Below are 57,671 nucleotides of genomic sequence, written 5' to 3' on the forward strand. Positions count from 1 at the left end.
GGCCACCAGCGCTTCGACCCTCGTCGGCCTGCTCTCGGTGGCGTTCATGCAGCGACTGCGTCTGTGGGACCCGGTGGTGCTGGCTTATCTGATTCCCGGCGCGCTGCTGTTGGGCGGTTTCATGGCGATCCTCGCCGGTTTGTCGGCCACGGCGCTGTCGAGCCTGTCGTCGATCCTGGGCAACGTCACGCTGTTCGGCATCATCATGCTGTTTCTGGTGGTCGGCGCGCTGCGCAAGGTCAAGGTGTACGAAACCTTCGTCGAGGGCGCAAAAGAAGGCTTCGACGTGGCGAAAAACCTGCTGCCGTATCTGGTGGCGATGCTCTGTGCAGTAGGCGTGTTGCGTGCATCCGGAGCGTTGGACTTGATTCTGGAAGGCATCCGCCATGGCATTCAGTGGATGGGCCTGGACACCCGTTTTGTCGATGCCCTGCCCACCGCGCTGGTCAAGCCGTTCTCAGGCAGCGCGGCGCGGGCGATGCTCATCGAGACCATGAAAACCCAAGGCGTGGACAGCTTCCCGGCGCTGGTGGCCGCAACCATTCAGGGCAGCACGGAAACCACCTTCTACGTGCTGGCCGTGTACTTCGGCGCGGTCGGTATCCAGCGCGCCCGTCATGCCGTGGGTTGCGCCTTGCTGGCGGAGCTGTCCGGTGTGATCGCGGCCATCGCGGTCTGCTACTGGTTCTTCGGCTCGGCAGCGTAACGCCGCTGGCCCTGCTCCACGGTCCATTGCAGCACTTGGGCGGTCAGCGTATCGCTGGCCTGCCCGAAGCCTGCCACCACCGCTGAGACGGGCTTGTCGGCCACTGGCTGATGCGCCTCGAAGCGGCGACTGGCGATGATGCGCTGATGATCATCGACAAGCCGCGCGTCCAGACGAATCACCACGTCGACGGCGGTGCCCCGGTATTCGCTCTGAAACGCCTGCAACTCTCCGCCCAGCTCGAAATCTGCCTGCAAGTTGCTTTCGTCAGTGCTGATCGATTGCACGCGACCATCGCGGTAGAACGCATCGGTCAGCCGGTTGCGCAGCAGCACAGGGGCCGGATCGCTCCAGCGCGCGCCTTTATAGCTGCTGATCACGTCGCCTTGGGGGATAACCGCGATGCGCGGGCTGTCCAGCGTCTCGCTGGCTTTGGGTCTCGCCACGCGCAATGACCAATCGACAGGGGCCGTAACCTTGCTGGCGGTCGAGGCCGTGGGCAAGCGATAGACGTCCGAAGGCTCCTGTTTGGGCAGGATCGAACAGGCCGTCATCGACAAGGCCGAGGACAGCAGCGCACTTGCGAGCAACAGCCGGGTAAAGGAATGACGGGCAAGCCTCATGGCTCGAACTCCTTGTTCTTGTCGCTACCAAGCAGGTAGCCGCTGGGGTTGGCGTTCAGGCTGCGGGAAATGGTCTTGAGCGAGGCCAGCGTTTCACGCAACTCGCGAATCGCCGGACCCAGTTCGCCCAGCCCCTGAAGCCCGCCATCCACTGACCCTTTATTCGCCTTGATCAACTGGTTGATGGTATCGGTGCTCTGCTGCAACGACACCATCGCCGCCTGCCCGGTGGCGATGGCTTGCTTGCCATCGACCGTGAACAGAATGTTGGCGTTGCGCATGGCGGTGGAGGTTTGATCCAGCGTCGTGCTGGCCTGCTTGCTCAGCGCCAGCAATTGCTTGAGCGTCTGACGAATGTCGTCGCGCTGGTCAGCAATCACCGCCGTGGTCTGCTCCAGATGATCCATGGTCTTGGTCAGCGCCTGAACGTTCTTGGACGACAAGAGCTCGTTGGCGTTGTGCAGCAGCGTGTTGATTCCGGTGAGCAGGTCGTTGCTGTCATTTAGCAGACGCGAGATGGGCGACGGCGAGGCAATGATTTCCGGCAAATGGCCGTCTTCGCCCTTGAGCGGTTCGCTCTGGGGCGTGCCGCCGCTGAGCTGAATGATCGACGTGCCGGTGATCCCGGCGAGGGCCAGTTTGGCGAAGGTGTCGCGCTTGATCGGGGTTTCTCCGGCGACGCGAATCTGCGCCAGCACGCGGCGTGGGTCTTGCGGGTCCAGCCGCAGATTGACCACGTCACCCACTTTGATCCCGCTGTACTGCACGGGGCTGCCCCGAGACAGGCCGGTGACGGCCTCGTTAAACACCACCTGATAATCCTTGAACGCCGTGTCCACGCTGGACTTGGCCAGCCACAGGCCGAACAGCAAGGCAGCGGCGACCACGATCACCGTGAACAGGCCGATCAAAACGTGATGGGCGCGGGTTTCCATCATGAGACCTCGTGTGGGTGGGTGGCCGCTGCATAGGCCGAGCGGCCGCGCGGGCCGTGGAAGTATTCGTGAATCCAATCGTCTTTGTAGGCCGACACCTTGTCGATGTTGTCGGCCACCAGCACCCGTTTCTGGGCTAGCACGGCGACCCGGTCGGTGATGGTGTAGAGGGTGTCCAGGTCGTGCGTGACCATGAACACGCTCAAGCCCAGCGCATCACGCAGGGTCAGGATCAGTTGATCGAAGGCGCCTGCGCCAATCGGGTCGAGCCCGGCGGTAGGTTCATCGAGAAACAGAATGTCCGGGTCCAGCGCCAACGCCCGGGCCAACGCGGCACGCTTGATCATCCCGCCGGACAGCGACGCCGGGTACTTATGCGCCGCCGACAAAGGCAAGCCGGACAGGGCCATTTTGATTCCGGCGAGATGTTCGGCTTCTTCACGACTCAACCCCGCATGCTCGATCAGCGGCAGAGCAACGTTCTCAGTGATGGTCAACGAAGAAAACAACGCGCCTTTTTGAAACAGCACGCCGAAACGTCGTTCAACCTGCGAGCGCGCCTTATCCGGGAGATTCAGCAAGTCCTGACCCAATACTCGGACATTTCCCTCAGCCGGTCGCTGCAAGCCGACGATGCTGCGCAGCAATACCGATTTGCCACTGCCGGAGCCGCCCACCACGGCGAGGATTTCACCGCGATACAGGTCCAGATCGAGGTTTTCGTGCACCACCTGCGGGCCGAAGCGGTTGCACAGGCCGCGCACCTGAATCACGGCTTCGGTGGGTTGAACGCAACGTCGGGTCACCAGCCAATCTCCATGAAGAACATCGCCGCCAATGCGTCCAGCACGATGACGACGAAAATCGACTGCACCACGCTTGAAGTCGTGTGAGCGCCCACCGACTCCGCGCTGCCCTCGACCTTGAAGCCTTCCAGGCATCCAATCGCGGCAATGAAGAACGCGAAGATCGGCGCTTTGACGATCCCCACCAGAAAATGCTGCACGCCGATGTCCGCCTGCATCAGCGACAGAAACATCGCGGGCGAAATCCCCAGCGAGAGCGCGCACACCACACCACCGCCGACGATGCCGCAGATCATCGCCAGAAAGGTCAGTATTGGCAGCGAGATGAGCAAGGCAAGCACGCGGGGCAAGACCAGCATTTCTGTAGGACTCAACCCCAGTGTCTGTAGAGCATCCAGTTCTTCGTTGGCCTTCATTGAGCCGATCTGCGCCGTGAAGGCGCTGGCGGTGCGCCCTGCCAACAGAATCGCCGTCAGCAGTACTGCGAACTCCCGCAGGAACGAGAAGCCGATGAGATCGACGGTGAAGATCGTCGCGCCGAAGGCCTTGAGAACGGTAGCACCGAGGAACGCCACCACTGCGCCAACCATGAACGTCAGCAGCGCGACAATGGGCGCCGCGTCCAGGCCGATTTGTTCGATGTGGGCGATCACCGAGGTGGTGCGCCAGCGTCGAGGGCGGAACATCGTCGCGACGAAGGTTTGCAGGATCAGCCCAATGAAGCCGAGCAGTTGCAACGTGTCGCGCCACAGCACCTCCACCGCCGAACCGACTCGCGCCAGCAGTTGAGTGCCGACGGCGACTTCCGGGTCTTTCAGTGGCTGGCAATAATCGTGAAGGGCGCTCTGGATCGTCTGCATCAGGGCGCGGCTGGACTCTGGAAGATTGGGAGCCTGAACCGCCAGAAGCCGCAAGCGTTGCGCGCCCAGCAACTCGACCAGCAGCGACGCCCCGGCTGTGTCAAGAGCGCCCAACCGGCTCATGTCCACGTGCGTTGCGGGGCTGAAACCGTCGCTCAAGGCATCGGTCTGCCGCTTGAGATCGTGGTAGTGGGCAAGCGTCCAGTCTCCGACAATCCACAGCTGCGTGGGTTGAGTCGAAGTATCCAGTACGGCGCTGCCCGGTGCCTTGGGCGTGTGGGTAACCAGGTCGGTCGTTGGGGTCATGGGCACGAGCTTAGTTGGTTTTGGCCGGTGCGGGCGAGCTCGATGATGGCTTATCGTCATCGGCCTTGTCGTCATCCGAATCAGACGACCCCAACGTATCTGCATTGGGCTTCAAACCTGCTGGTTTGATCTTTTTTCGAGTCACCGCAGGCTGATCGGTGTCGGTCACCTGGAAGCGTAATACGCCGATCATCTGGCCATCCTCTGTCAGCACCCTCACCTGCCATTTGCCGAGCACGTCCGGCGGGAAATTCTGTTTATGTGTCCACGCCCGATAGCCTTCCTTACGTCCGCCGTGAATGTCTAGAGCGATTCGGTCCACTTCTTCGCCGTTGTGGCGCCAAACGTGATAAATCCGCTCGTCCAGACCGCGAGGCGCGTTGATCGAGGTGTAAGCGTAAAGGCCGCTGCTGCGCAGTTGGTTGACGCCGATCTCCTGAATGCTTTCGCCGGGGGTGCGGTTCTGGTTGTCGAACTGAGTGCTCACGGCCACTTCGGTCATCCACAGCGTCGCCGGTGGCACCCACGATCGCAGCAACCAGCCCGCGCCGCCGATGGCCAGCGTCAGGATCACCAGGCCGACGCCGCGCTTCCAGTTGGTGACAGGGAAGCTCGACGCGAGACTCGGAATGGACAGCAGCATGGCGGTCGCCAACGCTAATTTGTAACTCTCGGCGGTGGTCAGGTGCAGGATGATCGGCAGCGCGGTGAGCATCGCCGCGAACAGCGTCAGGGTGTGCAGCGCCAGAAACAGCCAGCGCCGGGGCGCCAGCCATTTGTAATACAGCGGATCGATGATCGAAATCAGCCCTGCCACCGCTAGCAACCCAGTGAACGCGAGCTGGCCGCTGTTCCAGGTCGTGGTGATGGAAAAGAACGGCAGGACAAAAAACAGACTTTCCTGATGGATCATCTGCGTGGCGTAGCGCAACAGCGGCTGAGGGATTTCGCGTTTGAGGAGTTTGGCGATGAGCCTGACAGCGCTGTTTTCCACCATCAACCAAAGCCAACTGATCAGCAGGATGATCGCGATCCAGCTAGCGGGCCGTGCCTGGCGATCAACGAGGATAAAGCTGCCAACACCAGAGCAGAACCCGAACAGCGCGATCAGGCCCGGATAGCGTTTGATGAACTCCAGCACACGCTGTACGAGGGAGTTCTGCATCAGAGCGTTGAGGTCCGGCATCTCGGTGATCACTTTGGCTGTAGGAAAAAAATCCTTGGCAGGATACCAATGCTGCAAGGCTGAAGCTTGCTCTTGGTTCTGCCGAAGGCGTAGGAGCGTGGCTTGTCCCGCGATCTGCCGGGAACCGGCAGCAAAACCGGCAAGCGCGGGATGTTTGAAACAACCGAGGTGCCTGATTTACTGACGCTTCGCGCCAGATCGCGGGGCAAGCCACGCTCCTACGGCCTCCGGCCAGAAGCGGCCTGCATCAAAGCGGTCGTTTTCTGTACACCCGCCAGCGCCACGCGATCAGCAGCGCGGCCAATACCGCTAATGCGACGCCGATCTCGTACAACTCGTCATAACTGACCAGCGGTTCCTCGATGCGCAGATACCCTGGCTGTGCCAACAGCTGGCGCATGGCCCTGTTCGCCAAATCCAGGCTCACGCCGCGCAGGCGTTTGGTCGGGTCGTCGAAGCGGCCGTCGTCGTAATCGTTGATCGCGCCCCAGTAATAATCCGCTAACGCGCTGTTGCCTTGAGCGGCCCACGCCTCCTTGGCGATAGCCGCCTGCTGCAACCGGGCAAACGTCGCCGGGTCCATGCCTTCCTTGCGCAGCCGCTCCAGCATCCCGCGCACAGCACTGACGGCCGCGTCGACATCATCCCGATCCAGATCGGCGTTCAGGCTGAGAAACCCCGTGTCGCCAAACGCTTCGCGATCCGCCCACGGCCCATACGAATACCCCTGCTTCAGACGCAGTTCGCTGTAGAGCGCCCAGTCCAGGTAGGCCTTCACCAAGTCCAGGGTCTCATCATGCTGGTCGCCCAGGTCCGGCTCAGTAAACAGCAAGTGGAGCTTCGCGCCGTCGCCCAATGCCCCGCGAATCAATGTGCGCTCCGCGTCGGCTTTTTCGGTAATGGTTGCCAGCGGCGGATGCTCGGTCGGGTCCACGGCATTCAGCTGGCCGAAGGTGCGTTCCAGATAGGCGGGTAGCAGCTTGTCGAGGTCACCGACGATGATCAGCGTCATGTTGTTGGCCGCGTACCAGTTGTCGTGGATGGACTCGATCTGGTCCAGCGTGATGTGATCGACTTCCGGACGCTCAGCGCATTTGAGGCCCAGCTCCACCGCCAATTGACTGCTGGCGCTGTGGCCGAGGTCGCGCTTATCCAGCCAGCGCTGCAAATGCGAGTAATGCCCGCCGTCTTCGCGCTCGACGATGCGTTTGACAGTGTCCAGATTGGCTTGGGTAATCTGCGTGTGCGTCAGCACACTGATCAGCAGGTCCAGCACCTTACGCTGATTTTGCGCGGGCGCCTCGATCACGAACGTGGTGTCGGTGTTGCTGGTGAACGCGTTCCACTCGCCACCCAGCGCCTGCATCTGCTGTTCAAGCCCGCCTTCGCCGGAATCGTCGACGCCGCTAAACAGCAAGTGCTCCAGCAAGTGCGGCAATTCTTTGTCGGCGCAGGGGAAATCATCGAAGCCAATGCCCACGACCAGGCGAATCGACACATGACCCTTTTCGGCAGGCTTGAGCACCAGTTGCAAACCGTTCGGCAACACATAGCCTTCCACTTGAAAGCGGTCTATCGCCATGGACGGGAGGGATATCAGAAACAGGACAGCGAACAGCAGGCAACGCATAAAAACGGGCTTCCTTGCGGGCCGGTATGTGTAACAGACTGCTGACCGGCCCCGGCGTTCACCGCGATTACTCTGGCTGGCTTTCGCTGGACAAGGCGCCAGTGTCTGAGGTTTCGAGGACGACATAGGCGCTGCTGCAGAACAGTGAGTTGAGTCGTTTCATGTCAGCGATCAGCTCAAGGTGTAACGAACTGGTCTCGATACTCTGCACGATTTTACGTTGCAGTCTGCTGACATGGGCATGGGCCAGGCGTCGCTCCTGTGCCCGGAAACGACGTTTCTCGCGCAGCAACTGACGAGCACTTTCCGGGTCGCCGCTGAGGAACACCGACAGGCCCAGACGCAGGTTTGCCATCAATTGCTCGTGCAGCCCGGAGAGTTCTTCCAGTCCCACGTCGGAAAACGACCGGCGTTGTGACGTCTTCTGCTGCTGCACCTTACGCAGCATACGCTCGATCAGGCCGCTGGCCAGTTCGAGGTTGATCGCCAGCTCGATGATTTCGGCCCAACGGCGGTTGTCCTGATCACTCAAATCTTCGCGCGGCATTTGCGCCAGGTAAAGTTTGATGGCGTTGTACAGCACCTCGACTTCGTCGTTGAGGCGGCGGACTTCTTGGGTGACCGCTGTCTGGTTACCGCGCAGCACCTCTTGCATCGCATTGAGCATGCTGTCGATCAGGTCGCCCATGCGCAGGGTTTCTCGCACGGCGTTGGCCAGCGCCAGGCTCGGCGTTGCCAGCGCGGTCAGGTCCAGATGACGAGGCTTGTTTTGACCGTTGACCTCGGCCGCTTGAGGGAGGAGCGACGCGCACAGTCGCCCCATCGGGCCAACCGTGGGCAGCATGATCAGGCAGCGCAGCGAGTTGTAGATCACGTGAAAACTGATGACCAGGCTCGACGGGCTGGCGTCCAGCGTTTCCATCCAGTGCACCAGTGGTGTCAGCACGGGGAAGATCAGCAGCAGGCCGATCAGCTTGTACAGCAGGCTGCCCAGCGCGACCTGACGCCCGGCGACGTTCTGCATGCTGGTGCTAAGGAAGGCCAGCAAACCGCTGCCGATGTTGGCGCCGATCACCAGACCAATCGCCACCGGCAAGCCGATGATTTCAGCGCCTGCGAGCGTGGCGGTCAGCAGGACAGCGGCGAGGCTGGAGTAGGAAATCAGCGCGAACATCGCGCCAACCAAGGCGTCGAGCAGCAAGTCGCCGGTCAGCGAGGCGAACAGCACTTTCACACCAGCCGCTTGGGTGATCGGCGCGGCGGCAGTGACGATCAGCTGCAATGCCAGAATGATCAGCCCCAGGCCGATTCCGACGCGGCCGAGCTGACCGACGCGGGTCTGTTTGCGCGACAGGAAGAGGATAACGCCGAGAAAGATCAGCAGCGGCGAGAGCCACGACAGGTCGAACGTCAGGATTCGCGACATCACCGCCGTGCCGACGTCGGCGCCGAGCATGATCGCCAAGGCAGGCGTCAGCCCCATCAGGCTTTGGCCGACGAAGGACGTCACCAGCATGGCGGTGGCGTTACTGCTTTGCACTAGGGCGGTGACGAGAATCCCGGCGACGAAGGCCAGCGGGCGTTTGGACATGTTCTGGCTCAGCACGCGGCGCAACTGCGTGCCATAGACGCGCAGAATGCCGGTCCGAACGATGTGCGTGCCCCAGATCAACAGCGCGACGGCGGAAAGCAAATCGAGCAGGGTCAGCATACGGAAAGCCCCCTGTTGGTAGCCCGGCGGGCCAGCCTGGCCGGCACTCATGGGCAAAGGATTGAAAGTGCAGCGTGTAGCGAGCGAAAGCGCGTGCCCATCTGACGTGGTCAGCACACTCAACTAAAGCTTTTAGTCGGCTTGGAGCCTTAATGCCAGCATGGCACAGACGATTATTTCTTGAAACAAATCTGTCACAAATCAGCCATTTGGCAAGTCGTCGCCGAAACAAACTGTAGGAGCGAATTCATTCGCGATGGGTTATGACATCCAACACATTTGTATCGGCTGTACGTCCGCATCGCGAATGAGTTCGCTCCCACGGGATGTTATTGACCCGGAACGTCCTTGCGAAGTTTCACCGGCTCTTTCATCGCCTTCTTCTTGGCCATCGAGGTGCGCATCTTGATGTTGATCGCTTCCACCGCCAGCGAGAACGCCATGGCGAAGTACACATAGCCTTTAGGCACGTGCACGTCGAACGACTCGGCGATCAGCACCGTACCCACCACGATCAAGAACGACAGCGCCAGCATCTTCAGCGAAGGGTGCTTCTCGATGAAGTCGCTGATGACCCCTGCGCACAGCATCATGATCAGCACGGCGACGATGATCGCAGCGACCATGACCGGCACATGAGACACCATGCCGACCGCCGTGATCACCGAGTCCAGCGAGAACACGATGTCGATGATGGCGATCTGGATGATGGTGTACAGGAACATGCCGCCCTTGCCTTTCGGCTCGTCGATCTCCTCCTCTTCGCCTTCCATGCCGTGGTAGATCTCTTGCGAGCTTTTCCACAGCAGGAACAGGCCACCGAAGAACAGGATCAGATCGCGGCCCGAGATGCCTTGGCCGAGCACCACGAACAGGTCGTCCGTCAGGCGCATGACCCAGGTGATCGACAACAACAGCAGGATGCGCGTGACCATCGCCAGCGCGAGGCCGAAAATCCGGGTGCGCGGTTGCATCGCCTTGGGCATGCGGCTGACCAGAATCGAGATCATGATGATGTTGTCGATCCCCAGAACGATCTCCAGGGCAGTCAGGGTGAAGAAAGCAACCCAGATCTCAGGGTTGGTCAGCCATTCCATTAGGTTTTCCTTTGAGCTTGTCAGATCCCGCTGTCACTCGCGCGCCAGCGGGGGAGTAATGAGCCTTATAGACTGCTGAAGACCGGGAATATCCCCATCAGCAGCGCTGCGACCATTATGCATACGCACACCAGCACGGCCCACTTGAGGGTAAAGCGCTGGTGATCGCCAAATTCGATACCCGCCAGGGCCACCAAGAGATAAGTCGATGGCACCAGTGGGCTCAACAGGTGGACGGGCTGGCCGACGATCGAGGCACGTGCCATTTCCACCGGGGTGATGCCGTAATGCGACGCGGCCTCGGACAGTACCGGCAAGACACCATAGTAAAACGCATCGTTGGACATGAAGAAGGTGAACGGCATGCTGACGATCGCGGTAATGACGGCGAGATACGGCCCCATCGCGTCCGGAATCACCGCCAGCAGACTTTTGGACATCGCATCGACCATACCGGTGCCGGTCAGGATACCGGTGAAAATCCCCGCCGCGAAAATCAATCCGACCACTGCCAGCACGCTACCGGCATGGGCGGCGACACGATCCTTCTGCGCTTGCAGGCAGGGATAGTTGACGATCATCGCAATACTGAACGCGATCATGAACAGCACCGGCAGTGGCAACAGGCCCATGATCAGCGCGACCATCAGCGCCAGGGTCAAGGCACCGTTGAACCAGATGAGTTTGGGACGGCGAGCGTCGGGGAATTGCGAGACACTGATTTCACTGTGATCGACCTCATCGCCTGGGAGATGCAATTCGCCCAGACGTGCGCGCTCGCGTTTGCCGTAGAAATAGGCGATCACCAGAATCGCGATCACACCGGCAAGCATGGCCGGAATCATCGGCACGAAAATATCGGAGGGGTCGACATGCAGAGCGCTGGCGGCGCGAGCGGTCGGACCACCCCACGGCGTCATGTTCATCACGCCACCCGCCAGGATGATCAGGCCCGCCATGATGCGCGGGCTCATGCCCAGGCGGCTGTACAGCGGCAGCATCGCTGCGACACAGATCATGTAGGTGGTTGCACCGTCGCCGTCCAGCGAGACGACCAACGCCAACACGGCGGTGCCGACTGACACTTTGACCGGGTCACCTTTGACGAGCTTGAGGATCTTGCGCACGGCCGGGTCGAACAGGCCTGAGTCGATCATCAGCGCGAAGTAGAGAATGGCGAACATCAGCATCACGCCGGTCGGCGCGAGTTTGGTGATGCCGGCGAGCATCATCGGGCCGATACCCGCGGCAAAGCCGCCGAACAGCGCAAATACGATAGGTACGATGATCAAGGCAATGAGCGCGGACAGGCGTTTGCTCATGATCAGGTACATGAAGGCAACGACCATGGCGAAGCCGAGGAAGGTCAACATAGAAATACTCCGGACGTGACGCGACGTGGGAACGGACCAGAGTGTGTAATAACTACTGCGCTCGATGATGCTGCGTTAAAAACAGGCGAAAAATGCTCATTTAGAACACCTAGACTCCGCTTTTTCGCCTGTTTTTGCCTTGCCTCATCTTCGCTCGTGACGTTCTTACACCCTCTGGGACGTTATGAGGCGATCAGTTCAAGACGAGCTGCGCGTGGCGTTGGAGAGCGTGCGAGGGGTACTGCGGAGCGAAAGCGAGCATCAGAATCACCGAATTGTTGTTGTAGATGGGCCGGGCCGCTTTTAAAGGTGCGGCCCTGGCTTGGCCGGTCTGTCGCCGGCGGTGGGGGGATGCTAAAGGGCTTAGCTTTCAGCCAGCTTTCGACGCCTTTCCGCTGATCGCTGTAGGAAAGATGAAGTAAAACGCCCCTGCGAGAGTCAGACGTTAAACACGAACGGGAGATGCGACATGAGTGAAAGGCACACAGGCGGATGCCATTGCGGGAACCTGCGCTATCAACTCGACGCGCCTTTGCGGGACATCGCTCATTGTCACTGCTCGATCTGTCGGCGGACGTCGGGCGGGATCGTGGTGACCTGGATCACCGTGCCGATGGAGGTGTTCACGTGGACGGCAGGCAGTCCGGCGGCGTACGACTCAAGCCCGACGTGCGTGCGTTATTTCTGCAATAACTGTGGGGCCCAGGTCGCGCTGTTCACCCGAAACAGCCCCGAGACCATGGACGTCACCATCGCCACCCTCGACCAATCCGAACTGGCCGCTGCCGAACGGCATATCTGGACCGACAACCGCTTGCCTTGGCTGCATCTGGATGAGCATTTGCCGGGGGAACGGGGCGAGTCTGTATAAGCTCGCCGACCTTTGTGGCGGTCAGGCTCGCCGTCGACAGCGATTTTGAGGAACCCGCCGCGGCCAAGCCCGCTGTTACAACGTGACCATCACGGCAATTCCAACCCACCCGCCGCTTTGTGCAGCGCCCGCAGGTGCTCGCCGACCTGCTTGAGGTTTTCCTCGGTCGCTGCAATCTCGGCCGCGCGGTCTGGCTCCAGCAGCGCCCTCACCTCTTTGTCCAGATCACCCGTCAGCCGTTGCAACTGCTGCTGACGCTGGGTGCTTTCCGCTTCCAGACGTCCCCACTCGCCTTCTTGCGGCAGGCCATAACCGCCGCTGCCGAGCAATTCAGCCGGGCGACTGAGGAAGCCGCTGTTCGCGAGAATGTCCTGCAACGTGCCAGTCGCCTTGGAAACGCCTTTGTCCTTCTGTTCCACCGCGCTGAGGTAACGCTGCTTCACCTCGTCCTGTGCGAGCAGCAACTGCCGGCGCATGCTCGCCTGTTCCAGCAGCAACATCGCCGCGCTGGTGCGTAAATCCGCCTTGGCGAAATACGGTTGGCGTTCTTTCGCGGGCAAGCCCAGCCAGTCTTCCACCGTTGTTTCCTTCACGTCGGTGGTCTTGCGCAGCACGTCGAACATCGCCTGATAACGGTCGCGATAGGAGTCGAATCGGTAGCCCATCCGCAAGGCCTTCTTCGGATCGTCCAGCACGCTGGTGTCCGCCAGTCCCCTGCCCTTCAGCACCTCCAGCAAGCCGTTAGGCAAAATGCTGTCCAACCCGACGAGCCTTGGATCGTCAGTACCGCTGCGCAGCAACTTGAGGTTTTCAACCGCACAGTTGTTGGAGATGAACCAATAGTTGCCGTCGTAGGCCCAGTGCATCTCGGCAGCGTGCTGCACCAACCCGTTGATTTGCTCACGGGAGAGTTTCAACGGCACCGACGCCAGGCTGCGCAGTTCGGTCTTGGTGTACTCATCGATGACCTGCCCTAGCGGCAGCACGAACAGACGCGACGGATAGGCCCCGGTCAGGCCGCTCCAACTGGACAGCTGCAGGTCATTAACGAACGCGCGGTACGACAGCACCAGATGCTGATCCAGATCCAGTCGGCAATCCGGCCCACGGGGGCGACCCGGTTTGCAGATCACCAGCCGTAACATGCTGTGGCCCCAGCGACTCACCAGATTCTGGTTGGCTTCGGCGAGCAGGTAGTCGACCTCGTACACGCGTTCGGGATCGAGTTTGCCGAGTGGCTCGCGGGCGAAGTCGTTGCCTGCGTTGAGGTATGGGTAAGACGTCGGGCATTCGTCCTTGGACGCAGGCGCCCAGTTGAACAGCTTCTTGTAGTAGTCATACAGCGAAGGCCGACGGCAGGCATACGCGGGGTCGAGCAGGAAGTACTCCATGTTCACTGCAACGAATTCAAGCGGGCTGCTGATTTCGTAGATGTCCGGGCTGCGCGCGACTTGGCCGTTGCGCTCTTCGCGCTCCCCTCGCCGACCCACATATTGCGGCCAGCCTGCGAGGTCCAGCAGACGCGGATCGTCGCTGAAGGTGAAATGCCGATCCGTCTGGCCGCGACAACTGTCGCGCAGGCCGACTTTGCCCATGCTGTTGGCTTGGCGGGTGCAGGCGATGATCAGCTTGCGCTCTTCCGGTGACCACAATTGGGCATGGTCATAAATGTGGGTGAGCTCGTGCAGCACAGTCGCCAGCATTTCTTCGCGCACGGTGCCGTGTGGGCGATTGGTCCGGGTGGTGGCAGCAGTGCCGTCAGTCAGCCCCGCCAGCAGGTGTTGATTCAGATCGAGTCTGTAAGGCCCGTCAGCGCGGCCATAGGCATTGGACGGCATGTCATCCGTCCAGTGGACTTCGACCTTGCGGTCCAGCTTGCTGATGAACATTGGCGGCAGGTGCGCCATGGCTTCGTCGAGCAGCGTCTGGCTGGCTTTCTGTTGCGCGGCATCAAGCCCGTCGGTGTGCAGCGACAGGCTCAGATCGGCGAAGGCGCTTGTGCAGATCAGCGAAAGCGCCGACGCCAGCAGCCAGGCGGCCAGACGGCTCACAGTGCGAGGATGGCCTCGGCGAGGTCCTGATCGGAGGCATTGCGGGCTTCAGGCAGACGCTCGCGCAACGTAACAAACGCAGCGTCCAGACGAGCGCCATGGATGTTGCCGTTGCTGGCGACGTAGCTGGCGGCGTCGTCTTGAGCTTCGACGATCAGTTTCCAGTTGCGAACGGAGGATGTGGTATCGGAAGTGAAATCGACACTGCGGCCCAAGGCGCGGACAACAATGTTACTGGTGGCCTTGAGGGTTTGAGCCTGTGCCATATCGGTCAGCAGCAGCAAACCAAGGGCAGCGGCGATCAGCGGGGTACGCATGGAACGTCTCCAAAATACGGGGATGCAAAAAGTGACTATTGGACGAGGATTGCTTGCGCCAGTTCAAGGTCGCTTGCATGAAGTTTTGGAGAGGTTTGACGTAGGTATATCAATGCCGACTCCAGTTGTGCTCCTCGCAGTTGGCCATCAGTGGCAATGAACGCTGCTGCATCATCCTGGGCGGCAAGTATCAGTTTGTTCTCGAAAGGCCCGGTCGTCACTTGGCTGGTGGCGTACCCGCTTTTGATCAAGCTTTGAGTGGTTGTGTCGAACGCATGAGCCTGGGTGCTACCCATCAGGCTGACAGTCGCTGCAAACAACAGGCGAGACAATGAACGCATGAGTCTTCGGTATTCGGAAAACGAGTCGCAAGGCTAGCGCAAATGCCCCGGCCAGAGCCAGTGAAGGTGTCGGGGCAAGCGGTATGAAAGCTGTCGCGGGGCTGAATCAGATCGCCAGAATGGCTTGAGCCAGTTGTGCGTCAGTGGCGTTCAGGCCGGGGCTGACTTCGCGAATGTGTTGAAACGCGCCTTCCAGATGCACGCCACGAATATCGCCATTGCTTGCCACGAAGCTGGCGGCATCGTCACGTGCGGCCAAAACGATTTTGTCGTCATGGAAAGACGACGAAATTTTCGACGTGGCGTTGGACGAAGCGTCCAGTGCACGCACGAGGGTATCGGTAGTGACCACGAAGCTGGACGCCTGAGCGCCAGTGGCCGCAATCAAAAGGGCTGCAGCGCTCAGCAGGCGAAGACGTGACATATGTGAACTCCAAGGAAGGGGAAATCTAAAACCACATCGGCGAATGAGCGGAACGGTCTGACAGCGATGGGTACAGAAAGTGGTGCAAGACTAGCGTATGCGGGACCGGGAGAACCAGAACGGCTAAATGCCAGCTCGCAAAGAGTGGTCCTCCCGCACCGCTGGAAGCCGCACGGCTACGGCACTGTACCTGTACTCATATGATTTTTAAAAACTGTACCTGTTGGCAGTTTTTCGTCCTTGGCGCCAAAGCTTCTCTACGGCGGCATCATCCAAAAGACTGTTGCTGGCAGGTCGAATAGCTATGGCGGCCCTTTCCCGGATATCAAGACCCAGAAACGACGAAACCCGTCAGCAGTCACCTGCGACGGGTTTCGTTTGAACAATTCGGGTTGCTGGTGAGAGGCTCGTAGCCTGGGACCAGCAGACGCTAACTTAGCGCCAGAACGGCTTGCTCAGCTCTTCGTAACGCTGGGATTCGCTGATACCGGCGTCAGCCAGCAGACGAGCATCCAGACGTGCCAGCTGGTGGCGGCTGGACAGACGGCGCTGCCAGAGCATCAGGTTGGCGAACATGCGCAGCGGCAGGGAGCCTTGAGCGGATTTTGCGGTTTCTTCGTAGAACAGTTCGGAACTTACGGTGCGTTCCATGGTGCTTCTTCCTTCCGCTTGTGGCGGGATTAGATAGTGACTTGATTGGTGCCCATCTTCCTCTCGTTGCCCTGCTCTCTCCAGACACAGTTCACTTGTATTGTGCTGCTCCAGTTAACTGTGAAGGGGCACTGTTTTGTTCATATATGGGGCAACTGTACCGGTAAGCACCGAAATGGGGCATTTTGTGCGTTGAAATGGTGAGATCTGTGTTTTCGACCCTGAAAACAACCGGTACAGCAGTACAGTTTTTGCCAGAATGGCGTTCAGCCCGCCAGAAGCGGCGACGAAAGGTCATCGCCAATTCCAAACTGTTTTCTCAAACCGCCAGCATGCGGCCGGTTTCTTCGAGGTTAAGGTGCCAACTGAGTGCATCGCGCAGCACGTGAGGGGTGTGGCCACCCATGGCGCAAGCTCGACGGAAATAATCATTCAACGCCTCGCGGTATGCGGGGTGCACGCAGTTATCGATGATCACGCGAGCGCGTTCGCGAGGGGCCAGACCGCGCAGGTCGGCGAGTCCATGTTCGGTGACCAGAATGTCAACGTCGTGCTCGGTGTGATCGACGTGGCTGACCATCGGCACCACGCTGGAAATCGCACCGCCCTTGGCGATCGACTTGGTAACGAAGATCGCCAGATGCGCGTTGCGGGCAAAGTCGCCGGAGCCACCGATCCCGTTCATCATCCGTGTGCCGCCAACGTGGGTGGAGTTCACGTTGCCGTACAGGTCGAACTCCAGCGCAGTGTTGATGCCGATGATCCCGAGGCGTCGAACGACCTCGGGGTGGTTGGAGATTTCCTGCGGGCGCAATAACAGTTTCGGTCTGTACTGCTCAAGGTTGTCGTAGACCGCATTGTGCTTGCGTTCTGACAGGGTCATTGAGCAACCCGAGGCGAAGTCCAGCTTCCCGGCTTCGAACAGATCGAACGTGGAATCCTGCAATACCTCCGAATACATTGCCATGCCGTGGAACGGCGAGTCGATCAGGCCGGTCATCACCGCGTTGGCGATGGTGCCGACGCCCGCTTGCAGCGGCATCAATTGATTGGTCAGACGGTTCTGGCGCACTTCGTTTTTGAAGAATTCCACTAAATGCCCGGCGATGGCCTGAGTTTCCTCGTCAGCAGGCAGTACAGTTGAAGGTGAGTCAGCCTGATCACTGAACACGATGCCTACGATCTTAGCCGGGTCGATTTTCACGGCGTGGCTGCCAATTCGGCTGTCAGCCTTGAGCACCGGAATCGGCAGGCGCGTCGGGCGGTAAGTGGGTATATAGATGTCGTGCAAGCCTTCGAGCGCCAGAGGCTGTGCGATGTTGATCTCAATGATCACTTGCTCGGCGAGGATTGCGAAGCTGGCCGAGTTGCCCACGGACGAGCTCAGCACCAGATGACCTTCTTCGGTGATCGCCACGCATTCGATGACCGCAATGTCCACCGGCTTGATCTGGCGATTGCGCAGCTGCTCGACCGTGTCGGAGAGGTGTTGGTCGATGAACATCACCGAGCCATCGTTGATCGCCTTGCGCAAGGTGCTGTCGACTTGAAACGGCATGCGGCGGGACAGCACGCCCGCTTCGGTCAGCTGCTTGTCGAGATCGTTGCCCAGGCTGGCGCCGGTCATCAGGCTGATCTTCAGTGGCGACACCTTGGCGCGCTCAGCCAGCGCCTTGGGTACGGCCTTGGCTTCGCCTGCGCGGGTAAAGCCGCTCATGCCGACGGTCATGCCGTCTTTGATCAGGGAAGCGGCGTCGGCCGCGCTCATTACCTTACTCATCAAAGACGGCAGGCGAATACGTTCACGGTGCATGGTGTTCTTATCTCAAGACAAGGATGCGAGCAGCAAAGTCTAGAGAGTTGGGTATGACGCGTCCCATGACTTAGGTCGTATTGGAGGCTCTAAACGGCGGCTCCCAGCGTAAAACACTGTTACAGAAGATGTAAAAAACCCTCGACCGATACACGCGTCGAGGGTTTGTTTAGCCGCAGGCCAGAGCCTTATTCGACGGCTTTGACCATGTCTTCGATGACCTTCTTCGCGTCACCGAACACCATCATGGTTTTGTCGAGGTAGAACAGTTCGTTGTCCAGACCGGCATAGCCGCTGGCCATCGAGCGCTTGTTGACGATGATGGTTTTAGCTTTGAAGGCTTCGAGGATCGGCATGCCCGCGATCGGCGACTTGGGATCGTTCTTCGCTGCCGGATTGACCACGTCGTTGGCACCGAGCACCAGCACCACGTCGGCCTGACCGAACTCGGAGTTGATGTCTTCCATCTCGAACACTTGGTCGTAAGGCACTTCGGCTTCGGCGAGCAGGACGTTCATGTGGCCCGGCATCCGCCCGGCCACCGGGTGGATGGCATACTTCACGGTCACGCCAGCGTGGGTCAGCTTCTCGGTCAGCTCTTTCAGGGCGTGCTGGGCACGTGCCACTGCCAGACCGTAGCCAGGAACGATGATTACGGTGTCTGCGTTGGTCAGCAGGAAAGTCGCGTCATCAGCCGAACCGGATTTCACCGGACGGGCTTCTTTCGCACCGTCGGCTGCACCTGCGTCTGCCGCGCCGCCGAAGCCGCCGCCGATCACGTTGAAGAACGAGCGGTTCATGGCCTTGCACATGATGTAGGACAGAATCGCACCGCTTGAGCCCACCAGGGAGCCTGCGATGATCAGCATCGAGTTGTTCAACGAGAAGCCGATACCGGCCGCTGCCCAGCCCGAGTAGCTGTTGAGCATCGACACGACCACGGGCATGTCCGCGCCCCCAATCGGGATGATCAGCAACACGCCGATCACGAACGCCAGGATCAGCATGACGCTGAAGGCGAACAGGCTGCCGGTGAACATGAACGTCAGGCCGAAGAACAACGTGGCCAGTCCCAGAATCAGGTTCAACTTGTGCTGACCTGCGAACTGCACAGGAGCGCCCTGAAACAGGCGGAACTTGTACTTGCCCGACAGCTTGCCAAAGGCGATGACCGAACCCGAGAAGGTGATCGCGCCGATGGCTGCGCCCAGGAATAGCTCCAGGCGGTTGCCGGTCGGAATCGATTCGCCCAAGTGCGCAACGATGCCCAGCGACTGCGGTTCGACCACGGCCGCGATGGCAATGAACACTGCCGCCAGACCAATCATGCTGTGCATGAAGGCCACCAACTCCGGCATCTTGGTCATTTCAACGCGCTTGGCCATGATCGAACCGGCGGTGCCGCCGACCAACAAGCCCACGATGATGTAACCGATGCCTGCGCTAGCGCCGTCGGTGGACAGCGCTGCCAGTTTGAACACCAGGCCGATCGTGGTCAGCACCGCCAGTCCCATGCCGAGCATGCCGAACAGGTTGCCGCGACGCGACGTGGTCGGGTGCGACAGGCCTTTAAGGGCCTGAATGAAGCAGATCGCTGACACGAGGTACAACAGGGTGACGAGGTTCATGCTCATTACTTGGCATCCTCAGCTTTGTTCTTCGGAGCCTTCTTCTTGAACATTTCCAGCATGCGGCGGGTGACCAGAAAGCCACCGAACACGTTAACGGCTGCCAGTGCCACCGCCAAGGTGCCCATTGTCTTCCCCAGCGGAGTGACGGTCAGTGCGGCAGCGAGCATGGCACCGACGATGACGATCGCCGAAATGGCGTTAGTCACGGCCATCAGCGGGGTGTGCAGCGCAGGGGTGACGTTCCAGACCACGTGGTAGCCGACGTAGATCGCCAGCACGAAGATGATCAGGTTGTAGACGCCGTGAGAGATCAGCATGTCTTCCATTGTTTTTATCCTCAGCCGTTCTTGCGGACAATCTGGCCGTCGCGGCACATCAGGCACGCGGCGACGATGTCGTCTTCGAGGTTGATCTCGAACTGGCCTTCCTTGGTGAAGACCAGCTTCAGGAAATCCAGCAGGTTGCGTGCATAAAGAGCGGACGCGTCAGCCGCAACCATTGCAGGCAGGTTGGTGTGGCCGACGATGGTCACGCCGTGCTCGATCACCACCTGGTCCGCGACGGTCAGCGGGCAGTTGCCGCCCTGGGCTGCCGCGAGGTCAATGACCACCGAGCCTGGCTTCATCTGCGAGACCGTTTCTGCGCTCAACAGCACCGGTGCCTTGCGACCGGGAATCAGTGCGGTGGTGATCACGATGTCCGCCTGCTTGGCACGCTCGTGAACGGCCACGGCCTGGCGCTGCATCCAACTGGCTGGCATCGGACGCGCATAACCGCCCACACCGACCGCCGCTTCGCGCTCTTCATCAGTCTCATAAGGCACGTCGACGAACTTGGCGCCGAGGGACTCGATCTGCTCCTTCACCGCAGGCCGGACGTCAGAGGCCTCGATCACTGCACCCAAGCGTTTGGCGGTGGCGATGGCCTGCAGACCGGCAACGCCTGCACCGAGGATCAACACGCGGGCAGCCTTCACCGTACCGGCAGCGGTCATCAGCATCGGCATGAAGCGCGGGTAGTGATGCGCGGCCAGCAGAACCGATTTGTAACCGGCAATGTTGGCTTGCGAGGACAGCACATCGAGGCTTTGCGCGCGCGAGGTGCGCGGCGCTGCTTCAAGGGCAAAGGCGGTAATCCCGCGCTCGGCCATCTTGGCGATGATCTCGTTGTTGAAGGGGTTGAGCATCCCGATGACAACGGTCCCGCTCTTGATCAGAGCCAGCTCGCTGTCGCTGGGCGCGACGACCTTGAGGATCAGCTCGGCGCCGAAGGCATCGGCAACGCTGCCAATCGAAGCCCCGGCGGTTTCATAGGCACTGTCCGTGACGCTGGCAGTGATGCCGGCGCCTGACTGGACGGTGACCTTATGACCCTGGCCAATGAGCTTCTTGATGGTTTCCGGAGTTGCAGCAACCCGAGTTTCACCGGACTGGGTTTCTAGAGGGACTCCAATGTGCACGTCAAATCTCCTGCGTGATCTTTTTATCTTTTGAAAATAGGCCAGCGCGCTGCGGATGGCGCGTCTGGGGCAGCGATCACCACGTCCCCGCTAGACAAGACGGGGGCGCGGCATTTTGCAGGCGGAATTCGGGGGCTTCAAGGAATTCTGTAACGCGACGCGTACTTAACTACAAGTCACCCTGTGACCGTTTGACGCAATAAACTGCTACAGGCCACATATTTAAAGGCCTGTAGCGATACAGGAGAATTTTTGACTTTTTTTAAAGACCCTCATGAAAGTGAGGGGTAATCAGGCTGAAAGCCACGCACATCAAAGCCTTCAGCGTGTTTTGTATAAAGAACAGAGGTGTTTCTTAAATGCGACATTCGGAGATATCTGTAGCGCTTTAGATTTGCTAACTACAGAGTCAGCATTTGAGTAGAATCAGGCGCAAATCAAGGCAGGGCGTAGGTTTCAGCCTGTTGCACCAGCCAGTCCCGAAAGGCTTTCAATGATGCGGATTCGACTTTTCTCTCCGGAATCATCAGGTAATAGGCTTTTAAGCTTGAGAGTGCATGCGGGTTCGCTATCACCAGTCGCTTTTCGGCCAGTTCTCGCTGGATCAGAAAAGGTGGAATCAGCGCGACTCCCATGTCATGCATGGCCGCCTGAGCGAGCATGGAGAATAGCTCGTATCGCGCGCCTGTCATGTCGCGGGCCACATTCATGTCTGCCGAGCCAAACCACTGTCGCCATGCGTAGGGCCGCGTGGTCTGTTGCAGCAACGGCATTTCCGATAATTCACGTGCGCTGAGTCGGGATTTGTTGCCCAGCAAAGCAGGACTACAAACCGGCATGGGGTTTTCGCTCATCAAACGATGAGATTCCGTACCGGACCAGTCGGCATCGCCGAAATAGATGGCGGCGTCAAAGTCGGTGTCCGCGAACAGGAACGGCCGCGTCCGGTTGGTCAGATTGATCGTGACGTCGGGGTTCTGTTGCTGAAAGTCCTTGAGGCGAGGCAGCAGCCATTGAGTTCCGAAGGTTGGAACCACGGCGAGTTCAATCACGTTCGCGCCTTGATGGCCCATGACGGAGAGCGTGTCCCGTTCAACTGCATCGAGTTGGGTCGCGACACGGCGGCTGTAGGAAAGGCCTGCTTCTGTCAGCTTCACGCCCCTTCGTGAGCGTCGGAACAGTTCCACATTCAAGAATTCTTCCAGGCCGCCAATCTGTCGGCAAATGGCGCTTTGCGTGAGCGAAAGCTCATCCGCAGCCTTGGTAAAGCTTTCATGACGCGCTGCAGCCTCGAAGCTAACCAGTGCGGCGGTGCTGGGGATTTTGCGGCGCATGTACCTGAACCTCACTCATTGGCTTGAGATATGGCGCTTTGCACATTCTCGGAGTGAGAAATTAGCACAAGAGTATGCAAAATCGTCGTTTGCCTATGGGCTGATCCGCGCCTAGCATCAACCCACGACTTTTCCCGGCAATGTCCGGGAACATCATTTAGCGAGGAGAACGTCATGGGCGGTAAGGCAAGCTTCAACTGGATTGATCCCCTGTTGCTGGACCAGCAGCTCACTGAAGAAGAGCGCATGGTTCGCGACAGCGCCGAGCAGTTCGCCCAAGACAAACTCGCCCCCCGCGTCCTTGAAGCGTTTCGTCATGAGCAAACCGACCCTGCGATCTTTCGCGAAATGGGCGAGGTCGGCCTGTTGGGCGCGACTATTCCTGAGCAATACGGTGGTAGTGGCCTGAACTACGTCTGTTACGGCCTGATTGCTCGCGAAGTGGAACGCGTGGATTCTGGCTATCGCTCAATGATGAGTGTGCAGTCATCGCTGGTGATGGTGCCGATCAATGAATTCGGCACCGAAGCGCAAAAGCAGAAGTATCTGCCCAAGCTGGCGTCTGGCGAGTGGATTGGGTGCTTCGGCCTGACCGAGCCGAACCATGGTTCCGATCCGGGTGCGATGATCACCCGTGCCCGCAAGGTCGACGGCGGCTATCGCCTCACTGGCAGCAAGATGTGGATCACCAACAGCCCGATTGCTGACGTGTTCGTGGTTTGGGGCAAAGACGATGCCGGTGATATCCGTGGCTTCGTGCTCGAAAAAGGCTGGCAAGGCCTGAGCGCTCCGGCTATCCACGGGAAGGTCGGTTTGCGTGCCTCCATCACGGGTGAAATCGTGATGGATAACGTGTTCGTCCCTGAAGAAAACATTTTCCCGGATGTGCGCGGCTTGAAGGGGCCGTTCACCTGCCTGAACTCTGCGCGTTATGGCATCTCTTGGGGCGCATTGGGCGCGGCTGAGTTCTGCTGGCACACCGCTCGCCAGTACACGCTGGATCGTCAACAGTTCGGGCGTCCTCTGGCAGCCAATCAGCTGATCCAGAAAAAACTCGCCGACATGCAGACTGAAATCACGCTCGCCCTGCAAGGCTGCCTGCGTTTGGGACGTATGAAGGACGAAGGCACTGCGGCGGTGGAAATCACGTCGATCATGAAGCGCAACTCCTGCGGCAAGTCGCTGGACATCGCACGCATGGCTCGGGACATGCTTGGCGGTAATGGTATCTCTGACGAGTTCGGCATTGCCCGTCATCTGGTGAACCTGGAGGTGGTGAACACCTACGAAGGGACGCACGACGTGCATGCGCTGATTCTTGGGCGTGCGCAGACTGGCATTCAGGCTTTCTATTAAGGAGCCAGTCATGGGCGCGCTATCGCATTTGCGGGTGCTGGACCTATCTCGCGTTTTAGCTGGTCCGTGGGCGGGCCAGATACTCGCAGATCTGGGTGCCGACGTGATTAAGATCGAGCGCCCTGGCAATGGGGACGATACGCGGGCCTGGGGGCCTCCTTTTTTGAAGGACCCAAGGGGCGAGAACACGTCCGAGGCTGCCTATTACCTGTCGGCCAATCGGAACAAGCAGTCCGTCACGATCGACTTCACACGGCCGGAAGGTCAGAAGCTGGTGCGTGAGCTGGCGGCAAAGTCAGACATCCTCATTGAGAATTTCAAGGTCGGTGGGCTCAAGGCGTATGGCTTGGACTACGCGTCGCTGCAAGTCGAGAACCCGCGGCTGATCTATTGCTCGATCACAGGGTTCGGGCAGACCGGCCCTTACGCAAAGCGCGCGGGCTATGACTTTATGATCCAGGGGCTCGGTGGATTGATGAGCCTGACCGGTCGACCTGAGGGCGAAGACGGTGCCGGGCCCGTGAAGGTCGGGGTCGCTCTGACCGACATTTTGACTGGGCTGTATTCGACGTCAGCCATTCTGGCCGCCCTCGCCCATCGGGATCAGGGTGGCGTTGGCCAACATATCGACATGGCTCTGCTGGATGTTCAAGTCGCGTGCCTGGCGAATCAGGCCATGAATTACCTGACAACGGGCACACCACCTCGCCGTCTGGGAAATGCGCATCCGAACATCGTGCCGTACCAGGATTTTCCCACTGCCGATGGCGACTTCATTCTTACCGTAGGAAACGACAGTCAGTTCCGTAAGTTCGCGGAAGTTGCTGGTCAGGCGCAATGGGCTGACGATCCGCGCTTCGCCACCAACAAGCAGCGTGTGGCGCATCGGGCTGAGCTGATTCCCCTGATCCGCCAGGCGACAGTCTTCAAGACAACGGCTGAGTGGGTGACTGCGCTTGAAAGGGCGGGTGTTCCGTGTGGCCCCATCAATGGTGTGGCTCAGGTGTTTGCCGACCCGCAGGTTCAGGCGCGAGGTTTGAGGATTGAGCTGCCTCACGCCTTAGGTGGAACAGTGCCTCAGGTGGCCAGCCCTATTCGGTTGTCGGGTACGCCGGTGGAGTATCGCCGAGCGCCACCGTTGTTGGGGGAACATACGTCGGAGGTTCTGACCCATCTATTAGGGCTATCGGGCGAGACTGTTATGGCCTTGCGTGAGGCTGGCGTGCTTTAGCGACTCTTCTATATAGGGCGTCAGGAGTGCTGCCCTATATAAACAGAAGGAACTCGCTGATTTTGCTCATGTTTTGGTTTTTTGACATAAATTTGAAATTAAGTGTTGACGCCCCTCCGGATGTGTCTATAATTCGCCCCACTTCCGGCGCAGTCGGAACCGAAAACTTCTTGAAGATCAATGAGTTACAGGTTCAGGATGGCGAGGAAGTGCTTCGGTTCTGGTGTCTGAATCGACAGCGGTGAAAAAGGTGGTTGACAGCAGGTTGTAACGCTGTAGAATTCGCCTCCCGCTGACATGAGACGCCAAGTCGAACGAAGCGCAAGTGGTTGAAGTTGATAAGGAAACTTTGAAAACTTCTGAAAATAACCGCTTGACAGATTGAGACGCTGCTGTAGAATGCGCGCCTCGGTTGAGACGAAAAGCTCTTAACCAACCGCTCTTTAACAATTGAATCAAGCAATTCGTGTGGGTGCTTGTGCTGTAAGACTGAAGTCAACTGATTATCAGCATCGCAAGTTACTCCACGAGAAATCATGGTTTAACCAACGATTGCTGAGCCAAGTTTATAGGGTTTTCTCAAAACCCGATTGCAGTATTGAACTGAAGAGTTTGATCATGGCTCAGATTGAACGCTGGCGGCAGGCCTAACACATGCAAGTCGAGCGGATGAAGGGAGCTTGCTCCCTGATTCAGCGGCGGACGGGTGAGTAATGCCTAGGAATCTGCCTGGTAGTGGGGGACAACGTTTCGAAAGGAACGCTAATACCGCATACGTCCTACGGGAGAAAGTGGGGGATCTTCGGACCTCACGCTATCAGATGAGCCTAGGTCGGATTAGCTAGTTGGTGAGGTAATGGCTCACCAAGGCGACGATCCGTAACTGGTCTGAGAGGATGATCAGTCACACTGGAACTGAGACACGGTCCAGACTCCTACGGGAGGCAGCAGTGGGGAATATTGGACAATGGGCGAAAGCCTGATCCAGCCATGCCGCGTGTGTGAAGAAGGTCTTCGGATTGTAAAGCACTTTAAGTTGGGAGGAAGGGTTGCTGATTAATACTCTGCAATTTTGACGTTACCGACAGAATAAGCACCGGCTAACTCTGTGCCAGCAGCCGCGGTAATACAGAGGGTGCAAGCGTTAATCGGAATTACTGGGCGTAAAGCGCGCGTAGGTGGTTTGTTAAGTTGAATGTGAAATCCCCGGGCTCAACCTGGGAACTGCATCCAAAACTGGCAAGCTAGAGTAGGGCAGAGGGTGGTGGAATTTCCTGTGTAGCGGTGAAATGCGTAGATATAGGAAGGAACACCAGTGGCGAAGGCGACCACCTGGGCTCATACTGACACTGAGGTGCGAAAGCGTGGGGAGCAAACAGGATTAGATACCCTGGTAGTCCACGCCGTAAACGATGTCAACTAGCCGTTGGAATCCTTGAGATTTTAGTGGCGCAGCTAACGCATTAAGTTGACCGCCTGGGGAGTACGGCCGCAAGGTTAAAACTCAAATGAATTGACGGGGGCCCGCACAAGCGGTGGAGCATGTGGTTTAATTCGAAGCAACGCGAAGAACCTTACCAGGCCTTGACATCCAGTGAACTTACCAGAGATGGTTTGGTGCCTTCGGGAACACTGAGACAGGTGCTGCATGGCTGTCGTCAGCTCGTGTCGTGAGATGTTGGGTTAAGTCCCGTAACGAGCGCAACCCTTGTCCTTAGTTACCAGCACGTTAAGGTGGGCACTCTAAGGAGACTGCCGGTGACAAACCGGAGGAAGGTGGGGATGACGTCAAGTCATCATGGCCCTTACGGCCTGGGCTACACACGTGCTACAATGGTCGGTACAAAGGGTTGCCAAGCCGCGAGGTGGAGCTAATCCCATAAAACCGATCGTAGTCCGGATCGCAGTCTGCAACTCGACTGCGTGAAGTCGGAATCGCTAGTAATCGCGAATCAGAATGTCGCGGTGAATACGTTCCCGGGCCTTGTACACACCGCCCGTCACACCATGGGAGTGGGTTGCACCAGAAGTAGCTAGTCTAACCTTCGGGGGGACGGTTACCACGGTGTGATTCATGACTGGGGTGAAGTCGTAACAAGGTAGCCGTAGGGGAACCTGCGGCTGGATCACCTCCTTAATCGAAGACTCAGCTTCTTCGCAAGTTCCCACACGAATTGCTTGATTCATTGAAGAAGACGATAGAAGCAGCTCCAAGCTTTGAGCTACAAGCTTCAAGCTTGATCGCGGTTTGCATCAAGATTTAGGTCTGTAGCTCAGTTGGTTAGAGCGCACCCCTGATAAGGGTGAGGTCGGCAGTTCAAATCTGCCCAGACCTACCAGTTTCCCGGGGCCATAGCTCAGCTGGGAGAGCGCCTGCCTTGCACGCAGGAGGTCAGCGGTTCGATCCCGCTTGGCTCCACCATACTGCTTCTGAAATCGCAAAGCTTAGAAATGAACGTTTGGTTCGAACGTTGATTTCTAGTCTTTGATTAGATCGTTCTTTAAAAATTCGGGTATGTGATAGAAAGATAGACTGGGCACCTCTTTCACTGGTGCGTGTCCAGGCTAAGGTAAAGTTTGTGAAATGCAAACTTTCGGCGAATGTCGTCTTCACAGTATAACCAGATTGCTTGGGGTTATATGGTCAAGTGAAGAAGCGCATACGGTGGATGCCTTGGCAGTCAGAGGCGATGAAAGACGTGGTAGCCTGCGAAAAGCTTCGGGGAGTCGGCAAACAGACTGTGATCCGGAGATGTCTGAATGGGGGAACCCAACCATCACAAGATGGTTACCTTGCACTGAATACATAGGTGCATGGAGCGAACCAGGGGAACTGAAACATCTAAGTACCCTGAGGAAAAGAAATCAACCGAGATTCCCTTAGTAGTGGCGAGCGAACGGGGACCAGCCCTTAAGTTGATTTGAGATTAGCGGAACGCTCTGGAAAGTGCGGCCATAGTGGGTGATAGCCCTGTACGCGAAAATCTCTTGTCAATGAAATCGAGTAGGACGGGGCACGAGAAACCTTGTCTGAACATGGGGGGACCATCCTCCAAGGCTAAATACTACTGACTGACCGATAGTGAACCAGTACCGTGAGGGAAAGGCGAAAAGAACCGCGGAGAGCGGAGTGAAATAGATCCTGAAACCGTATGCGTACAAGCAGTGGGAGCCCACTTTGTTGGGTGACTGCGTACCTTTTGTATAATGGGTCAGCGACTTATTTTCAGTGGCGAGCTTAACCGAATAGGGGAGGCGTAGCGAAAGCGAGTCTTAATAGGGCGTCTAGTCGCTGGGAATAGACCCGAAACCGGGCGATCTATCCATGGGCAGGTTGAAGGTTAGGTAACACTGACTGGAGGACCGAACCGACTACCGTTGAAAAGTTAGCGGATGACCTGTGGATCGGAGTGAAAGGCTAATCAAGCTCGGAGATAGCTGGTTCTCCTCGAAAGCTATTTAGGTAGCGCCTCATGTATCACTGTAGGGGGTAGAGCACTGTTTCGGCTAGGGGGTCATCCCGACTTACCAAACCGATGCAAACTCCGAATACCTACAAGTGCCGAGCATGGGAGACACACGGCGGGTGCTAACGTCCGTCGTGAAAAGGGAAACAACCCAGACCGTCAGCTAAGGTCCCAAAGTCATGGTTAAGTGGGAAACGATGTGGGAAGGCTTAGACAGCTAGGAGGTTGGCTTAGAAGCAGCCACCCTTTAAAGAAAGCGTAATAGCTCACTAGTCGAGTCGGCCTGCGCGGAAGATGTAACGGGGCTCAAACCATGCACCGAAGCTACGGGTATCACCTTTGGTGATGCGGTAGAGGAGCGTTCTGTAAGCCTGTGAAGGTGAGTTGAGAAGCTTGCTGGAGGTATCAGAAGTGCGAATGCTGACATGAGTAACGACAATGGGTGTGAAAAACACCCACGCCGAAAGACCAAGGTTTCCTGCGCAACGTTAATCGACGCAGGGTTAGTCGGTCCCTAAGGCGAGGCTGAAAAGCGTAGTCGATGGAAAACAGGTTAATATTCCTGTACTTCTGGTTATTGCGATGGAGGGACGGAGAAGGCTAGGCCAGCCTGGCGTTGGTTGTCCAGGTTTAAGGTGGTAGGCTGGAATCTTAGGTAAATCCGGGATTTCAAGGCCGAGAGCTGATGACGAGTGTTCTTTAGAACACGAAGTGGTTGATGCCATGCTTCCAAGAAAAGCTTCTAAGCTTCAGGTAACCAGGAACCGTACCCCAAACCGACACAGGTGGTTGGGTAGAGAATACCAAGGCGCTTGAGAGAACTCGGGTGAAGGAACTAGGCAAAATGGCACCGTAACTTCGGGAGAAGGTGCGCCGGTGAGGGTGAAGGACTTGCTCCGTAAGCCCATGCCGGTCGAAGATACCAGGCCGCTGCGACTGTTTATTAAAAACACAGCACTCTGCAAACACGAAAGTGGACGTATAGGGTGTGACGCCTGCCCGGTGCCGGAAGGTTAATTGATGGGGTTAGCTAACGCGAAGCTCTTGATCGAAGCCCCGGTAAACGGCGGCCGTAACTATAACGGTCCTAAGGTAGCGAAATTCCTTGTCGGGTAAGTTCCGACCTGCACGAATGGCGTAACGATGGCGGCGCTGTCTCCACCCGAGACTCAGTGAAATTGAAATCGCTGTGAAGATGCAGTGTATCCGCGGCTAGACGGAAAGACCCCGTGAACCTTTACTATAGCTTTGCACTGGACTTTGAATTTGCTTGTGTAGGATAGGTGGGAGGCTTTGAAGCGTGAACGCCAGTTTGCGTGGAGCCATCCTTGAAATACCACCCTGGCAACTTTGAGGTTCTAACTCAGGTCCGTTATCCGGATCGAGGACAGTGTATGGTGGGTAGTTTGACTGGGGCGGTCTCCTCCTAAAGAGTAACGGAGGAGTACGAAGGTGCGCTCAGACCGGTCGGAAATCGGTCGTAGAGTATAAAGGCAAAAGCGCGCTTGACTGCGAGACAGACACGTCGAGCAGGTACGAAAGTAGGTCTTAGTGATCCGGTGGTTCTGTATGGAAGGGCCATCGCTCAACGGATAAAAGGTACTCCGGGGATAACAGGCTGATACCGCCCAAGAGTTCATATCGACGGCGGTGTTTGGCACCTCGATGTCGGCTCATCACATCCTGGGGCTGAAGCCGGTCCCAAGGGTATGGCTGTTCGCCATTTAAAGTGGTACGCGAGCTGGGTTTAGAACGTCGTGAGACAGTTCGGTCCCTATCTGCCGTGGACGTTTGAGATTTGAGAGGGGCTGCTCCTAGTACGAGAGGACCGGAGTGGACGAACCTCTGGTGTTCCGGTTGTCACGCCAGTGGCATTGCCGGGTAGCTATGTTCGGGAAAGATAACCGCTGAAAGCATCTAAGCGGGAAACTTGCCTCAAGATGAGATCTCACTGGAACCTTGAGTTCCCTGAAGGGCCGTCGAAGACTACGACGTTGATAGGTTGGGTGTGTAAGCGCTGTGAGGCGTTGAGCTAACCAATACTAATTGCCCGTGAGGCTTGACCATATAACACCCAAGCAATCTGCGACCCGAGAGGGCATCAGATTGCGGTGACTGTGAAGACGACAGCAACCGAAAGTTTGCAGCACAGACGAACGACCTGATCACATACCCGATTTGCTGAGGCGAGGCCGCTGGCCACGACTTGGTACCCGAATTTCTTGACGACCATAGAACATTGGAACCACCTGATCCCATCCCGAACTCAGAAGTGAAACGATGTATCGCCGATGGTAGTGTGGGGTTTCCCCATGTGAGAGTAGGTCATCGTCAAGATTAAATTCCAGAACCCCATTTGCGAAAGCAGATGGGGTTTTGTCTTTATAAGTGAAGGTCACTCATTTTCGCTGACACGTTACCTGGTAACGGATCGGCTACAGAATTTCTTGACGACCATAGAACATTGGAACCACCTGATCCCATCCCGAACTCAGAAGTGAAACGATGTATCGCCGATGGTAGTGTGGGGTTTCCCCATGTGAGAGTAGGTCATCGTCAAGATTAAATTCCAAAACCCCATCTGCTCGCGCAGATGGGGTTTTGTCGTTTCAGGGTGCAAATAACAGAACCCCAGCCATCAAACGAAAAGCACGCTCTGGCGAAACCGAAGCTGGCCGTGTATTCAGAGCAGATCAGCCAAACAGCTTCTGCACATTGCTCATCGCGTCATCTGCGAAGCCTTGCAGGAATGTCTGAAACTCCATGGCGCTTGCAGTGTTCCCCTCATCCGGCTCGGCAATGATGGTCCAGGTCGCAACACAGCTACTTTCGCCAGCGGGCAGCACGGTCATTGAAGCCCACAGATTTCCAACACCCAGATTGTTATAGATCGTAGTCCAAGTCATCGAATACGCTTTTTCATTCCGCGAGTTGAGCTGCTCGACCACTTCCAGCCCTCCCTCTTTGAAGCGCTTGTGCCGGATCGAACCAACACCGCTACCAATCACTTCAATGTTGTCCAGGGCCGGAATGAATTTCGCGAATCCTCCGAAGTCGCCCACGACTTGCCATACCTCGTCTGCTCGCGCTGCGACTTGGACTGACGACACCACAGGCGTGCCTGTCGGATTGGCGATCAGCGTGTCGGGTTTCAGTGCGTCGATTTTGTTGATTGCGTTCATGTCGTTCTCCATTACGTACGTGGGTGTTACGGTTAGATGAAGTCGATTTCTTTCAAGTAGTCGCAGCCTTTGCGCAGCAGCGCCGGGGTTTTCTGCGGATAGCGTTCGCCCATTCGCTGCACGCCGGCGAGCGCGTTTTGATAGGCGATCATTGAGATGTCGCCGATGTCCTCTTCGAAGCCGTCGAGATAGAAGCCGAGCACGCCGAACAGCGCGTTCTGGCTGTCGACCCGATTGAGCTGGGTCTGCCAGTGCGCCACGCTGACCATCTCGAATTCGCGACCCGCTTCCCGAAACGCATCGACGTAGCCGCTCCAACTCAGAGGTTCAGGGTTGTGGAGATTGAATACGGCGCGAGCAGGCTGATAACGGCTGCTATGGAAGCTGATGAAGCGGGCGAGGAAGTCGACGGGCATCAGGTCGAAGGTCATCGAGAAATCAGGTACTTGCCCCAATTGCATCGAGCCCTTGAGCATGAGCATCAAGCGGTTCTTGTGAGGCTGGCAGACGCCGGTCAGGCTGTTGAACGCGATGTTGCCCGGCCGGTAGATGTTGACCCAAACCCCCTGCTCGCGAGCCTTTTGCAGGACGCGTTCCGCGACCCATTTGGAGAGGTTGTAGCCGTTCTTGATGTAGATCGGCGGTGTGTCAGCAGCAGGCGCCTCCAGCACGCTGCCATCGGCGTCAACGGCACTCGACGCTGACAGCGTTGAGACGAAGTTGAACACCTTCTTGCTGCGTCCTTCGCACAACCGCAGGCATTCAAAGATTGGCGCGACGTTGTCCTTGGCCAGCGTTTCGTAATCCTGCACGTGGTTGACGTTGGCCGCGTTGTGCACCAGCGCGCCAAAGTCGCGGTCGAGCCGTTCGTACACCTCATCGCTCAATCCCAACTGCGGTTGGGTAATGTCGGCGGCATAGACACGCACCCGGCTCAGGTCCAGATGCTCCAGTCGATTTTCACGCAAGGATTCGACGAATCGATCCTGGGCCGTCGACCCATTGCCCTCGCGCACCAGACACGCCACCTCCGTCGCGCCCCACGCCAGCAGCGCCTCGACGATGTGCACGCCGAGAAAGCCGTTGGCACCGGTGAGAATGACCTTGTGCACGTCTCCGAGCTTGCCCACGGGTAACACCGGCAGATCCAGTGGCGTCATTGCATCCTTGATCGCCTGCGGGCTGACGGTCCAAGAGGAGGCACCGTCGTTGTCGATCAACGAGGCCAGAGTGATCAGGGTCGGGGCTTCGATGAAGCGGTTGATGGGAATGCTCCGCCCAAACTGCTCGCGGATGCCCAACAACATCTGCGACAGCAAAATCGAGTGTCCTCCGAGATTGAAGAAGCTCTCTTCGGTAGAAATATCCCCCGGCGGCAGCTCCAGCAGATCAGCCCACAATGTCAGCAAGAGGCGTTCGTTCTCGGTTTCCGGTTGGCGACGTGGCACCTGCTCGATCATGTTTACCGGCAATTGCAGCAACGCCTTGCGATCAACCTTGCCGTTGTTGGCGAAAGGCATGTTCGCCAGTTCGGTATACGCCGCAGGTCGCATGTAATCGGGCAGCAAACGTTCTACATGGGTTTTCAACAGGGCGCGTGCAGCATCGGGCTCGGCGCCATGGGGCTGGGCCAGAAACGCCAGGATTCGACGTTGCTCATCGACGACCACCGCGACTTGGCGGTACAGCTGACTGCCGCGCAAACAATGCTCGATCTCTTCAGGCTCGACGCGGAAACCCCGAATCTTCACCTGATTGTCACGGCGCCCCGCCAGCTCGATACCCGCGTCAGTCCATTTACCCATGTCGCCGGTGCGATAGGCGCGCAGGGTTTTTCCGTCACCCAGTGGAATCTGCACGTAACGCTCGGCCGTCAGAGTCGGGTTGTGGATATAACCCAACGCCACGCCAGGCCCGACAATGTAAAGCTCTCCCGCCGTCTGCTCGGCTACAGGCTGCATCTGCTCGTCGAGAATCAGCAACTGGCTGTTGGCGATCGGGCGTCCGAGGTTGCGATTGCTGCTGCCTGGCTGAAATTGCCCGGCAGTGATCAGCACTGTGGCCTCGGTGGGGCCGTATAGGTTGTGGAACTGACACTGCGCAGCCAGACGCTCAATGACATAGGGTTCGCAGACATCACCCCCGGTGCACAAGTGTTCAAGTTTTAGCGGTTTTTCAAGAGGGAGAATGCTCAGCAGTGCGGGCGGCAGAAAGGCGTGGCTGAGGTTTTGATCCAGTAGCTCCACCAACTGCAGTGGATCACGTCGCTGATCCTCACTGGCAACCACCAGTTCAGCGCCGCTGAGCAGGGTGGGGAAGATGTCGATCACCGAGGAGTCGAAGCTTAAGGTCGAGAACTGCAACACCCGACTGCGCTCGGACAGGCTGACATAATCGGCGTACCAAGCCGTGAAGTGGCTCAGGTTGCGCTGACTGAGCATCACGCCCTTCGGATGCCCGGTAGTGCCCGAGGTGTACAGCGCCATGCAGGGTGCATCAGGGCCGACCGCCTGGCGCATCAGCGATTGAGGCGATTCAGTGACGTCTATCTGGCTGATGTCCAGCCCCGGCACGCACTGTCCGGCAAGCGGGTGCTGGCCGTCATGCAGCAACAGCACCGCTTTGGCGTTCTCCAGGATGTACTGCTGACGCGGAGTGGGCTGGCTGGGGTCAAGCGGCAGATAGACCGCCCCATATCCCAGAATCGCGAGAATCCCGGCAAACAACGCTGCTGATTTCGGCAGGCAGATGCCAATGACCGGCGGCTCATTGCCTGACACACCCGGCAAAAACGGTTGCATCAGTGCCTGAATGGCGACGCTGTGGGCGCGCAGGGTGTCGTAGCTGATGTGTTCGCCGTCGATGTTCAACGCTCGACGGTCAGCGAACGTAGCGAAAGCGCGATCCAGCCGCGCTATCAAAGGCTGTTGCGCAATCCCGAGCAGGTGCGGCTGTGCCGTGCGATTGAAGCGATGCTCGAAGGCCAGCCGATCCAGCGCGTGCAGGCTCTCCTGCCATTCGCTTTGGGGCGGTTCAACCCGCTCATCTCGCTCGAAATGTTCGAGATCACGGGAGAAACGACTGACCAATAGCGCCACATGATCGATCAACGTCGCCACTGCACGGTCGCGTAGCATGCGTCCATTACCAGAGGGCTCGGTGGGCACGGTATCGCGCACGATCAGGCGCTGCGCAACGGCCGACCCGTACCAGCAGAGCAATTCGACCTGCGGCAATCCGGATTGCACATCGGGAGTCAGCCCCGCGCGAAGCCCCAGATGCACGCTTGTCTGGAACGCTTGTAGGCGCGCGCTCGCCAGATCCAGCGTGCCATCCTCAATGAGCATCGATGAGCCCGTCAGTTCACTGTCTTCCAGAGCCTGAGCATCAATGAGTCGATTAAGCAGATGGCCATGGCTGTCGAGTTCGGCGCCTAGCTCGGTGAGGGCCTGACTGTGGCCGATAAGCACAATGTCCAGACGTTTCATTGCACTCCCCCCACTGGCAAGTAGTCGGCCAGAGCGTGTTGCACGCAGGGTGAATCAAGCATTGAGCTGGTCTTGAAGAAACGCACGATGTTGCCCACCAGCGGGTGATGGCGATTGATCGGGAAGCTCATCGCTTGGGTTTCGTCCCGAAGGGCTTGCTTGACCGGCTCGGACACCGGCAGATGCTCGATCAACACGAAATCAAAGGATTTCTGAATGTCGTTGGTCAAATATTGAGCAATGAACACCGGCATGATCTGTGCGATGGTCTGGCGGTCTTCTTCGGGCGCGGCATTCCAGTAGATGCGCACCAGGCGCGCCCAGAATCCGGAATGCCGGCCTTCGTCGAGCAAGTGATCGGCCATCAGCCCCTTGATCGATTGCTTGACCGTGTCGTCCTTGGCGAACGCCGCGACATCATTGGTCACGGTGTTCTCGGCGATGGCCACGCAGATCAGTTCTACGGCGCTGTGCAGAGGGTCAGGTGCTAGGGCCAATGCAGCGGGAATCGCACGGCTCAATTCGATTTCCAGCGGCAGATGAATCGGTTGAATACCGGTCAGGGCGATGGTCTGTTGCATGAAGTCCATGGCCACCAGCGCGTGGTAGTCCTCGTCTACCACCACGGTCATGGCGTCGTAGCGGCAGGCGAACGGGAAGCGGATCGCGAAGTTGTCCTTGGCGATGCTGCGAGCGGTCTTGTCGACGATTTCCGTCTCGAAGATCACCACATCGTTGATGAACTTGTACAGGCTCTGGATGAGCGCAAAATCTCGCAGGTGCGGGCATTCGCGGGTGAAGGTGTCGCTGAGCACCAGCGGCTGGCGGCTCAGGGGATAGATGAGTTTTTCGTCGTTTTCGACGATGCGGCGCGGGCGGGTGCGGATCGTCGCACGGCCTTCCCAGGCATCGGCAAAGGATAAATAGTCTTCGGCTTTCATGATGTCGTCCTTGTGTGGGCTGAAGGGGAGTCGAGGTGCTGCGACAGGCTCATGCACTGACCTCCAACGCCGGTTCGCGCATGCTCACGCGCAGGGCATCCCACAGCGCGATGCGGCTTTCCACGGCGGCGATGGCGGCTTCGTAGACTTGCTGCTCGCGCTGTTCGTCGCCATCGACCAGGCGTGCCAGCAGCGACTCTGCAGCGGGACCGTGGTCTTCCGAATCGACTTCAATGTGGCGTTCCAGGTAATAGCGGAAGGTCGGCGCCTGGCTGGCCGTGATGCCCCAGTCGTCGAGGATGCGTTGAAACATCTGCGGGATGACGCTTTCACGGCCATGCAGGAAGGCAGCGGCGACGCTGTGAGCGGGCGCATTGAGGGCGATGTCGAGGGTGTCCCGCACGAAACCTGCTTCGGCGCTACCTGCGTTAACGCGGTTCAGCGCCGCTTCGTACGGAACGCCATCTTTTTGCAGCTCGACGAAGCGTTCAATGCGCGTCGTGCTGGCGCCGACTTCGCGCATGGCATCCAGATACAGCTCGAAATGGCTGTAGTGACCATGATCGAGTCGATCGTCTGATTCCTCGCCCAGCACGATCTCGTTGATCAGGCGAGCGGCCTTCGGGTCTTTGGGCGGCAACCACGGAAGCCGGGTACAGGTCAGCTCCTGTTGCAGTCGCTTGGTGAGTGACATGAAGTCCCAGACGGCGAAAACATGAGCCTCCATGAAACGTCGTAATACATCCAGAGAATCAATTTCAGAAAATATCGGGTGGGCACTTAGTTCCGATTTCTTACGGTTCAATAGTTGTTTTTGAATGTTCATGATGACGTCCTTGAAAAGTGTGAGTTCGAACGCTTTGTTCTAAGTGTGATGCGAAACAGCGGCGCTGGGATCGGTGTTTGTTTCACGCGCTGTTGAAAATCAGGCGAGCACGGACCGCGAACAAAACGTCGTCTAAGAGTGAAACGTGTCGGAGACAGCCGCCCAGGCTGCGGGGGCTGTCGCTTTGTTGCCCTTGAAAATCGATGCCTTTGGCGTCGTTCAAGCGGCAACGAGAAAACGTTAAAGCACTTTTTAATTGGGGCGCAATTACTTTTTAAGAATATTTACTTGCACTAAAAACGGAACGTGACGTGGCCTGATAAAACACGCGCTCAATGTTTTATTTGGATGCAAGCAACCCTTCCAGCTCAATAGAGTCAGAATCGATAATAATGAACGAATGCCTCGTTCAGCGTTGCTCTTACACTGAATAATCGGTTAGGAAGAATTTTGTGGGCGACGTTGATAGAAGTCCGTCATTCGTCTCCGCCCTGTGCACAACTCCTTTCGTTGCTCCATGAGAATCGCGTTTACGAAACCGACTGTAGGCGTGTTCTTGAGCCGAGTTTGCCTGAAGCACAGCAAAGTGCTGCGTTAACGCAGAGAGAATTACGAGCGTGAGGAGAGGGGGTTTATGCAGGCAGGAAGGGCTTGAATACGATCACGCCCCCAGCAATCCCAGGTGTGTATTGATGATGTGCAGCAGGCGGTGGCGCTGCGATTTGAGAAAGTCATGACGGCCACAGACTTCGATGAGCTCGAATTCGCGGCGGGTGAAGGCGCGCCAGTTCATCATGCTGACGGCGGTATCGACCGGATCATCGCTGCCGTAGAGGGCGGTCAACGGAATATTTAGCCCGCCGTCGGGACAATGCGACCACAATTCCGAGAGCTTAAGGTCGCTGCGCATCACCGGTTCAAAGAGGCGCATGAGCTTTTTGTCGTGCAGGATCGAGTCTGGCGCTACGCCGAGCTTGATCAACGCGTCGATGAAGTCGTTTTTGGGGAGCGTGTGCAGATAGGGCTCTGGCTGCTGGCTGTCAGGACTGCGGCAGCCGGAAATGAACAGGTGGCGTGTCAGGTCCGGGTAATGTGCCTGGGTTAATCGGGCCATCTCGTACGCGACACGGCCACCGAAGCTGTGGCCATAAAAAGCATGGGGCTCGGTCAGGTAAGGTTCTAACGCAAGAAAGGCGTCTTCAAGCAAGGGCGCCCATTGATCGTACGGCGTTTCCTTGAGGCGGCTGCCGTGCCCCGGCAGACGGAGGGTGACCAGTTCGATGTGATCCGCCAGGCCCTCCGACCAGTCACGAAATTGCTCTGGATCGCCGCCCGCATGGGGAAAGCAGATCAGGCGTGTTTTGATGGGTTGCCCGGAATTGACAACCATCAGCCATTTGTTTTTCTCGGCGTACACTCAGGTTTTCCCAAGCCTGCAAGCGCGGGCTACTGATAACCGTGGGGCCGGGTCCTTCGGCGCTGGCATCGCACATTACGATGCTCGATCAGCCCCATGCCTCGTCTGCTCGCTCGCGGCGAACACAGGCAGGGGTGCGAATGCTGGACCGTGCACAGTCGCTGTCCACGGTCTTTGAACCCTCACGGAACGAGGGCGCGCTTCCTTGACGCCGGGGCGGAGTTGGCGACTTCCGCTGGACGGCTTTTCAGATATCCGTTGATGGCTTCGACGCCACGGTTCAAGTGGTGTGCGAGGGCGCTGACGGTCGACTCGATGGCGCCAGCCTCAGCCATCTGCAACAGTTCCAGGTGGTCGTGCTGGGACAGCTTGCCCAGCCCCATGTACTTGAGGTTGAAACGCAGAAAACGTTCTTCCTCGTTAAGCCCGTCCTCGACCAGCTTGAGTAGGCGTTTATTGGACGCACGGGAATAGAGTGTCATGTGGAACATTCGGTTGAGCGTGCCGATCCGCGTGTAGTCGGTTTCAACTTCAAGCTGTTCGATGAAGTCCCGGGCAGTTGCAATGTCCTGAGCGGTGAGGAGCGGGATCGACTGCCGCAGGGCTTCAGACTCCAACAAAATGCGCAGCGCGTAGGCGTCGGTCGCGTCCTCATTGATCAGTGGTGCAACGACGGCGCCTTTATGGGTTTCGACGCGCAGTAGCGATTGAGCCTCAAGCTGGCGCAACGCTTCACGTACAGGCATACGGCTGACACCGAACAGTGTGGCCAGCTCCTGCTGGCGCAAGGCAAACCCGGCTGGCAAGCGGCCATCGAGAATCGCGCTACGCAGTTTCTCTTCAATAACGGCGCGCGCCATGTGCGCGGGCGGTTGTTCATTCCCTAGAATTTCTCGGAGAAACTGCTCTTTCTCTGTCCTGCGCATCGTTATTTCTTCTTCACTGATCGGGCATTGGATCCAATGGAACACTAGAGGCCGTGTCTGGCGTTGTCAAACTTTGCAAAGTCTTTGACTCGGCCGAGGCGGCCCGCATTCTACAAGGCTTTCTGACATTCATGTGCGTACGGTGATCTATCCTGACATCGACACGGGGCGTCGGAAAACGGTCGCCTGGACAAGGCATTTCCACGCGCATGCCAGCAGTCGATCGAAGTCGTTGAATCGCAAGGCAATGATCGCCAGATGCCATTATTTTCCTCGGTTGGAGGCTCGACAGCGAGTACCTCCGGTCGATCCCATGGACTGACTGCCTTGGCGATCCGATTCGTCCTCGACCGCCCTGTACGCACGCTTTGTCAGATTCTGCTGACGGGTGTCGTGTTGGCGAGTCTGGCGAGTACCGACTGGGATTTCTCGCTGATCACCCGCCGGGCGACTGCGCTGTATGGCGCTTCGATAGAGGGGCGCCACCGGGTCGATGAATGGCGGGCGATGCTCGATGGGCGCAGGCCTGCCACCGACCTAGAGCTGCTGCAGCGGGTCAACCTCTTCTTCAATCGAGAGCTGCGTTACGTCGAAGATATCGATTTATGGGGCGTCGACGATTATTGGGCCACGCCTGTCGAGGCGCTGTGGAAGGGCGCTGGCGACTGTGAGGATTTCGCCATTGCCAAGTATTTCAGCCTGCGGCAATGGGGTATGCCCGCCGACAAGCTGCTGATCACGTACGTCAAGGTCCTCAACCCCGAGCGCCCGCATATGGTGCTCACGTATTACCCGGACGGGGATGGCGAGCCGATCGTGCTCGACAGCCTGACCGACAGCCTCGAACCGGCCGACGCCCGCAAGGACCTGCTGCCGGTGTATGCCTTCAACGGTGAGGGCGTTTGGTTGCCGGATGCCACGGACGCCTCCATAGGGAGCAACAGTATCGCGGGGGATATCAAACAGCTGTCCCGCTGGCAGGACGTGTTGAACAAGATGAAAGCCGAAGGTTTTCCGGTCGAGGGCAACACGCCCTGATCCATTCGACAGAACAAGGAATCGCCCATGACCCTGTTCAAACAGCTGTTGCTTGCCATCTGCGTGTTCATGCTTGTCGCGTTCAGTGGCGGCTTCATGGTCAGCCTGGAAAGCTCCCGCGACCAATACGTGAACCAACTGCGCTCCCACGCTCAGGACGCGGCCACTGCGCTGGCACTGTCCCTGACACCGTCGGTGGATGACCTGACGATGATGGACCTGATGGTCAGCTCGATCTTCGATAGCGGCTATTACGCGCGAATTCGCGTGGTAAACCCTGCAACGGGCAAAATCCTCGTCGAGCGCAGCGCCGTGCCTGCAGCGACCGCGCCGGACTGGTTCATCGAACTGATCGCCTTGCAGCCCGCAGGAGCCAGCGCAATTGTCAGCCGTGGCTGGCGGCCTGCGGCCCGGGTCGAGGTGGTCAGCCACCCTATGTTCGCCATCGGCAAGCTATGGCAGTCCGCGGTGGGCAATCTAGGCTGGCTATTGCTGTGTGGGGTCGTGAGTTTTCTGTTGGGGGCGTGGCTGCTGCGGCGTCAGCTCAGGCCGCTGGATTATCTGGTCGAGCAGTCTCAGGCGATTGGCCGCCGCGAATTTCTCAGCGTGCCGCAACTGCCGATGACGCCTGAGCTGCGCAGGGTGGTGCAGGCCATGAACCAGATGGTCGACAAGCTCAAGGCGCTGTTTCTCGAACAGGCCGAGCGCACCGAAAAGCTGCGCATGGAATCCTACGAAGACAGCCTGACGGGGCTCGCCAATCGCCGCTATTTCGACATGCGTTTGCACGCGCACGTCAGTCAGGTCGAGGACGCCCGCTCGGGCTATCTGCTGCTGATGCGGGTCAACGACCTGACAGGGCTCAACGAGCGCTTGGGCAGCCACAAAGCCGATGCGCTGCTGGTGGCCGTCAGTGATGTGCTGGTGCGCCAGTGTTTCAATCACGCCGAAGCGCGGCATCTGATCAGCCGGATTCGCGGGGGCGAGTTTGCCGTGCTGGCGCCGGGGCTGGTGAAGGAAGAAGCGCTGCAATTGGCCTACGAACTGGAAACGGCGTTGTGCAGCCTGCGTGGCACCGGCGCGTCGGACGTTAGCCCCGCTGCGTATATCGGCCTGGCGCCGTACAGCCCTGGCGATTCAGCGCAGACCTTGCTGGGCCTTGGTGATCAGGCGCTTTCCCAAGCCGAAACCCAGACCGACCGCATCTGGTATTGCATCGAACACAGTGCGGTCGGAAGCCTCGAAGATGATCATCACGTGTGGTACGAGCTGTTGGATCAAGCCCTGACCGAACGCCGCTTTCAGCTGTTTTTCCAGCCGGTGATGGATGCCCGCGACGTGAGCCGCGTGCTGCATTTCAAGGTGTTGTCGCGGGTGATCGATGACGAATCGCAGACCCTGCCCGCGGGGCGACTCCTGCCGTGGATCGAGCGCTTCGGCTGGTCGGCGCGGCACGACCGGGTGATGCTCGAAACGGTCTTCGACCAGCTCCCTCGACATGACCAGAAGCTGGCGCTGAACCTGTCCGCTGCGACGCTTTCCGACGCGGGCGCGTTGAACGAGGTCATGGACCTGCTCAAGCGCCACGCGCATCTGGCCCCTCGATTGATTCTGGAAATCGGTGAGGAGCAGGTTCCTGATCAGCAGACCCTTGAAGCACTGACTCGCCGTCTCAAGGATTTAGGCTATTCGTTGGCGCTGCAGCACTTTGGTGGGCGGTTCAGCATGATTGGCAACCTGTCGAGCCTGGGATTGGCCTACCTGAAAATCGAAGGCAGCTACATCCGGGCCATTGATCAGGAGCGGCACAAACGGTTGTTCATCGAGGCGATTCAACGGGCGGCGCACAGCATCGATCTGCCGCTGATTGCCGAGCGGGTGGAGACGGAAGGGGAGTTTGTCGTGCTGCGGGAGATGGGGATTCAGGGGGTGCAGGGGCAGTTGTTTGGTGATCCTGCGCCTTGGAAATGAGGCGACCGACCAGAGCTCGCCTAACAACCTGTAGGAGCGAATTCATTCGCGAGAGGCCTGTTCAGTCGACATGAATGCGTCGCCTGTACACAGTTTCGTCGGGATGCCGCCCAGAATGAATGTGCTCCCACAGGGATTCAGAAAACCGGAGGAGTTACAGATACCGGCCCGTCACAAAATGCTGCACATCATTGAACCCCGGCGTCGAAGCATGACCCGGCGTGACCAGCGAATCGATGAACGCCTCATCTTCCGCCGTGATCTGCACGCTCAGCGCTTTGGTATAGCTGTCCCACTGTTCTTCGGTGCGCGGGCCGACGATGGCCGAGGTCACTGCCTGGTTGTTCAGCACCCAGGCAATGGCGAACTCCACCAGGCCGACGCCCTTGTCCTGGGTGTACTGCTGCAATTTCTGCGCGATGTGCAGCGACTCGGTGCGCCACTCCGTTTCCAGAATGCGCTTGTCCTGACGGCCTGCGCGGCTGCTGCTGTCGGGCGTAACGTCCGGCGCGTATTTGCCGCTGAGCACGCCGCGCGCCAAGGGGCTGTAAGGCACCACGCCCAGGCCGTAGAACTTGGCGGCGGTGATCTGCTCAAGTTCTGCCTGACGGTTGACGATGTTGTACAGCGGCTGGCTGATCACGGGTCTGTCGACCCCCAGACGCTCGGCGACATTGACCACTTCAGCGATGCGCCAACCCCGAAAGTTGGACACGCCCCAGTAACGGATCTTGCCCTCGCGAATCAGGTCGCCAATGGCGGAAACCGTCACTTCCAGCGGGGTGCTGTGGTCTTCTTTGTGCAGGTAATGAATGTCGATGTAATCGGTGTCGAGACGGCGCAGGCTGGATTCGATTTCATTGAAAATGTGCTTGCGGTTCAGGCCGCTGGTGTTCGGCGCAGTGTTGCCTGAACTGCTGCCGACTTTGGTGGCCAAGACCCATTCGCTGCGGCGGGAGGCAATGGCTTCGCCGACGATTTCTTCGGAGCGACCGGCGTTGTAGACGTTGGCGGTGTCGATGAAATTCACGCCTTCATCCCAGGCCTTGTCGATGATGCGCAGCGACTCTTCGGTGCTGGTCTGCACGCCGAACATCATGGAGCCCAGCGTCAGTGTCGAAACCTTGAGGCCGGATTGGCCAAGAATGCGGTGGTTCATTGCTCGATATCCTTTTCGTCAGGGAGATAGAAATAAGGACAGCTCTAGGCCGGACATACTCGCCTGTTTATGACGGATTTGAAAAGTGACAATTTCGGCACGGCGAGGTAGACGCTTATTGCCGCACGGGTTTCACAGGAATGCCTGATGTACGCCATCCACTGTAGGAGTGAGCTTGCTCGCGATCGCGATTTACCAGTTGATGTATTCGTTTCTGACACTCCGCAATCGCGAGCAAGCTCACTCCTACAGGTATTCATTCGCATGAGGGCGAGGGGCAACGAGCCGCTGGTTCAGGGAGCGATGTCAGCGGTTGTGAGCCTCGCATTGCGCCCCGCCAAAAAACATAACGTGCCACCCACCGCCGTCAGCCCCGCCAGCACGTAAAACATCGTTGGCGCAGGCGAGTTGATCAATAAATAACCACAGATCACCGGGCTCATCGCGCCACCGAAGGCCGCGAGGTTTTGTGCGCCCAGGTAGCTGCCCCGCAGGTGTTCCGGGGCGATGGTGTCGACGAACAGGTACTCGGCGGGGTAGATGATCATCTCGCCCAGCGTGAACACGAACATTGCCGCACACCACGCCACCGTCGTCTGGGCGAAGCTGAAACCGAACAGTCCGACGGCAAACAACGCAGTGCCGAGGCAAATCCAGTACGGCAGTTGTTCGCGCTTGAGAAAACGGCCGATCTGGTACTGCATCAGGATTACTGTGATCGCGTTGCAGGCCAACACCGCAGAGAGGATTTTCAGGGCTTGCGCCGGGGTGTGGGTGACCAGCAAAAACTGCGAGAGGTACAGCGTGTAACGGCCGTGAACGATGGTGCTGAGCAGGCTGCCGCCGGTGAACAGGATCAGCGTACGGTCGCCCTTCAGCGTGGCGAGGGTGTCGAGAAAACTGCGCGGCTGGTTTTGATTGTCCGCCACGGTCGGCGGGATGCCGATCATCAGAAACATGCTGCCGAACGCGATGGCGCTGGCAATCAGAAACGGCGCCAAAGGCAGTTGCCCGGCAATCAGCACGCCAAGCATGGGGCCGGTGGCGTAGCCGATGTTGGTCAGGGTGTAGCGCAGCGAAAACACCTTGGCGCGCTGACCGATGGGGAGGTTTTCGCTGATGATCGCTTTGGAGCCGATGAGGAACAGCGCCGAGGCGGTTTCGGTGATCACCAGGGTCAGGGTGGTCAGGTAAACGTTCTGGGCGAAGGTCAGCAGCGTGAAGCCGATGGCACTGGAGAGCATCGCCAGAATGAGCAGCTTGCGCTTTTCCAGCCGATCGATGATGTACCCGCCGTACAGCCCCAGCAGCGTCGCGAGGAACACCGCGATGCCCATCAACAGCCCGACGTCCTGCTGATTCAACCCCAGCTTGGTGCTCAGGAACAGTGTGAGTAACGGGCTGGTCATCGCGCGGCTCATGACGATGGTCAGTGAACAGACCATCAGGCGGCGGATGACGAGGGAGTAGGTGGCCACTGTTGTTTTTATGTCCTTGTTTGATCGTGACCCGGAGCCTGTAGGAGTGAGCTTGCTCGCGATGTCGGTCGAACAGCCATAGGGATGCTGACTGACAGATCGCAATCGCGAGCAAGCTCACTCCTACAGTTTGTCGGCGTACCTATACAAAGCGGCGAATCATTTGCCCTGATCCATCCCGACCTTGGCCACTGCACCCTGTTCCAGCTCCCACTTCTTCAGGATCTTGCCGTAGGTGCCGTCATCGACCATCGCTTGCATCGCTTCGGCAATCGCCTTCGCCAGCTCAGGATTGGACTTGTTCACGCCCAGGCCGGTGAACTGCTTGGAGATCGCCAGGCCGATGGGCTTGTAGGTGTCCTTCTCCTGCGACATCAGGTAAGGAATGGTTTCGCTGCCTTGCATGGCCGCGTCCAGACGACCCTGACGCAGTTGCGCGCGGGCGTCGGCCGAGCCTTCGGAACCGCTGACAACGATGGCAGGTTTGCCCTTGGCCTCGCAGTTTTCCTTGCTCCACGCCGCGATTTCCGCAGGCCAGGTGGTGCGGCGGCTGGTGCCGACTTTCTTGCCGCACAGGTCTTCAGGCTGATTCAGCTCGGTGTTTTTGGTGAGTGTGTACAGCTGTGGGCCGCTGGTGAAGTAATCGATGAACGTCACCGACTTCTGGCGTTCGGCGGTATCGGTCATGCCCGACAGAATGATGTCGAAGCGCTTGGTGACCAGGCCGCTGACCATCTGCTCGAAAGCCGTTTCCTGCCATTTGATTTTCACGCCAAGACGCTCGGCCAGCGCGTTGCCCAGGTCCACGTCAAGACCGGTCAGCGTGTTGGTGCTGGTGTCCTTGAAGTCCATCGGTGGGTAGTTCGGCACGATGGCGGCGGTGATTTCGCCTTTTTCCTTGAGGCTGGCGGGCACGTCAGCGAAGACCGCGGAGGAGGCCATCAGGCCTGCGAGTAACGTCGGGAGGATCATTTTTTTCATGGTCGTTCTCGTTTGTTCTGGTTTAGGTGCGAACGGCAGAAATGAAGCTTTGGGTTCTTGGGTTTTGTGGGCTTATTAGAATGTCTTCCGGGCTGCCGGCCTCCACAATCTGGCCCCCGTCCATGAACACCATGCGGTTGGAGACTTCGCGAGCGAAGCCCAGCTCATGGGTCACGACGATCATGGTCATGCCGCTGTGCGCAAGGTCGCGCATCACCGACAACACTTCGCCCACCAGCTCCGGGTCGAGGGCGGAAGTGGGCTCGTCGAACAGCATCAGCTTGGGCCGCATCGCCAGCGCGCGAGCGATGGCCACGCGCTGTTGCTGGCCGCCGGACAGTTCGACGGGATAGGAATGGCGCTTGTCCGCAAGGCCGACGCGGGCCAGCAGTTCGACTGCCTCTTCGTTGGCTTCCTTGGGCGAACGCTTGAGCACCTGGATCGGGCCTTCGATCACGTTCTGCAACGCGGTCATGTGCGGGAACAGGTTGAAACGCTGGAACACCATGCCGGTGCTCAGGCGCTGACGGGCGATCTGCGCGTCGTTCAGCTCATGCAGTTTGTTGCCGACGATGCGATAACCCACCAGCTCGCCATCGACCCACAGGCCGCCCTTGTCGATCTTTTCCAGTTGGTTGACGCAACGCAGCAGCGTGCTCTTGCCGGAGCCCGAAGGCCCGATGATGCACAGCACCTCGCCTTGCTCGACCTCGATGCTGACGTCTTTCAAGGCATGAAACTGGTCGTAATATTTGTTCAGGCCGACGGCTTTGACGATGCTTCTCATGGCGATTCTCCAGGGCCTGACTTACGAGCGCTTGCCAGCGCCGCGCGCGAAGCGCAGCTCCAGACGGCTCTGACCGAACGACAGCACCGTGACCACCGCCAGGTACCAGATACCGGCGACGATCAGCAGCTCCATGACGCGGGCGTTGGCGTAGTAAATGTTCTGAGCGTTGTGCAGCAACTCGGAGTATTGGATGACGCTGGCCAGGCTGGTCATCTTCACCATGCCGATGAATTCGTTGCCCACCGGCGGAATGATCACGCGCATCGCCTGGGGCAGAATCACCCGACGCAGCGCCTGCAAGCGCGGCATGCCGATGGATTTCGCGGCCTCGTACTGGCCGGTGTCCACCGACAGCAGACCCGCGCGCACGACCTCGGCGGTGTACGCGCCCTGATTGATGCTCAGGCCCAGCAGCGCGGCCACGAAAGGCGTCATCAGGCTCACAGTATCGAGCTGAAACAGGCCGGGAATGCCGATGACCGGGAAGATCAGCGCCAGGTTGAACCACAGCAGCAATTGCAGAATCAGCGGCGTGCCGCGAAACAGCCAGGTGTAGGTGATCGCGACGTAGCGCAGAATCGGGTTGGCGGACATGCGCATGATCGCGGTGATCACGCCGATCACCACACCGAGCGCCATCGCCAACACTGACATGATGATGGTGTTGAGCAGCCCCCAAAGAATCGCTTCGGAGGTCAGAAACTGGCCGATGTAGCTCCACTCGATCTGGCCGTTGGCGAACGCCCGGGCAAGACCCGCCAAGGCAATGACGATCAGCGTTGCGAAGAAAATGCGCCCGTAGTAGCGACGCGGGACGTGTTCGTACTGAGTGATGTCGAACTCGTTTTCGGCCTTTTTGCGCTCGGCTTGCAGACGTTCTGCCGGATTCTGGTTCATGGTGTCTCTCCGAAGCTGTTCAGGCCGCGCATGTTCGATTTCAGCGAGTGCACTTCAGGCGGATTGGCGAGTGTTCGGGCACGCATCCGAGGCTGGATATTCGCTGAGAGTGAGGGGCAGTGTCGCGTTAAAAGTCCTGATCGAAGTGTCAGGTTTTATTCTCTGATCGCAGCGACCGGGTCACTGATCAGGGCGTCGTGCAGATGGTTGCCAATCGCCATTTTCTGTGTTCATTATTATCAATCGGGCATGTTTTTGTTGTGGGTCAAAGCCTGTTGAATATGACGGGCGAGGTAAATAAGCATTATGGAAACTCCACTTTCCACTTCTGGAAACGTGCCGCCGAAACCGGGGATTCGTCCCCCTTTATCGCTCAGTGGAATGGACTTCAAGCTCCTGCGGGTTTTTCAGGCTGTGGTCGAGGCAGGCGGCTTCAGTGCCGCGCAAAACGAGCTGAACGTGGGGCTTGCAGCCATCAGCAAGCAGATTTCCGACCTCGAAATTCGTATCGGCATGCGGCTCTGCACACGCGGGCGTGAAGGTTTTCATCTGACCGAAGAGGGCAAGCTGGTCTATCAGGCGGCCATCGAATTATTTGCCTCGGTGGACACTTTTCGCGACCGGATTAGTTCGGCACAAAATGAACTGATCGGCGACCTGAGTATTGGCGTTATCGACAACACGATGTCCGATCAAAGTTCGCCGTTAATTGCCGCGCTTCGAACAATGCACGATGACGCGCCCAAAGTAAGACTGCGCCTCCATGCCTCGCAACTCGACGAAATAGAGCGGGGCGTGGTCGAAGGGCGATTGAGCGTCGGCCTCGTGCCGGTGTATCAGCGTCGTGAAGAGTTTGATTATTTTGAGCTGTATGAAGAATTGTCCCACGCGTATTGCGCGGTCGGGCATCCGCTGTTCAACGTCGATGACCGAGAACTGGACATCGACAGCCTGCGTCATTCCCAAGTGGTGAACCACCGCTATGCCATTCACCGCGACAAGGCCAGTTTCGTCAATGACGACAGCCAATCGGCGTCGGCCTCACAGGTCGAAGCGGTCGCGATGCTGATCCTCACCGGGCGCTTCGTCGGTTTCTTGCCCGAACACTTCGCGCGCAACCTGATCCGCGACGGCCAGCTCCGCGCACTGCGTCCTGACCTCATTCACCTGCGCACCCCCTTCAACCTCATCCTCCGCCAAAACGCCCCGAGAAGCCCGCTGGTCAAGGCGTTTGCGCAGGCGTTGGGGGTGGATTTGAAGCGGGTGATTTAAGTTGCAGCGTCACGCAATGGCGGCGAACGTCAAACCCGTGGCATGCACGACCTGACGCATCGTTTTCAAGGTGGGATTACCACTCGGGGACAACGCTCTACGGAGGCTTTCGCGAGAGAGTCCTGTTTTCGCTGCGATGACCGTCATCCCTCCGCGCGCCTCGACTACGTGTCTCAGGGCGGAGATAAACGCAATGTCTCCTCCTTCTTCGTCCAGCTCTTCGAACGCAATTCGGAGATACTCTGCTGCAAATTGCGGATCGTCCCGAATCATCGCAATGACTGTTTCGTCGTGATCACGTGATCTGGTCATGGCTTTCTCCACTGGTAATCGCCCCAGCACGCTATCGCTTTGTGGATATCCGCCTGCTGGCTACGCTTGTCGCCCCCTAGCAACAGCAAGATCAATTGCTTGTCGGCCAGGGCATAGTAAACCCGATAACCTGGGCCGTGATCGATCTTTAACTCCCAGACACCCTGGCCTACGGGTTTGCAGTCCCCGAATGCGCCTGCAGCGATTCGGTTGACGCGCATGGTGATTCTGGCTTTGGCGGTTCTGTCCTTCAACCGCTCTAACCAATGTTGGTAAAGATCTTCGCCGTTGGAGGACAGATAGTGTGTGACGTTATTCATGTGGGCGACTTTAGCGCCGCGGAATGTGTGGTGATGCCCGCTATCCTCGTTACAGCCGGTAGGAAATCGCGACAAGTTCTGTAGCGCTTATGAGTCCACCCTAGCCGTCACCCTAGTCGGCACTTAACGTCCGTGGCTTGCTCCAGAACAATGTGGATCAACGGCGATACCCCGGCAGCCCCCAATCTTCCAGCGGAAACTCTGCCAGCGACCCCAGTATCAGGTCCGCGTGGGCGTATTGCGCCACTGGCATGTGCGAATCCGGGACAGCCACCGCGTACATCCCGGCTGTCTTGGCAGCGGTCACGCCAAACGGCGAATCTTCGAACACCAGGCAGTCTTTCGGATCGACGCCCAACAACCGGGCAGCCGTCAGGAAGATATCCGGCGCCGGTTTGGCGGCCTTGACGTCCTGATGGTCAGCGGTCACCACGTGGCGGAACAGCTCGAACCACGCGCCATGATTATCCGTCTTCACCTTGAAATAGTGCAGCGACGAACTGGTGCCCACGGCAATCGGAATATTGTGCTCGGCGAGATGACGCACCAGCGCTTCGGCACCCGGCATCGGCGTTGCGTGAGGGAAGCGCTCGTCGAGCATTGGCTGACGAACCGTGAGAAATTCCTCGGCGGACATCGGCAGTTGCAGCGCGCTGATCACATACTCGGCGAAATCCTGCGAGCCACGGCCGATGGAGTGCTGCTTCACCGCCCAGTCGAACGTCTTGCCGTGCCATTTGGCGATGGTGTCAGTGACTTCGGTGTAGATGCCCTCGGTGTCCAGCAACAGGCCATCCATGTCGAAAATCACGGCCTTGATCGGCCCCTTCGGCGTTTGCACGTTGCTCATTTCATCGATCCCGTTTGCAGAGTGACGCCCAGCCTAACGCCTCGGCAAAGGCCGTGGCTAGGCGCAACGGCTGCAAAATGACCTCGTCAGGTGCTACTCTCGCCGGGCTCTGGGCAGCGCAAGGTGCTGCTCGGCGCCCCTGTTGTGGCGCCGGAACCCTCCGGGGTCAGGGACGACATCACCTCTCTTCAAGAACGGACATCTTCGAGTCGACACATGAAAAAATCAGTCAACATTGCCGTAGGCGTGGTCATAGTCGCAGGCGCTCTCATCACCGCTGGCGCCTGGTACACGGGCACCCGCCTCGAAGGCGTGCTCGGCGATGCCGTTCAGCAGGGCAACCAACAGATCCAGACCGCCTTTGCGGGTCACGAAGGCAGCGCGAGTGTGCAGCTGCTGTCGCTGGATCGGCATTTTTTCACCAGTACCGCCCACTACAAGTTCACGATTCAGAACCCCAAGCTGAATGAAGGCCAGCCGATCGAATTGCTGTTCGTGGATAACATCGAACACGGGCCGTTCCCATGGAGCCGCGTGAAATCGTTGAATCTGGTGCCGGTCATGGCTGCCAGCAACACCGAACTGGAAAAGAACGTCTTCTCCGAAAAATGGTTTGCCATGACCAACGGCCAAGCGCCGCTGACCGCCCATTTCAGCATGGGTTACGACCGCGCAGGGCAGGGCCGGATCGACTTCCTGCCGTTCCAGTTCGACGATCAGAACGGCTCGTTCAAATTCTCCGGTTTCACCCTGAACGCGTCGGGCACCGCCGACGGCGAAAAGCTCGAAGCCAACGGCGTGCTGGGTAGCCTGGACGTGACCGCGACCTCCGAAGAGGGCCCGGTGCACTTGACCCTCAACGACGTGACCTTCAACACGGGCGGCACCAAAGGCAAGTCCGGCTTCTACCTGGGTCACAGCGACGCGAAGGTGTCCTCGGCCACGTTCCAGGCCGCTGGCCAGCCGCCGATCCAGTTCAAGGATTTCGTCAACACCAGCCTGTTGCAGGAAGTGGAAGGCAGCCTGAACGCGCAAGTGAGCTACGACATCGGCAACATCAGCGTCGCGGGCAAAACCATCGGCTCTTCGCAGATGCTGTGGAAGTTTGCCAACTTCGACATCGCCTCCACCAAGAACCTGCTGCAGATCTACAAGGACAAAATCCAGCCGCAAGCCCAGGCGGCAGCGGCAATGGGCGAGTCCTACACGCCACAGTTGAGCGCGGCAGACCAAGCGCTGGTGCAAGCGGAAGTCGGCAAAATGCTGGCCGCCAAACCACACATCGAGCTGGAAAAACTGTCGTTGAAGACGGCCAATGGCGAGAGCCATTTCAGCCTGACGATGGATTTGGGGAATCCGACGTCCTTCGACCAGCCAGGCGCTGCGTTGCTCAAACAACTGCTGACCCAGGCCGACGCCAAGCTGGTGCTGTCCAAACCGATGATCCGTGACCTCGCTTCGCTGCAAGCGCAGTCGGCCGGCCTGACCGACCCGGCCGCCATCGCGCAACAGGCGCAGGGCGCCGCTGAAACGGTGGGCGGCATGGCGATCATGCTGCAAGTGGGCAAGGTCGAGGGCGACAACATCGTGTCCAACCTGCACTACGCCGACGACGTCGTAGACTTCAATGGCGAAAAAATGACCGCCCAACAATTCGCCGCCGCCATGATGGGCAAAGTAGTGATGTTCAATCGCGGGTATTGATTTCTCGTTGCCTGACAGGCCGCTTTCGCGGCCGTCGCACAGCTCCGGCAGCTCCCATAGGCTAAGCGTCGGCCGCCTTTCCGGGGTCGACCCGCATCCCGAATTTGATGTCAGTCGCAACGCTTCGCCCTGCATCAAATCCTGTGAGAGACGCTATCACGGCCGTCGCGCAGCTCCGGCAGCTCCCACAGGTTAAGCGTCGGCCGCCTTTTCCGGGGCCGACCTGCATCCCCGGATTTGATGTCAGTCGCAACGCTTCGCCCTGCATCAAATCCTGTGAGAGACGCTATCGCGGCCGTCGCACAGCTCCGGCAGCTCCCACAGGTTAAGCGTCGGCCGCCTTTTCCGGGATCGACCTGCATCCCGGATTCGATGTCAGTCGCAACGCTTCGCCCTGCATCAAATCCTGTGAGAGACGCTATCACGGCCGTCGCGCAGCTCCGGCAGCTCCCACAGGTTAAGCGTCGGCCGCCTTTTCCGGGGTCGACCTGCATCCCGGATTCGATGTCAGTCGCAACGCTTCGCCCTGCATCAAATCCTGTGAGAGACGCTATCACGGCCGTCGCACAGCTCCGGCAGCTCCCACAGGCTAAGCGTCGGCCGCCTTTTCCGGGGCCGACCCGCATCCCCGGATTTGATGTCAGTCGCAACGCTTCGGCGTGCATCAAATCCTGTGGGAGACGCCGGAGGTACGACGGCAGCGAAGCGATAGTTCAGTCGCCGAATGGATAACTGACGCTACAGCGCACGCGAACTCGTAAATGCTGGGTAAGCACCGCTCCTCGGTCGCGTCTCCAGCAACTGCGACAGCAACTGATCGATGAACAGGGCGCCGGAATCCACGCGGGTGTCCACAACATATTCCGGCTCAGTCGGTGGCTCGTACGGGCTGTCGATTCCGGTGAAATTCCGTATTTTGCCCTCGCGCACCGCCCGATACAGTCCTTTCGCATCTCGACGCATGCACTCGCGCAATGGCGTGCTGACGTGCACCTCGATGAACTGCCCCTCGGCGAAATGACGTCGGCAGGCATCGCGGTCTGCGCGATAAGGCGAGATTGCCGACACGATCACGATCAACCCCGCGTCCACCATCAACTTGGCGACCTCACCGATGCGACGGACATTTTCCCGCCGACTCTCTTCGCTCATGCCCAGGTCCTGACACAGCCCGCGACGCAACCGATCGCCGTCGAGCAAGTAACTGTGCAGCCCGTGCGCCACCAGCGTCTGGTCCAGATGATTGCCCAGCGTGGTTTTCCCCGCGCCCGACAGCCCGGTGAACCAGATGCAACAGGCGCGTTGATGTTTGAGCGACTCACGCTCCAATTGTCTGACCGCGAGCGGTGCATCAATGATCATCGGGCGAGCCTCGTAACGGCCGTCAGTCATAGGAAAACAGCTCATAGTCGCGGGCGTACACCTCTCGGATACGCTTGCGCGAGGCATCGGAACACAAACCGTTCGTTCGATAGTGAGCACCGGGCGAGCGATTGAGATGGCGCAACGGGACGCTGATCCCGAGGTGTTCGCACAGCGCAGTGAAATCCGACTCCAGATGCTCCTGCCGCCCGATGAAATCCACCGCAATCTGCCCCATGCCGTTTTGCAGAAAATGATATTGAGGCGCGAAGTGTATTTGCTTCGACACATTCTCTGCGTGCAACCAGCCATCGACGAACGTATCGAACCGCGAATAACGGCTAACCAACTCAAAGGCCGCTCTATCTCGCGGCTGCGGGTTCTGCAATAAATAACGATAAGCCGACAATGCTCTATGTAATGGATCACGTACAAAGCCAAACTTGAAATACTGCTCATAACGCTCTTTGAACTGCTTCTCGTACCAGTACAATGGCAAATGCCCGGTGGGTGTGTCGCCAAAAATCGACATCGCTACACTGCTGCCTGCGCACTTTGGCACGTGAATGAAAATGCACTCGAAATGGTCGAAGGCCTCGGGAAACCGGGCCTTGCGCGACAGCGTCTTGTTCACCACCTGACGGTCCACGACGGACAGCCGCTCTAACAAAAACTCGCGCTGGGTCTTTGGAAATAACTTCCACAATAAATGGTTCATAGGGAGTGACCTGTAGCTGGGGATGGAGCAATGTTCAGACTACAGGCAGTTAAAAACGGACAGGGTGAACTTTGCAAATACTTTACGCAGGCGTGAATGCTGGTGGTTCAATGTATCCATTGTTTTGTAAGTGGATACATTGCGGTTATAAAAGTTAGCGAACTGCTGTAACTGCGCGATTTTAAACAGGGTGTTTAGTACGGTTTTGAAACAGGGGAATCAAGGGGCAGACTGCGCACGCTGATACTGATCCAACCCTCACGATTCAGCCCATCCCCAGCATCCGCTTCAAGCGTTGCAGAAATGCCTCGCACGCGACGTCCTCCCGGTCGAACGACTGCTCCTCAGTCCGGAGGCCCCGCTCGCTGTAGAAAATCTTCCATACCCCGCCCTCTTCGATCAGGCAAAGCGCTTCATCGCGGACATCGCCGATGGCGTAACTGTCCGCGGGGGCGTTCAGGGCTTTCAGCTGTTGGCCCAACTCAAGGCGATCCACATTTGCCTCCTTTTTTGACTTCTCTCAAATGTCCGGAGTCGAGGTACGACTGGACTGATTTCTCAAGCTCGAATTGCTGTCCGTAACCCAACTCGCCAAACCACGGCGCGATTTTGCTGGAGGATACGTTAGGAATCGGCTTCATGACTTCATAAACCGTGTAGGGCTTGAGGTTCGTGCCCGGCGGTAGTGCGCGCATGGTGTAAGGAATGCCCACCGGCGACGTGAACGTCCCGCCCGGATAGCCGTAACGGTCGATGATCGTGCCCGGTTGCAGCGTGATGTTGTCGATAGGGCCCAGAGCGCCACGGTTTGGCGGCCAGTAGGGGACGAGGGCGGTGCTAAGGCCCAGCGGGTCAATGTACGTGATGGGGTTCGGGGCATAGGCATAGAGGTTGAAACCACCCTGAAGGCCAATCGGGTCCTTGGTCGTGAAGCGCCCGATGTCCGGGTCATAAAACCGAAAGGTGTTGTAGTGCAGGCCCGTTTCACGATCCAGGTATTGCCCCTGAAACCGCAGGTTCTGCTCTTCCAGAAAATGCGCCTCACGGACCTCTTCAACGGTGTTGCCCCAAGTTCGATAGCGGGCGCGCCAGAGGGTCGTGCCATCCGGCTCCAGAAGCTGTTGCGGCGAACCGTTGAGATCGTTTTGGTAGTAACGAATGCGTTGTTGAGCGCCTGTGCCGTCCACGCGCGCCAACGGCTCTTGGCCGTTGTCAGCGTAGACATACAGGCTGCTCAGCCCGTGCTTGTGTTCTTGCAGCAGGCGCAAGCCGTCCCAGACAAACCGCGTTTCTCCCAGCAGGGTGCCTTGGGCGTTTCGCTCGACCTTGGCGATGCGCCGCCCCAATGGGTCGTACTGCATGTGCACAACCGTTTCACGCACACCGTCGCGCGTGCGGACCTCTGTCAATCGATGCTCGGCGTCGTAGCTGAAACGCTGCACCCGTGCTGAGCCGCTGCGTTTTTCGACCATTCGGCCAAAGGCGTCGTAGCGATAACGCTTGTCCTGATAGGTGAGCAGTTTGTTATGCAACACGTGGCGACTGCCCGATTGCGTGGCATCGAGCAGGTTGGCGGCCGGGTCATACGCAAAGATTTCATGCTGGCCTTGAACGACGCCCTGACTGGCCAGGATGCGGCCCGTGGCGTCGTAGTGCAGCAACTGGCGATGATCCTGACCGGCTTGACGTTGGGTCTCGCCCACCAGGTTGTTGCCGGGGTCGTACTCGAAATGCTGCTGGTCTGGCGCGGGCAGCTGAGCTGGTTGATCGCTGCGCCGACGCAGGCGAGTGTGCAGACGCCCGGTGCGGTCGTAGCGTTGATACATCGTGCTCTGGCCTTGGGTGCGCAGCACTTCGCGATGCAAGCGGTCGCGCTCGAAGTCGCTGATGACGACGCCGTCCAGGTTGATCTGGTGCAGGTGGCCGCCGCCGTAGTGCAGGCGATTCAACCAGCGGCCATCGGGCAATTGCGTTTGCGCCAGGTTTCCCAGTTCATCGTAAACGTGGGTCAGAGAGCCCGCGTCACTCTGCTCTTGCAGCAGCTGTCCTGAAGCGTTGTAGGCAAAGTTGAGGGACTGTCGCACGCCATCAGTGCCTGTGAAGCTGGCCGAACACATCTGGTCGCGCGCGTTGTACTGGTATTCGGTGCGACCGTCGTCAGTCACCTTGGCGATCAGCCGCCCCACCGAATCCCGCTCAAGCGCATGCACGATGGGCGCAGGCGGAGTGTCGGGCACCAATGCCAGACCCTCCCCAAATGGAGCCGGCCAATAGGCAATCTGGGTGACGTTACCCAATGCGTCGTAGCGGTAGCGACGGGCGCTGCCGTCCAGATCGAGCTGCTCGGTCAGACGATCATTGGCGTCCCAGGTGAAGCGATAATGTTCGCCGTTTTCGTTGGTCAGAACGTTCAGCCGACCAAACGCGTCGTGCTCAAAGTCGAGTCGCCGACCCTGCGCATCGACACGTTGGCGAATGGTGCCGCGTCTGTCGTAGCGGTATTGGCTCAGATGCCCAGCCGGGTCGAGATAGCCGATGAGCTGGCCGCTGGCACTGCGTTGGTATTGCTGAGTGCGGCCGTCCGCGAGTGTGCAGTGGTTCAGATGCCCCCGAGCGTCGTAGGTCAGTTGCGTTCGCTCGCCGAGGGCGTCGGTGATGCTGATCAACTGTCCACGTGCGTCGTACTGATAACGGGTCGGGTAGCCGGAGCAGTCGATGAGTTCGAGCAATTGCCCGAAGTCGTTCCAGCGCAGCGTCTTGCTCCTGCCGCTGGCATCGATGATCTCGATCACCCTGCCGAACGCGTCGTGTCGATAACGGGTCGCGTGCCCCGAAGGGTCGATTTCCTCTGTTCGGTTGCCGCGCTGATCGTAGCGGTAACGCCATGTGCTGCCCGCGCTGTCGGTTTCGGCCAGCGGCAACGCCCAGTGTTCCAGCCACACCGTCGATTCCCTGCGCCCTAGCGGATCGAGGGTGGAGCACAGGTTTCCGGCCTCGTCATAGCCGTACTCCCACCGGCCGTTCTGCGGATCAGTGGCGCTCAACAACTGGCGTTCGTTGTTCCATTCGAAGCGCCAGAGGTGGCCCAGGTTGTCGCGGTATTCAGTGATTTGATGCTGCGCGTTCCAGCAGCGCGTGCTGACCCGATTCAGGTTGTCGGTAATGCGCGTCACGCCCGCTGCCACGTCGTAATCGAAGCGGTACTCATCGCCCTGATCCGTCCAGTGATGCGCCACTCGCCACTTGCCGTCTACGCATGCCCACTGGTAGAAACAGCGCAGACCGGCCGCGAGTTGGTGCTCGCACATGCGCAAGCCTTCGTCGTAGGCGAAACGGCGTAGCACGATGCCCGACGCATTGCGAACCTCGATCAGTTGACCGCGCGCGTCGTAGTCGTAGGACGCCAGCAGTTCCCGCGCTTCGTGGGGGATCACCCGCTCAATACGCGCGACGCGGCGAGGGTGAGTCGCTGAATAACCCAGCACCAGACGAGGCTGCTCGAACGTGTCGCGCAGTTGGGTCAGGCGTCCAGCGTCGTCGTAGTCGAGGTAAATGCGGTTGTCGTTGCGGTCGCCCAGTTGCGTCAATCGAAGACGGGCCGGGGTCGCGGGCGTCGGCTCAAACAGTCGATAAAGGCCGTCCTCGCTTTCGATCAACAGCTGGCCGTTGCCGTGGCGCCTCACGCTCAACCCTTCACCGGCGCTGAATACCGCGCCACCCAATGGGATCAAGCCCATGTCGATGCGTCGGCCTTGCTCGTCGGTGTAAATCAGGCACTGGCCGCCATCGGGATGAGGCTCAAGCTCGACGCTAACCTCAAAGCGAACGTTCCAGCCCACGCCGAACAGCCCGTCGATTCG

At 58.5% G+C, this 57,671-nt stretch carries 45 protein-coding genes, 2 tRNA genes and 4 rRNA genes (2 of these 51 cut by a window edge); 14 read left to right on the top strand and 37 right to left on the bottom strand.

Features of this window, described 5'->3' with window-relative positions:
- Positions 1–706, top strand: the 3' portion of a protein-coding gene (locus AAEO81_RS01325) for a nucleoside recognition domain-containing protein (RefSeq protein ID WP_341961192.1). Its footprint begins 533 nt before the window's first position; 706 of the gene's 1,239 nt are visible here — the last part of the coding sequence; its start codon lies off the left edge, out of view; it ends in the stop codon at positions 704–706.
- Here the strand turns inward: AAEO81_RS01325 and AAEO81_RS01330 are convergent.
- The 9 genes from AAEO81_RS01330 to AAEO81_RS01370 form a co-directional block, all read right to left on the bottom strand.
- A complete protein-coding gene (locus AAEO81_RS01330) occupies positions 679–1,329 on the bottom strand; it encodes an ABC-type transport auxiliary lipoprotein family protein (protein WP_341961195.1) in 651 nt (216 codons plus the stop codon). The genes AAEO81_RS01325 and AAEO81_RS01330 overlap by 28 nt on opposite strands.
- Positions 1,326–2,264 (bottom strand): MlaD family protein, encoded by a 939-nt coding sequence (locus AAEO81_RS01335; protein WP_341964666.1) that lies wholly within the window; start codon positions 2,262–2,264, stop codon positions 1,326–1,328. The genes AAEO81_RS01330 and AAEO81_RS01335 overlap by 4 nt, the downstream gene beginning before the upstream one ends.
- Positions 2,264–3,070: an ATP-binding cassette domain-containing protein gene (locus tag AAEO81_RS01340; protein ID WP_166593844.1), complete on the bottom strand. Its 807-nt coding sequence runs from the start codon at positions 3,068–3,070 to the stop codon at positions 2,264–2,266. Before AAEO81_RS01340 ends, AAEO81_RS01335 begins: the two co-directional genes overlap by 1 nt.
- Positions 3,067–4,236 carry an ABC transporter permease gene (locus tag AAEO81_RS01345; protein WP_341961198.1) on the bottom strand — a complete coding sequence of 390 codons (1,170 nt, stop codon included), beginning with the start codon at positions 4,234–4,236 and terminating at the stop codon, positions 3,067–3,069. Before AAEO81_RS01345 ends, AAEO81_RS01340 begins: the two co-directional genes overlap by 4 nt.
- A gap of 10 nt (positions 4,237–4,246) precedes the next feature.
- Positions 4,247–5,401, bottom strand: coding sequence for a DUF5924 family protein (locus AAEO81_RS01350; RefSeq protein WP_341964667.1), 1,155 nt, complete (start codon positions 5,399–5,401; stop codon positions 4,247–4,249).
- Positions 5,402–5,669: 268 nt separating this feature from the next.
- Positions 5,670–7,052, bottom strand: coding sequence for a pitrilysin family protein (locus AAEO81_RS01355; protein ID WP_341961199.1), 1,383 nt, complete (start codon positions 7,050–7,052; stop codon positions 5,670–5,672).
- Between the two features lie 67 nt (positions 7,053–7,119).
- Positions 7,120–8,763, bottom strand: coding sequence for a Na/Pi cotransporter family protein (locus tag AAEO81_RS01360; protein ID WP_166593841.1), 1,644 nt, complete (start codon positions 8,761–8,763; stop codon positions 7,120–7,122).
- Positions 8,764–9,092: 329 nt separating this feature from the next.
- Positions 9,093–9,860, bottom strand: coding sequence for a TerC family protein (locus AAEO81_RS01365; RefSeq protein WP_166593840.1), 768 nt, complete (start codon positions 9,858–9,860; stop codon positions 9,093–9,095).
- A 65-nt stretch (positions 9,861–9,925) separates the two neighbouring features.
- The gene (locus AAEO81_RS01370) at positions 9,926–11,233 is read right to left on the bottom strand and encodes a CitMHS family transporter (RefSeq protein WP_341961200.1); all 1,308 of its coding nucleotides are present in this window, start codon (positions 11,231–11,233) and stop codon (positions 9,926–9,928) included.
- Between the two features lie 469 nt (positions 11,234–11,702).
- On the opposite strand from AAEO81_RS01370, the gene AAEO81_RS01375 reads away from it, so the two are divergent.
- Positions 11,703–12,104, top strand: a complete 402-nt coding sequence (locus tag AAEO81_RS01375; RefSeq protein ID WP_341961201.1) for a GFA family protein — start codon at positions 11,703–11,705, stop codon at positions 12,102–12,104.
- A gap of 89 nt (positions 12,105–12,193) precedes the next feature.
- Here the strand turns inward: AAEO81_RS01375 and AAEO81_RS01380 are convergent, their stop codons facing one another.
- The 10 genes from AAEO81_RS01380 to AAEO81_RS01425 form a co-directional block, all read right to left on the bottom strand.
- A complete protein-coding gene (locus tag AAEO81_RS01380) occupies positions 12,194–14,155 on the bottom strand; it encodes a DUF4105 domain-containing protein (RefSeq protein WP_341961202.1) in 1,962 nt (653 codons plus the stop codon).
- A complete protein-coding gene (locus tag AAEO81_RS01385; protein ID WP_166593836.1) occupies positions 14,152–14,472 on the bottom strand; it encodes a DUF2388 domain-containing protein in 321 nt (106 codons plus the stop codon). Before AAEO81_RS01385 ends, AAEO81_RS01380 begins: the two co-directional genes overlap by 4 nt.
- Before the next feature lie 35 nt (positions 14,473–14,507).
- Entirely contained in the window at positions 14,508–14,813 is a 306-nt protein-coding gene (locus AAEO81_RS01390; protein WP_166593835.1) for a DUF2388 domain-containing protein, read from the bottom strand.
- 106 nt (positions 14,814–14,919) lie between these two features.
- Entirely contained in the window at positions 14,920–15,237 is a 318-nt protein-coding gene (locus tag AAEO81_RS01395) for a DUF2388 domain-containing protein (protein ID WP_166593834.1), read from the bottom strand.
- Positions 15,238–15,672: 435 nt separating this feature from the next.
- Positions 15,673–15,888 (bottom strand): DUF1127 domain-containing protein, encoded by a 216-nt coding sequence (locus AAEO81_RS01400; protein ID WP_166593833.1) that lies wholly within the window; start codon positions 15,886–15,888, stop codon positions 15,673–15,675.
- A 319-nt stretch (positions 15,889–16,207) separates the two neighbouring features.
- Positions 16,208–17,701 (bottom strand): acetyl-CoA hydrolase/transferase family protein, encoded by a 1,494-nt coding sequence (locus AAEO81_RS01405; RefSeq protein WP_341961204.1) that lies wholly within the window; start codon positions 17,699–17,701, stop codon positions 16,208–16,210.
- Between the two features lie 188 nt (positions 17,702–17,889).
- On the bottom strand, positions 17,890–19,335 hold the full coding sequence (locus AAEO81_RS01410; RefSeq protein ID WP_341961205.1) for an NAD(P)(+) transhydrogenase (Re/Si-specific) subunit beta: 1,446 nt from the start codon (positions 19,333–19,335) through the stop codon (positions 17,890–17,892).
- Positions 19,335–19,658: an NAD(P) transhydrogenase subunit alpha gene (locus AAEO81_RS01415; protein WP_341961206.1), complete on the bottom strand. Its 324-nt coding sequence runs from the start codon at positions 19,656–19,658 to the stop codon at positions 19,335–19,337. The genes AAEO81_RS01410 and AAEO81_RS01415 overlap by 1 nt, the downstream gene beginning before the upstream one ends.
- 11 nt (positions 19,659–19,669) lie before the next feature.
- Positions 19,670–20,791, bottom strand: a complete 1,122-nt coding sequence (locus AAEO81_RS01420) for a Re/Si-specific NAD(P)(+) transhydrogenase subunit alpha (RefSeq protein WP_341961207.1) — start codon at positions 20,789–20,791, stop codon at positions 19,670–19,672.
- A 437-nt stretch (positions 20,792–21,228) separates the two neighbouring features.
- Positions 21,229–22,125 carry a LysR family transcriptional regulator gene (locus AAEO81_RS01425; protein WP_341961208.1) on the bottom strand — a complete coding sequence of 299 codons (897 nt, stop codon included), beginning with the start codon at positions 22,123–22,125 and terminating at the stop codon, positions 21,229–21,231.
- Between the two features lie 174 nt (positions 22,126–22,299).
- Here AAEO81_RS01425 and AAEO81_RS01430 point away from each other — a divergent pair, with 174 nt between their 5' ends.
- The 8 genes from AAEO81_RS01430 to rrf (AAEO81_RS01465) all read left to right on the top strand — a co-directional run bounded on the left by AAEO81_RS01430 (position 22,300) and on the right by rrf (AAEO81_RS01465) (position 30,741).
- Entirely contained in the window at positions 22,300–23,481 is a 1,182-nt protein-coding gene (locus AAEO81_RS01430) for an acyl-CoA dehydrogenase (RefSeq protein WP_341961209.1), read from the top strand.
- Between the two features lie 10 nt (positions 23,482–23,491).
- The gene (locus tag AAEO81_RS01435; RefSeq protein WP_341961210.1) at positions 23,492–24,712 is read left to right on the top strand and encodes a CaiB/BaiF CoA-transferase family protein; all 1,221 of its coding nucleotides are present in this window, start codon (positions 23,492–23,494) and stop codon (positions 24,710–24,712) included.
- A 600-nt stretch (positions 24,713–25,312) separates the two neighbouring features.
- Positions 25,313–26,849: ribosomal RNA gene (locus AAEO81_RS01440) — 16S ribosomal RNA — on the top strand.
- 125 nt (positions 26,850–26,974) lie between these two features.
- Positions 26,975–27,051, top strand: a tRNA-Ile gene (locus AAEO81_RS01445).
- 7 nt (positions 27,052–27,058) lie between these two features.
- Positions 27,059–27,134, top strand: a tRNA-Ala gene (locus AAEO81_RS01450).
- 220 nt (positions 27,135–27,354) lie between these two features.
- Positions 27,355–30,246 (top strand): 23S ribosomal RNA (locus tag AAEO81_RS01455).
- 154 nt (positions 30,247–30,400) lie between these two features.
- Positions 30,401–30,516: ribosomal RNA gene (gene rrf, locus AAEO81_RS01460) — 5S ribosomal RNA — on the top strand.
- 109 nt (positions 30,517–30,625) lie between these two features.
- A 5S ribosomal RNA gene (gene rrf, locus AAEO81_RS01465) occupies positions 30,626–30,741 on the top strand.
- Together the 16S, 23S and 5S rRNA genes with 2 tRNA genes alongside form the textbook arrangement of a ribosomal RNA operon.
- 131 nt (positions 30,742–30,872) lie before the next feature.
- On the opposite strand, the gene AAEO81_RS01470 is transcribed toward rrf (AAEO81_RS01465), so the two are convergent.
- The 6 genes from AAEO81_RS01470 to AAEO81_RS01495 form a co-directional block, all read right to left on the bottom strand.
- Complete coding sequence (locus AAEO81_RS01470; RefSeq protein WP_341964435.1) at positions 30,873–31,343, bottom strand: SRPBCC family protein; 471 nt, start codon at positions 31,341–31,343, stop codon at positions 30,873–30,875.
- 50 nt (positions 31,344–31,393) lie between these two features.
- Positions 31,394–34,849, bottom strand: coding sequence for a non-ribosomal peptide synthetase (locus AAEO81_RS01475; protein WP_341961211.1), 3,456 nt, complete (start codon positions 34,847–34,849; stop codon positions 31,394–31,396).
- Positions 34,846–35,790: a diiron oxygenase gene (locus AAEO81_RS01480; protein ID WP_341961213.1), complete on the bottom strand. Its 945-nt coding sequence runs from the start codon at positions 35,788–35,790 to the stop codon at positions 34,846–34,848. The genes AAEO81_RS01475 and AAEO81_RS01480 overlap by 4 nt, the downstream gene beginning before the upstream one ends.
- 49 nt (positions 35,791–35,839) lie before the next feature.
- Entirely contained in the window at positions 35,840–36,616 is a 777-nt protein-coding gene (locus tag AAEO81_RS01485) for a DUF3050 domain-containing protein (RefSeq protein WP_341961215.1), read from the bottom strand.
- Between the two features lie 661 nt (positions 36,617–37,277).
- Entirely contained in the window at positions 37,278–38,006 is a 729-nt protein-coding gene (locus tag AAEO81_RS01490) for an alpha/beta fold hydrolase (RefSeq protein ID WP_218576226.1), read from the bottom strand.
- A gap of 209 nt (positions 38,007–38,215) precedes the next feature.
- Positions 38,216–38,959, bottom strand: coding sequence for a GntR family transcriptional regulator (locus AAEO81_RS01495; RefSeq protein ID WP_341961216.1), 744 nt, complete (start codon positions 38,957–38,959; stop codon positions 38,216–38,218).
- A gap of 327 nt (positions 38,960–39,286) precedes the next feature.
- Between AAEO81_RS01495 and AAEO81_RS01500 the strand changes: the two genes are divergently transcribed.
- Together AAEO81_RS01500 and lapD are read left to right on the top strand one after the other, a co-directional pair.
- Positions 39,287–39,997 carry a transglutaminase-like cysteine peptidase gene (locus AAEO81_RS01500; RefSeq protein WP_341961217.1) on the top strand — a complete coding sequence of 237 codons (711 nt, stop codon included), beginning with the start codon at positions 39,287–39,289 and terminating at the stop codon, positions 39,995–39,997.
- 27 nt (positions 39,998–40,024) lie between these two features.
- The gene (gene lapD, locus AAEO81_RS01505) at positions 40,025–41,968 is read left to right on the top strand and encodes a cyclic di-GMP receptor LapD (protein WP_341961219.1); all 1,944 of its coding nucleotides are present in this window, start codon (positions 40,025–40,027) and stop codon (positions 41,966–41,968) included.
- A 154-nt stretch (positions 41,969–42,122) separates the two neighbouring features.
- On the opposite strand, the gene AAEO81_RS01510 is transcribed toward lapD, so the two are convergent.
- The 5 genes from AAEO81_RS01510 to AAEO81_RS01530 form a co-directional block, all read right to left on the bottom strand.
- Positions 42,123–43,127 carry an aldo/keto reductase gene (locus tag AAEO81_RS01510; protein WP_341961221.1) on the bottom strand — a complete coding sequence of 335 codons (1,005 nt, stop codon included), beginning with the start codon at positions 43,125–43,127 and terminating at the stop codon, positions 42,123–42,125.
- Positions 43,128–43,420: 293 nt separating this feature from the next.
- Entirely contained in the window at positions 43,421–44,605 is a 1,185-nt protein-coding gene (locus tag AAEO81_RS01515; RefSeq protein ID WP_341961222.1) for an MFS transporter, read from the bottom strand.
- 159 nt (positions 44,606–44,764) lie between these two features.
- Positions 44,765–45,586, bottom strand: coding sequence for an ABC transporter substrate-binding protein (locus AAEO81_RS01520; RefSeq protein WP_166595873.1), 822 nt, complete (start codon positions 45,584–45,586; stop codon positions 44,765–44,767).
- A 22-nt stretch (positions 45,587–45,608) separates the two neighbouring features.
- Entirely contained in the window at positions 45,609–46,373 is a 765-nt protein-coding gene (locus AAEO81_RS01525) for an amino acid ABC transporter ATP-binding protein (protein WP_110946697.1), read from the bottom strand.
- A 21-nt stretch (positions 46,374–46,394) separates the two neighbouring features.
- Positions 46,395–47,273, bottom strand: a complete 879-nt coding sequence (locus AAEO81_RS01530) for an amino acid ABC transporter permease (protein ID WP_166595872.1) — start codon at positions 47,271–47,273, stop codon at positions 46,395–46,397.
- 306 nt (positions 47,274–47,579) lie between these two features.
- On the opposite strand from AAEO81_RS01530, the gene AAEO81_RS01535 reads away from it, so the two are divergent.
- Positions 47,580–48,545 (top strand): LysR family transcriptional regulator, encoded by a 966-nt coding sequence (locus tag AAEO81_RS01535; RefSeq protein WP_341961228.1) that lies wholly within the window; start codon positions 47,580–47,582, stop codon positions 48,543–48,545.
- Positions 48,546–48,554: 9 nt separating this feature from the next.
- On the opposite strand, the gene AAEO81_RS01540 is transcribed toward AAEO81_RS01535, so the two are convergent.
- From AAEO81_RS01540 to AAEO81_RS01550, 3 genes are all read right to left on the bottom strand, one after another.
- Positions 48,555–48,857, bottom strand: a complete 303-nt coding sequence (locus AAEO81_RS01540) for an addiction module antidote protein (RefSeq protein WP_341961229.1) — start codon at positions 48,855–48,857, stop codon at positions 48,555–48,557.
- Positions 48,854–49,177, bottom strand: coding sequence for a type II toxin-antitoxin system RelE/ParE family toxin (locus AAEO81_RS01545; protein WP_341961231.1), 324 nt, complete (start codon positions 49,175–49,177; stop codon positions 48,854–48,856). Before AAEO81_RS01545 ends, AAEO81_RS01540 begins: the two co-directional genes overlap by 4 nt.
- A gap of 157 nt (positions 49,178–49,334) precedes the next feature.
- Positions 49,335–50,027 (bottom strand): HAD-IA family hydrolase, encoded by a 693-nt coding sequence (locus AAEO81_RS01550; RefSeq protein ID WP_341961232.1) that lies wholly within the window; start codon positions 50,025–50,027, stop codon positions 49,335–49,337.
- Positions 50,028–50,243: 216 nt separating this feature from the next.
- Here AAEO81_RS01550 and AAEO81_RS01555 point away from each other — a divergent pair, with 216 nt between their 5' ends.
- On the top strand, positions 50,244–51,731 hold the full coding sequence (locus tag AAEO81_RS01555) for a YdgA family protein (protein ID WP_341961233.1): 1,488 nt from the start codon (positions 50,244–50,246) through the stop codon (positions 51,729–51,731).
- A 738-nt stretch (positions 51,732–52,469) separates the two neighbouring features.
- On the opposite strand, the gene cysC is transcribed toward AAEO81_RS01555, so the two are convergent.
- From cysC to AAEO81_RS01575, 4 genes are all read right to left on the bottom strand, one after another.
- Complete coding sequence (gene cysC, locus AAEO81_RS01560) at positions 52,470–53,093, bottom strand: adenylyl-sulfate kinase (protein ID WP_341964436.1); 624 nt, start codon at positions 53,091–53,093, stop codon at positions 52,470–52,472.
- Positions 53,094–53,115: 22 nt separating this feature from the next.
- Positions 53,116–53,811 carry a sulfotransferase family 2 domain-containing protein gene (locus tag AAEO81_RS01565; protein WP_166595867.1) on the bottom strand — a complete coding sequence of 232 codons (696 nt, stop codon included), beginning with the start codon at positions 53,809–53,811 and terminating at the stop codon, positions 53,116–53,118.
- A 265-nt stretch (positions 53,812–54,076) separates the two neighbouring features.
- On the bottom strand, positions 54,077–54,307 hold the full coding sequence (locus AAEO81_RS01570) for a hypothetical protein (protein WP_341961236.1): 231 nt from the start codon (positions 54,305–54,307) through the stop codon (positions 54,077–54,079).
- A protein-coding gene (locus AAEO81_RS01575; protein WP_341961238.1) for an RHS repeat-associated core domain-containing protein crosses the window boundary here: on the bottom strand, positions 54,294–57,671 show its 3' portion. 1,002 nt of this gene lie beyond the right edge of the window; only the last 3,378 of its 4,380 coding nucleotides appear in the window; its start codon lies beyond the right edge, outside the window; the stop codon is at positions 54,294–54,296. The genes AAEO81_RS01570 and AAEO81_RS01575 overlap by 14 nt, the downstream gene beginning before the upstream one ends.

The sequence above is a fragment of the Pseudomonas sp. RC10 genome (genome assembly GCF_038397775.1).
Lineage (GTDB): Bacteria > Pseudomonadota > Gammaproteobacteria > Pseudomonadales > Pseudomonadaceae > Aquipseudomonas > Aquipseudomonas bambusae.

Bases quoted from the DNA above. Each gene is read 5' to 3' on its own strand.
- AAEO81_RS01330 (WP_341961195.1), bottom strand. From the start codon at position 1,329: ATGAGGCTTGCCCGTCATTCCTTTACCCGGCTGTTGCTCGCAAGTGCG.
- AAEO81_RS01335 (WP_341964666.1), bottom strand. From the start codon at position 2,264: ATGGAAACCCGCGCCCATCACGTTTTGATCGGCCTGTTCACGGTGATC.
- AAEO81_RS01345 (WP_341961198.1), bottom strand. From the start codon at position 4,236: ATGACCCCAACGACCGACCTGGTTACCCACACGCCCAAGGCACCGGGC.
- AAEO81_RS01350 (WP_341964667.1), bottom strand. From the start codon at position 5,401: ATGCAGAACTCCCTCGTACAGCGTGTGCTGGAGTTCATCAAACGCTAT.
- AAEO81_RS01355 (WP_341961199.1), bottom strand. From the start codon at position 7,052: ATGCGTTGCCTGCTGTTCGCTGTCCTGTTTCTGATATCCCTCCCGTCC.
- AAEO81_RS01360 (WP_166593841.1), bottom strand. From the start codon at position 8,763: ATGCTGACCCTGCTCGATTTGCTTTCCGCCGTCGCGCTGTTGATCTGG.
- AAEO81_RS01365 (WP_166593840.1), bottom strand. From the start codon at position 9,860: ATGGAATGGCTGACCAACCCTGAGATCTGGGTTGCTTTCTTCACCCTG.
- AAEO81_RS01370 (WP_341961200.1), bottom strand. From the start codon at position 11,233: ATGTTGACCTTCCTCGGCTTCGCCATGGTCGTTGCCTTCATGTACCTG.
- AAEO81_RS01375 (WP_341961201.1), top strand. From the start codon at position 11,703: ATGAGTGAAAGGCACACAGGCGGATGCCATTGCGGGAACCTGCGCTAT.
- AAEO81_RS01385 (WP_166593836.1), bottom strand. From the start codon at position 14,472: ATGCGTACCCCGCTGATCGCCGCTGCCCTTGGTTTGCTGCTGCTGACC.
- AAEO81_RS01390 (WP_166593835.1), bottom strand. From the start codon at position 14,813: ATGCGTTCATTGTCTCGCCTGTTGTTTGCAGCGACTGTCAGCCTGATG.
- AAEO81_RS01395 (WP_166593834.1), bottom strand. From the start codon at position 15,237: ATGTCACGTCTTCGCCTGCTGAGCGCTGCAGCCCTTTTGATTGCGGCC.
- AAEO81_RS01400 (WP_166593833.1), bottom strand. From the start codon at position 15,888: ATGGAACGCACCGTAAGTTCCGAACTGTTCTACGAAGAAACCGCAAAA.
- AAEO81_RS01405 (WP_341961204.1), bottom strand. From the start codon at position 17,701: ATGCACCGTGAACGTATTCGCCTGCCGTCTTTGATGAGTAAGGTAATG.
- AAEO81_RS01410 (WP_341961205.1), bottom strand. From the start codon at position 19,335: ATGAGCATGAACCTCGTCACCCTGTTGTACCTCGTGTCAGCGATCTGC.
- AAEO81_RS01415 (WP_341961206.1), bottom strand. From the start codon at position 19,658: ATGGAAGACATGCTGATCTCTCACGGCGTCTACAACCTGATCATCTTC.
- AAEO81_RS01425 (WP_341961208.1), bottom strand. From the start codon at position 22,125: ATGCGCCGCAAAATCCCCAGCACCGCCGCACTGGTTAGCTTCGAGGCT.
- AAEO81_RS01430 (WP_341961209.1), top strand. From the start codon at position 22,300: ATGGGCGGTAAGGCAAGCTTCAACTGGATTGATCCCCTGTTGCTGGAC.
- AAEO81_RS01435 (WP_341961210.1), top strand. From the start codon at position 23,492: ATGGGCGCGCTATCGCATTTGCGGGTGCTGGACCTATCTCGCGTTTTA.
- AAEO81_RS01475 (WP_341961211.1), bottom strand. From the start codon at position 34,849: ATGAAACGTCTGGACATTGTGCTTATCGGCCACAGTCAGGCCCTCACC.
- AAEO81_RS01480 (WP_341961213.1), bottom strand. From the start codon at position 35,790: ATGAAAGCCGAAGACTATTTATCCTTTGCCGATGCCTGGGAAGGCCGT.
- AAEO81_RS01485 (WP_341961215.1), bottom strand. From the start codon at position 36,616: ATGAACATTCAAAAACAACTATTGAACCGTAAGAAATCGGAACTAAGT.
- AAEO81_RS01490 (WP_218576226.1), bottom strand. From the start codon at position 38,006: ATGGTTGTCAATTCCGGGCAACCCATCAAAACACGCCTGATCTGCTTT.
- AAEO81_RS01495 (WP_341961216.1), bottom strand. From the start codon at position 38,959: ATGCGCAGGACAGAGAAAGAGCAGTTTCTCCGAGAAATTCTAGGGAAT.
- lapD (WP_341961219.1), top strand. From the start codon at position 40,025: ATGACCCTGTTCAAACAGCTGTTGCTTGCCATCTGCGTGTTCATGCTT.
- AAEO81_RS01510 (WP_341961221.1), bottom strand. From the start codon at position 43,127: ATGAACCACCGCATTCTTGGCCAATCCGGCCTCAAGGTTTCGACACTG.
- AAEO81_RS01520 (WP_166595873.1), bottom strand. From the start codon at position 45,586: ATGAAAAAAATGATCCTCCCGACGTTACTCGCAGGCCTGATGGCCTCC.
- AAEO81_RS01525 (WP_110946697.1), bottom strand. From the start codon at position 46,373: ATGAGAAGCATCGTCAAAGCCGTCGGCCTGAACAAATATTACGACCAG.
- AAEO81_RS01530 (WP_166595872.1), bottom strand. From the start codon at position 47,273: ATGAACCAGAATCCGGCAGAACGTCTGCAAGCCGAGCGCAAAAAGGCC.
- AAEO81_RS01535 (WP_341961228.1), top strand. From the start codon at position 47,580: ATGGAAACTCCACTTTCCACTTCTGGAAACGTGCCGCCGAAACCGGGG.
- AAEO81_RS01540 (WP_341961229.1), bottom strand. From the start codon at position 48,857: ATGACCAGATCACGTGATCACGACGAAACAGTCATTGCGATGATTCGG.
- AAEO81_RS01545 (WP_341961231.1), bottom strand. From the start codon at position 49,177: ATGAATAACGTCACACACTATCTGTCCTCCAACGGCGAAGATCTTTAC.
- AAEO81_RS01550 (WP_341961232.1), bottom strand. From the start codon at position 50,027: ATGAGCAACGTGCAAACGCCGAAGGGGCCGATCAAGGCCGTGATTTTC.
- AAEO81_RS01555 (WP_341961233.1), top strand. From the start codon at position 50,244: ATGAAAAAATCAGTCAACATTGCCGTAGGCGTGGTCATAGTCGCAGGC.
- cysC (WP_341964436.1), bottom strand. From the start codon at position 53,093: ATGATCATTGATGCACCGCTCGCGGTCAGACAATTGGAGCGTGAGTCG.
- AAEO81_RS01565 (WP_166595867.1), bottom strand. From the start codon at position 53,811: ATGAACCATTTATTGTGGAAGTTATTTCCAAAGACCCAGCGCGAGTTT.